The sequence below is a fragment of the Mesorhizobium hunchu genome, assembly GCF_040081975.1.
GTDB lineage: Bacteria > Pseudomonadota > Alphaproteobacteria > Rhizobiales > Rhizobiaceae > Mesorhizobium > Mesorhizobium hunchu.
This window is the reverse complement of sequence record NZ_JBEBMG010000007.1, coordinates 111,924-169,594: the sequence shown is the minus strand read 5'-3', so window position 1 is coordinate 169,594 and position 57,671 is coordinate 111,924. Positions and strand designations below refer to the sequence as shown.

The window sequence follows — 57,671 nt, the reverse complement described above, 5'->3', positions numbered from 1 at the left end:
CATCAGGCAGAGCTGTATCGCAAAGCCGAGCCGATTATGCTCGCGTCGGCGAACCTCAATTTCGAGCCGGTCGGCTGGCGACAGGTAATAATGACGGATCAGACTGTCCTCGTCAGTCGGGATGTCGAAAAGCGCCTGCCGGTCTTGAATTTTGAGAAGCGTCCGCTTGGCCATTTGCTACTCCACCCATTTCGAGCCATGGCCTTGCCTCTGTCCGGAAAGGTTCGGTTCCGTACAGGGGCGAAACGCACTGTCCACAAATTACCTTGACGACCTTTCGAACGGGCGAGATATTGCGGACAGCCTATTCGGACGAAATTGACCTCCCATGCCGCGCACCTTCGCCTATGTCCGCGTTTCCACGACAGGACAGACCACCGAGAACCAGCTTCAGGAAATCGAGTCCGCAGGTTTTCAGGTTGAGCCGCGCCGGATCGTCACCGAGACGGTTTCCGGCAGCACCGCCATCGTACAGCGTCGAGGATTTGCCCGGCTCATGGACAAACTGGAGGCCGGGGACATTCTGATCGTCACCAAACTCGACCGCCTCGGGCGCGACGCGATCGACGTCAGCACGACGGTCAAGGCGCTTGCCGAAATAGGCGTGCGCGTCTATTGCCTCGCGCTAGGCGGCGCTGATCTCACCAGTTCGGCTGGCACGATGACCATGAATGTGCTCAATGCCGTCGCTCAGTTCGAGCGGGATTTGCTGATCGAGCGGACGCAATCCGGCCTCAAGCGCGCCAAGTCAGAAGGAAAGGCCCTCGGCCGCCCCTCAACGCTCAGTGAAAAACAGAAGCAGGATGTGCGCGACGATCTCGCGACAGGGACTAGTATTTCGGCCACCGCCAGGAAATTTGCGACCAGTCGGCAGACCATCATGCGCGTGCGGGATGAAAGTTCACGCTCCGTTCGATCTTAGCGCAGGATTTTGAACTGCTCTTGTTCCGACCCCAACCACATGGACCTCTATGACAGCGAAAAGTATGTCGATGAGGCTGTCTCCGTCCTCGCGCCATTCTTCAGGGCGAAGCTGAACGCAGTCGAAGCCGCAAGGGCCACGGCGGAATGAAGACGGAACTCTGATAAAATAGCAGATTGCCGGGCCGTGCCGTCAGCACGGCCCGGCCGCCGACGATCGAAAGGATCCGACAATGACAAACGTGCTCGTTCTTGGCGCGGGCGGGCAGATCGCCCGCCACGTTATCGCGATGCTGGCTGGCAAGGACGATGTGCGGTTGACGCTGTTCGCCCGCAACACCGCTAGGCTGGCGGACGTGCCCGGCAACGCTTCCACGGTTCAGGGCGATGTGCTCGACGCCGCCAAACTGAACGAGGCGATGAAGGGGCAGGATATAGTCTATGCCAACCTAACTGGCGAAGACCTCGATGCGCAGGCGAAAAGCGTCATCGCGGCGATGGAGGCGGAAGGCATCAGCCGCCTGATCTTCATATTGTCGCTCGGGATCTACGACGAAATTCCCGGCAAGTTCGGCGAATGGAACAACGCGACCATCGGCGACGACCTGAAGCCCTTTCGCCGCGCCGGCGACGCCATAGAGGCATCGGGGCTGGATTTTACCATTATCCGTCCCGCCTGGCTGACGGACGAGGAAGAGGTGGACTACGAACTGACTGAACGCGGCCAGCCGTTCAAGGGCACCGTCGTCTCGCGCAAAAGCGTGGCAGACCTGATCGCGAAGATCATCCGCTCACCGGACCTACACATTCGCGGCAATCTCGGTGTCGACAAGCCGGGGACGGACGGCGACAAGCCCTACTTCATGTAGGGACACCGCCGATGTGGCCATCGGGAGAGTTGAAACGCAACGGCGCGGCCGGACCCGGTTGCCAATTAAGCGACTTATTGCCGACGTTCACGTCTCATTTTGGAGAGCAATGCGTAGGCCATAGTTCTCCGTTTCATCGTTTTCGACCCGCCATTTGGGCATGACCAAATCGGGGCCGACTGCAGACGGTCGGCTTTTCGCTGGGTCGCTTGGAAAGCCGCCTTTCCAGACCTCAAATGGCCCGTCGTTTAGGTGTACGCAACGAATCTAGTGCCAGGTGTTGTTTTCACCACCCCAAGGTCGGATTGCTCGTGACGACTGCCACACGTCGAAAACGCTTCAACCGTTTGTCGAGCCTTCGTTTATCTATCGTAACGTCGGCTCCATGGAAGGCGGCGCGCCGCCGACGTGCTTATAGACTTCTGCGACGTTATCCGAGGTTACTGCTACTCCCGGCAGCACAATCCACGGCGGCACAGCATTGCCGGTCAACCCAACAATCGCTGCCGTGGCCGCGATCTCGCCCTGTTCGAAAGGCCGTTGCGCCGCAACGCCCCTGACGATCGTTCCTTCGATAAGGGCTTCAGCTATCGAGCTTCCGAGATCCACCGTAGTCATAACCGGGATCCGCGAGCGGCCAGAAAAAGCCGGCATCGATGCAACTGCTGGCTCGTCCCAAACGACAAACACCCCATCCAGATCAGGATTGGCATCAAGGTAGGGGCCGACCACGCTCCCCGCATTTGCCGGCACTTCGAATTTCAATTGCGTCAGCGTGATATCCGGGCGCTCGTGCCGCATCCATTTGCCGAAGGCGATCTCACGCTGCGCCGTCGCGAAGAAGTCTACATTGTAGGCAACCACGCAGACTGTGCCGTTCTGCCGGATGTGCGGCGAAATCAGACTGGCGGCGATCTGGCCGAGGCCAAAATTATCTGACGATATGACGCTCACATAATCGGTTTCCTGCAGCAGACCGGAAGGCGCGTTGTCGAGCAGGACGAGCTTGATCCCGGCGACCGCCAATTTGCGGAAAGCTGCGGCCACGGCCGTGCTTCCGACGGGAATACTGATCACGGCATCGGGCTTCGATTGCACCAGCCGTTCGATCGCTGCTATCTGGATGGCCGCGTCGTAGCCGCAATCGACGATGTCGACGACAACGGCGCCCGCCTGCTCCAAGCCTGCCTTGATGCCCGCGATCTGACGCTGGGCCCAGTCCGAAGCGGTCGTATGCAGCACGATCGCCACGCGAAAAGCTCTTTCCCTTGCGCGCTCCAGCATGTCGCCAGACAGGCGCAGCAATTCGGGAGATGCCGGCCGTTCGCCATGTGGTCCCAGGCCTGCAACCAACGGACGCGCAACGGACGAAACCGGCAACACACATCCGGGTGACATTGCCGCACCAGCTCTCTGCATCCCGTTGCTCCTCCCACCCGCCACCTCTGCGGGCAGCTGTATTGAATCAAACCTACCGCAGGGGTTCCGGTTTGCAAGCGCCACAGCCGACGGCAGCGTCTGCGCGTAAGCCGGTCGGGCGGGCCGCGTGCTCAACCGCCTGTAGTCGCCGTGTTCTCGACGCCGGCCAGCAAATCGGCAACGCCAGCATGGGCAAGCGGCGTGCCCGATACGATCCATTCGCTGAGGAACGCGGGGGCGAAAAGTTCAGTCACGGCCACGGCCGCGGCGCCGACAAGTCCAGCCGACCGCCCCATGCGCGAATGGACTATACTGATATCGCGGCTAATGAGCGGCTGTGCGTGCCTGTAGATGCCCTCGCGGATCGCCGCCAGGCAGATGTCCCCCGTCTGGGACAGTTCGCCGCCGAGAACGATCATCGACGGGTTGAGGATATTGGCCAACGTCGCCAAGACGGTGCCGATCAGCCGTCCGGATTGAGCCAGCAGGTCGGCACAGAACGGGTCGCCGAGGCGGGCGGCCGTGCCGATGTCTGCAGCCGTCAGCGTCCCGGTCGCGGCGAGCGTCTCGCCGAGAAGACGGCTTCGCCCCTGTTCTGCCGCGAGTAGGCCGGCCTGGGCAATGGCATCGCAACCGGCGACGGTTTGAAGACAGCCAACATTGCCGCAACCGCAAATACGCTTGTGCGGCTCGCCGGCGTAAACATGCCCTATCTGTCCCGCTATGCCTTGCGCGCCACGATGCAGGCGCCCGTCGACGACGATGCCGGCGGTGATGTCCGAGCCAAGATCGACATAGAGCATGTCGCGGCTGGCTTCCGCTGACAGGGCGCTTAGTTCACCCATGGTTTCCATCTGCACGGCACCCCGCACCCAGACTGGCGCCTGGAAACGATGCATCAAACGTTCCAGAAGCTTCGCCTCGTTCCACGCAGGCATCGCGCCAAGCTTAGGGATCACCAGGCCGTTCGAGTCCTTCTGCTCTACTGCGCCCGGCACTCCTAGACCAATCGCCCACAGCGGAGCACCATCCTTGCCGAGCGACCAGTTGAACAGCGCCTCCAGTCGATCGAATAGCGCTGCCGCTGGGGACGCGGCGTCGAAATCCTCGTAGTGCTCAAGGATGAGTCGTCCGTCCAGATCGGCGAGACCAAGGCTGATCGTGTCGCCGTCGATGTTGGCAACCAGAATGCGGGCGGCCTCCGATCGAAACCGCACCAGACGCGGCGCGCGCCCGCCTATGGAGCGCCCGACACCGCCTTCGTCGATAAGGCCGAAGGCAGCAAGCGTCGAGAGCCGGTCCGTGACCACGGCGCGGCCGAGCCGGGCCTCTCGTTCGAGATCGAGACGCGTGCAAGGTTCACCGGAGCGCAGAATGTTAAGAAGCGAAACAAGACTCTGACGTTCGGCTTCGAAGGCCCTCACGCGGTCGGCCGCCGCCGGAGAACCCGTCTCCCCGGATCGATCTGCATCCGCAACTGCGGTGCCTCCCAAACCAGTCCTTGCCACAGCCGATTGCTCCTTCTTGTCCACCATGGACGAGCGTTTTCGGAAGACGCAATGCCTATTTTGTCGCTGACACAGAAAACTAATTTGACTTTTGCATTTTATCAACTAAAGATGCGTTTACAAATACAAAAGCATTTGGGCCGTTTCGGGAGGAGACGCCATGACTGCTTGGAAGCTCGCCTATCACGCCAATTGCTGGGGCCCCCTTGGGGGCGACGCCGTTGGCGTTACCTCAATCAACCGATTGGCCTACCGGACGTTCGGGGACATGGCCGTGGCCGCGCGCGATATTGCAGCAGCGGGCTATGATGGCATCGAGTTCTTCGACGGCAATGTCGTGGAAAGCGCCGTCGACGATTACGCCGCCATCCGCAAGATCCTCGCCGACACAGGCCTGTCGTTGGTCTCGGTCTATGCCGGCGGCAACTTCATCTTCAAAGACATCCTTGACGAAGAACTCGCGCGCGTCACCAAGGCGGCGGTCGCAGCACGGGCGCTCGGCGCCGAGCACCTGGTTGTTGGCGGCGGCGCGCGGCGCCACGACGGGACGCGGCAAAGCGACTACGATGCCTTGGCTTCGGCGCTCGACAAGGTGATGGCAATCGCTGCGGAGCACGGCCTAAAGGCTCACTACCACCCCCACCTGTCCACCATCGTCGAGAACCCCGACGAGGTGCGGACGATCTTCGGCAAGACCGCGATCGGGTTCTGTCCGGACACGGCGCATCTGGCCGCTGCCGGAGGCGACGTGGCAGCTATGGTGCGCGAGCACGCGTCACGCATTTCCTACGTCCACCTCAAGGGTTGGCAGCGCGACCCGTTCGCCTTCGTGCCGGTCGGCCAGGGCGATTGCGACAATGGAGCCGTGATCCGGGCCCTGAAGGACATCAGTTACACGGGATGGATCTGCAACGAACTCGACGCCTGGGCCGATCCAGCCGCCGGGGCGCGGGAAAGCCGCGCCTTTGTGCAAGCGGAACTGGCGAAAATCTGAAGTTACCGACCGGCATAGACGCCGGGAACGCCTGTAATCGCAACAACGAAAACCCAACAACATTAGGGAGGAAACACCATGCGCATGAAAACCTTGCTCCGGTCGACGGCAATCTGTCTGACGCTCGGCCTCAGCCTTGTCTCGAACGCCGCTTACGCTATCGATCCCGCCCAGGCGCTGACCGAGATCGGCCAGCATGTGATGAGCCTCGGACCGAACGGCGAGAAGCCGGAAGCCGCCTCGAGCGTCAAGCTCACCGATGAGGAACTCGGCAAGATCAAGGAGATGCATGCCAAGGCCGCCATAGTCATGCACTATGCCGGCAACGACTGGTCGCAGGCGCAGATCGAAGGCCTCAAGGCCCAGTTTGCCACCATGGGGATCGAAGTCGTCGCCGTTACCGACGCAGGCTTCAAACCCGACAAGCAGGTGTCCGACCTCGAGACCGTCATGGCCCAGAAGCCCAATATCATTGTGTCGATTCCGACCGACCCGGTGGCGACCGCAGCGGCCTACAAGGCGGCGGCCGACGCCGGCGCCAAGCTCGTGTTCATGGACAACGTTCCGAAAGGCTTCGTGGCCGGCAAGGACTACGTCAGCTCCGTTTCAGCAGACAATTACGGCAACGGCGTCGCCACAGCGCACCTGCTGGCGCAGGCACTTGGCGGCAAGGGTGATGTCGGGCTGATCTTCCATGCAGCCGACTTCTTCGTCACCAAGCAGCGCTACGACGCCGTCAAGAAGACGCTGGCCGAGAATTATCCGGACATCCACGTCGTCGCCGAGCAAGGCATAGGCGGTCCCGACTTCTCAGGCGATGCCGAGAAGGCGGCAGGCGCCCTGCTCGTCGCCCATCCCAGCATCAAGGGCATCTGGGCGGTGTGGGATGTGCCCGCGGAAGGCGTCATCTCCGCCGCACTCACCAATGGCCGGGACGACCTGGTGATCGTCAATTGCGACCTCGGCGAAAACGTCGCCATCAACATGGCGAGCGACGGTCCGGTAAAGGGTCTGTCGGCGCAGCGGCCCTACGACCAGGGCGTGACCGAAGCAATGCTGGCCGGCTATGGCCTGCTTGGCAAGCAGGCGCCGGCCTATGTCGCGCTGCCGGCACTGCCGGTAACAAAGGCCAATCTCGCCGATGCCTGGCAGCAGGTCTACCACAAGCCGGTCACCGACAAGATCAAGCAAAGCATGCAGTAGAATTCGCACACAGGTCCTCCCGGTGGCGATGGTTCGGCCGAGTTCGAGCAGAAGCGCAGCGTTTCTGTCCGAGAGGCCGAACCATTCTCCCCACCCGACGCAACCGTTGTTTTGCCCTAGGTGTTGTCATGAACACTGCCAACGCAGCCGAAGCCGTCCGAATGCGAAACGTCAGCATGCGTTTCGGCGGTGTGCGGGCGCTCGACGACGTTCATCTCGACATTAGCCCGGGCGAAGTGCACGCACTGCTCGGTGAGAACGGCGCCGGCAAGTCGACAATCCTCAAAATTCTCCGCGGCGTGCAGCCGCCAACCTCCGGCACGGTCGAGATCGGCGGCGTGCCGCTAGCCACCTTCACCGCCGAGGCCGCGCGCAATGCCGGTGTAGCTATGGCGTTCCAGGAAATGAGCCTGATTCCGACGCTGACGGTGGCGCAGAACGTCTTCCTCAACCGTGAGATCATGACCAGCTCCGGGCTCATCGACGACAGAACCGCAGTGGCCGAATCGCGAAAGCTTTTCGCGCGCATGGGCGTCGAGATCGACCCCACCGCCAAGGTTTCCGACATTCCTGCTGGACACCGACAGCTGACCGAGATCGTCAAGGCGACCTCGCAACCGTGCAAGGTTTTGGTGCTCGACGAGCCAACCACGGCACTGTCGCAGAACGAGGTCGAGCGGCTGTTCGACTATGTGCGCCAGCTTCGCGGCGAGGGCGTCGCCATCGTCTATGTCTCGCACCGTATGGACGAAATCTTTCGCATCGCCGACCGCGCTACCATCTTGCGCGATGGCAAGCACATCATCACCGCACCGATGTCAGAATTCACGCTGGAATCGATGATCGCCCATATCATCGGCCGACGCTCTCGCGGCTTCTCCGACGTGGTGCGCGAGACGGCGACGATCGGCGAAGTGCTGCTCGAAACACGCGGCCTTTCGGGCTCCGTCAAGCCTATCGGTGTCGATCTGACGCTTCGCCGCGGTGAAGTAGTCGGCGTCGCTGGCCTGCTGGGCAGTGGCCGCTCGTCGTTGGCGCGCGTGCTGGCCGGGGTCCAGCCGATGACTAGTGGCGAAATCCGGATCAAAGGCAAGGTGGTTTCGATCGCTAGGCCGCGAGATGCCATTCACGCCGGCATTGCGCTGGTGCCGGAAGATCGTGCACGGCAGGGGTTCGTCGCCTTCCATTCGGTGGAAAGCAACATCGACCTGCCCAACCTTGATCGCCTTTCGACTAAGACATGGGTCGATCGCACCAAGTCAGCGGCACTGGCCGAAAGCTCGATCCAGCGCCTGCGCATCAAGACCGACTCGCGCAAGGCGACCATCAGGACACTGTCGGGCGGCAATGCGCAGAAGGTGGTCATCGCCAAATGGCTGGCCACCGAACCGGAGGTGCTGATCCTCGACGAACCAACCGCCGGCATCGACATCGGTTCGAAATCGGAGATCGTGACACTCATCCGCAGCCTCGCCAAATCCGGCAAGGCAATCCTGGTGCTGTCGTCGGAGCTTCAGGAACTGCTCGCCGCTTGCGATCGCATCCTGGTGATGTCGGAAGGCCGCATCGTGCGCGACATCGCCCGTCATGACCTCGATGACGCCACAAAGGCGGACTCGATCGACAGCCTTCAGCACGCCGAACAGAAACTCAACAAATTCATGCAGGAAGCCCGCGGAGGAACCATCCAATGACCGACACGGCCGCATCAGCCAGCAAATTCTCGGCATTGGCCAACTGGCGTGAATACATCATCTATATCGGTTTCCTGGTGATCTTCCTTGTCTTTGCCGCGACGCTGGGCGACAGGGGCTTTCTCGACCCTAACAACTTGCTGAACATTATCCGTCAGACCGCGATCATCGCCGTGGTCTCGGTGACGATGACCTTTGTGCTCAGCACCGGCGAGATCGACCTGTCGGTCGGTGCTGTCGCGGGCCTCGCTTCCGTCGCCACGGCAATGGGCATCGACCAGTTCGGCATCGCCGGCGGCATCCTTTACGGCCTGGGCACCGGCGTCGTCGTCGGCGCCGTCAATGGCTGGCTGACCACCGGCATCGGCATTCCTTCGTTCCTGACCACGCTTGCCATGATGGGCATCGCACGCGGCGTCGCAATGTGGATCAGCGGCACTGCGGCGATCCCCATACTGAGCAAGCCTTACGCGGCGATCTTCGGTGCCGGCAACCTCGGCCCGATACCAAGCCTGCTGATCTGGGTGGCAATCATCGGCGTTGCCGGCCACATCGTGCTTCGCCGCACCACGTTCGGACGGCGCGTGCTGGCCACAGGCGGCAACGAGACATCGGCACGCTACTCCGGGGTCAACACCGCCTCTATAAAGTTCCGCGTGCTGATGCTGTCGTCCGTGGCGGCCGCCCTTGCCGGCATGCTCTATGCGGGCCGTCTCCATTCCGGCCGATTCCAGTTCGGCGAAGGCGACGAGCTTTCGGTCATCGCCGCAGCCGTGCTTGGCGGTACCAGCCTTTTCGGTGGTGCCGGCACAGTGGTCGGCTCCATCATGGGCGCGCTGATGATCGGCCTGATCAACAACGGCCTTGTGCTGATGGGACTGGAATTCAGCCAGCAGCTGATCGCTCGCGGCGCCATCATCATCATCGCAGTCGCCATAAGCCAAACGCGCAAGCGTTAGGCGGAGCGCGGAAGAACGCAGGCGGGGCTTTGCCAGGCAGCAAGCTTGTGGCGCGCTGGCCCGACGCTAGCCCGACGTGTCGACCCGAAAAAGACAATTGCAGCAAGGGACATGCCATGTCTGACACATTCTTCAATCCGCATCAGCGCGCCACGGTGGAGGCCGCGATGGCCCGCATCATCCCAACAGACGACACGCCGGGTGCACGCGAAGCCGGCTGCGTGGACTTCGTCGACCGCTATCTCTCCGGCATCGGCTACATCTTCGCCAAGCCCGACGGCTCAGGCTTCGAAGTTCTCGAAGGCGCATCGGCCAAGGCCTGGATGCGGCGCATCGAAATCATGCGTAAGCGCTACGTCGCCGGACTGCTCGACCTCGACGCCCGCGCCCACGAGAGATTTTCGGCCGACTTCGTTGCACTGGCGCCACAGCAGCAGGACGATATCCTCCACGAACTGGAGCAGTCCGGCACGGGTGCGCCGACGACACTCGCCGTCAACGACGCGCTCGCCGGTCCGGTTTCGCCCCAACCCGCGCTGCAGCAGACCTCAACGGAGGTCGATCTCGATTTCCTGCCGTTGCTGATCACCCACACGCGCCAGGGTTTTTATGCAGACCCCATCTATGGCGGTAACAGGAACCGGATCGGCTGGGAGGTGATCGGTTTTCCCGGCCCCGCCTCGCTAAAGGATGTCCACACTGGCCGCTACACCACGCTGCAGTATTTCGCCGACGGCGAAGCCGACAAGGTCAGGGAGTTCCACGATGGCCTATAAGACCAAACCCGCGAAAACCGACGTCGTCATCATTGGCGCCGGCGCGTCCGGCGCCGCCGCCGCAAAGGTGCTTTGCGAAGCCGGCGTCAAGGTCGTAGCCCTCGAAAAGGGGCCGTGGCGGAAGAAGGAAAGCTTTGGCGGTGACGAGCTCGCCAACATCAATCGTTACAATCTATGGCCGGACCCGATCCTCAATCCGCGCACATGGCGCGAGACCGCCGCCGACGAAGCGCGTTCCGAAATGTTCTGCCCGGTGCCGCAGATGGTTGGCGGCGGCACCGTGCACTGGCAGGGTTGGTTGCCGCGCTTCACCGAGAACGATTTCCGCCTGCGCACCGTGGCCGGCGACCTGACGGGCACCAGCCTTGCCGATTGGCCGATCACCTACGACGAGCTCGAGCCTTACTATCTCAAGGTTGAATGGGCATTTGGCGTGTCCGGCCAGCCTGGCGCCAACAAATTCGAGTCGCACCGCTCGGGCGGCTATCCGTGTCCGCCAATGCCGATGTCGCGCTATGCGCAGAAGTTCATCAAGGGCTGCAACGCGCTTGGCTGGAACTCCTTCCCGACGCCGCAAGCCGCCTTGTCACGCCCTTTCAACGGTCGCAAGGCCACGGTGGTCAGCGCTTTTGCACAGCAGCACGGGGACCCGACCGGAACGCGCTCGTCGGCGCTCAACGTCTTCATACCCGACGCCGTTGCAACCGGCAATTTCGAGCTGCGGCCGGACTGCGTGGTTCGCGAACTCACTCTGGACAGCCAGGGCAACATCAAGGCAGCGATCTACCAGGACGCCGACGGCGACACGATAGAGCAGGAGGCCGATCTCTTCATCCTTGCCTGCGGCGCGATGGAAACCGCACGCCTGATGCTTCTGTCGAAGTCCGGACGCTTCCCGAACGGCGTTGCCAATGGCAGCGACATGGTTGGGCGCAACGTTACCTTTCACGAATATTCGGCTGCGGTCGGCACCTATGACGATCCGGTCTATGCCTGGGCAGGCGGCGGCTATGTCAGCGCTTCGACTTTCCAACATTACGAGCACGACGCATCGCGTGGCTTCGTCTCCGGCGGGCATATTGCGGTGGCGGGCGTTGGCATCCCGCTGCCGATCAATTGGCGCATGCCGGGCACGCCATCCTGGGGTGCTGAGGCCAAGAAGAACGACCGCGACCACTTCAGCCATTCGCTGGCGATTGCGATGGTTCTGCACGACATGCCCCAGCATGACAACCGCATAGACCTCGACGAAACGGTGGTCGACGCCTGGGGACTGCCGGTCGCGCGCGTGACACTGAAGCCGCACCAGAACGATCTCGACCAGGGACGCTACCTGATCGATCGCGGTGCCGACATTTTGGAGGCCAGCGGCGCCTTGACCATCCGCAAGGTCTATGCCGACCGCGTCACCGGCAATTGCTCGCACCAGCACGGCACGGCGCGGATGGGCGACGACGGGGCGACCTCGGTGCTCAACAGATGGTGCCGAGCGCACGAAGTCGAGAACCTCTACGCAGTGGACGGATCGCCTTTCCCGACCGGCACGGGCGCCAACCCGACGCTGACCATCATGGCCAATGCCTGGCGCGTCGCCGACAAGATCATCGCCGAACGGGGCGCGGCCGCGTGATGGCCTGCAGGAGGCCGCCAAGGTCTACCGCCGGCCACGTCTGCGGTCGACCGCAGCAATGGAGAGCGCCATGAGCGGCAGCCGTTTTGCTGGAAGGCGTGGCCGCATCCGTCTGGGGATGGTAGGCGGCGGCGAAGGAGCCTTCATCGGCGCGGTGCATCGCATCGCCGCCCGCCTCGACGACCGCTACGAGCTGGTCGCGGGAGCTTTGTCCTCGGACGCCGGGCGCTCGGCGCGATCCGCTGCGCTAATCGGCCTCGACCCGGCCCGCAGCTATGCCGATTTCACTGACATGGCGCACAGCGAGGCCTCCCGCCCCGACGGCGTAGAAGCGGTCTCGATCGTCACCCCCAACCACATGCACGCGCCCGCCATCCGCGCCTTTCTCGATGCCGGTATCCATGTCATTTGTGACAAGCCGCTCACGACAACCTTGGCCGAGGCGCTGTCGCTGCGGGAAGCAGCGCGGATTTCTGGCCTGGTCGTGGCGCTCACCCATACCTATACCGGTTATCCCATGCTCCGGCAGGCCCGTGCCATGGTGCGCAATGGCGCCCTGGGCGACATCCGCGTCGTCCAGGTCGAATACGCGCAGGACTGGCTGGCTACGAAACTGGAGGATGGCGGCAACAAGCAGGCCGAGTGGCGCTCGGATCCAGAACGCTCGGGCGCGGGCGGCTCAATTGGCGACGTTGGCACCCATGCTTTCAATCTTGCCGGTTTCGTCACCGGGCTCGAGCCTGACGCACTATGTGCCGAGCTTAGCACCTTCGTGGCGGGACGGCGGCTTGACGACAACGCCCAGATAATGCTGCGCTATGAAAACGGCGCACGCGGAAGTCTCTGGTGCAGCCAGGTCGCCATCGGCAACGAGAATGAGGTCGGTCTTCGCGTCTATGGCTCGAAGGGAGCATTGGAATGGGCGCAGCGCGACGCGAACCAGCTGGTCTGGTCGTCGCTCGACCAGAACCGACAAATCATTACCCGCAACGGCGCCGGCGCGGATCAATCAAACAGTCGTGCCTCGCGCGTTCCGGCTGGCCATCCTGAAGGTTACCTTGAAGCTTTCGCCACCCTGTATCGTGAAGTCGCCGACGCGATTGTCGCCTCGCGCCAGGGTAGGCCGCCTGGGCCCGAAACGCTGTTCCCAACCGTCGACGACGGCGTCAAGGGCTTGGCTTTCATCGACGCCGCAATTCGTTCGTCGATTGCAGGAGGCGTCTGGACAAGATTGTGACGAGTGCCCTGCGCATATCACGGTCAATCAGGGCAGCGATGCGAGAAAGCATTGAACTCCAGCGGCTTCTAATCGTCAGGAGCCAGGTCTCTATGTCCGCTTTCGGGATCGGAAAGCGGAATAATAATGACCGACTTAAGGCGCAAAGCTGCCGATTAGCCCAAGCTGAATGAATTTCGGCTTGCCAACCGTGCCGCCTACAAAGCTGGCAGGCAGGAAACCACTAGCCGCGGTCGTTCAGTGCCGTGAGGCTGGCAATCCGTAATTGCCGTGGCATCTATGAACCTGGCACCCACCCGAAGCGAACCGTGGTGGTTTGGTGAAGCAGAGATAGGCCACGGAAAGCGCCGATCGAGAAATTTTAGCCACCCATTCGCACGCCTCGCTGGAGGGAGAGAGGGGTCGGGAGGAGTTCGGCCTTGCCGCGGCGCAGAGAGTGCGCCGGTAGGGCGGACACTCACGCTCGAAGGACATCTCCATGAACATCGTCGCGACCCCGTCACCCGTCGCCCGGACGGCCGCTCCCCTTGCCGCGCCGCCATCCCGCATCATCGACACCGCTCAGGCGATTTGTCAGGCGGCGACCCAACTTCTTCCCTTCCTCGAACAGGGCAAGCCGATCACCATCGCGGCTCTGCGCACGGCGATGACCGACAGCTGCGGTGGCACGGATGCGCAGGGATTCTGGGTCTGGAAGGACGCCTATGAGGCGCTCGAAGCCGCCCAGATCCTGTTTCTCCGGCGCTTCGGCTCCGCGATCCTGTCCCGTTCATCCTCGCCGCAGGCGACGCTGGCGATGATGAAACGCGTCGCCGATCTCGTTCCCACCCACACGCGCCGCTCCGACGAGAGCCGGGCCATGCAACAACTGTCGACGCCACTGCCGCTGGCCTTCGTCACCGCGCACGCCGCCGCGATCCAGTCGTCGGATATTGTTCTCGAACCTTCGGCCGGCACCGGCCTGCTCGTGATCCATGCCGAAATCGCCCGGGCGTCGCTTGCGCTCAACGAGTTCGCCGCGACACGTGCCGATCTGCTCAGCTTACTGTTTCCACATGTTCCTGTTTCCCACCATGACGCAGCCCATATCGACGATCATCTCGATGCCGGGATCGAACCATCCGTCGTTTTGATGAACCCGCCATTCAGTGTGGGCGCCTATGTCGGCGGCCATGTCGCCGACGCAGCATGGCGGCATCTTTCATCGGCCTTTGCCCGCCTGCGCTCCGGAGGGCGCTTGGTCGCCATCACTGGCGCCGGCCATTCTCCCGAAATTCCCAAATGGCGGCCCGCCTTCGAGCGGCTTCAGCAGCAGGGCAAGGTGGTCTTCACCGCGGCGATCGACGGTCGCGTCTATGCCCGCCACGGCACCACCGCCGAAACCCGCCTGACCATCATCGACAAGGTCCCGGCGACCGATCCCTCCGCGTTCGTAGCGTCGCCGGGCAAAGCCCCCGATGTCGAGACGCTGCTCTCCTGGATCTCCGATCTGCTGCCCCGCACACCGGGCGGCTTTCCGGATTCGATCGGCGCCCTGTCGAACGGAATCCTGCGCAATGCCGCCATGCGGATGGCTGCCTCTCGATCGGCAGCGAGATCCGCACCTGCCGCCACGTCAGCGGCAGATCCGAAAATCGTGCGCCCGGCGCGGCAGGTTACCCGGGCGAAGCCTGCCCGTCCTGCCACCGTAGCCAGCACGCCTGCCGTCCCGCTCGTCTATGAGCTGCGTGACTGGATGCCGGAGGAGGGCGGCCGGCTCACCGACACGATCTACGAGCCCTATGCTCTCCAGTCGATCCACATTCCCTGCGCCAAGCCGCATCCGACCCCGCTGGTGCAGTCGGCCGCCATGGCTGCGGTCGCGCCACCGAAACCGTCCTACCGTCCGCTGCTGCCGGATGCCGTCATCGACGAGGGCCTGCTATCGGATGCCCAGCTCGAAAGTGTGATCTATGCCGGCGAGGCGCATTCCGGTCATCTCGCCGGCCCCTGGACGGTCGACGAGACTTGTGACGTCGTCTCAGCCGCTCCGGAAGGTGCAGAGCATGCCGTCCGCTTCCGCCGCGGATGGTTTTTGGGCGACGGCACCGGCTGCGGCAAGGGACGACAGGTCGCCGGTATCATTCTCGACAACTGGCTGCAGGGTCGCCGCCGTGCGATCTGGATTTCCAAATCGGACAAGCTGCTGGAAGACGCCCAGCGGGACTGGTCGGCCCTTGGCCAGGAACGCCTGCTCGTCCAGCCTCTGTCGCGCTATCGGCAGGGCACGCCGATCCGCCTTGCCGAAGGCATCCTGTTCACCACCTATGCCACGCTGCGTTCCCAAGAGCGCGACGGCAAGAAATCCCGCATCGCGCAGATCATCGACTGGGTTGGAAAAGAATTCGATGGCGTGATTGTCTTCGACGAGGCTCACGCGATGGCCAATGCCGCCGGCGGCAAGAGCGAGCGCGGCGACGTCGCGCCCTCGCAGCAGGGCAGGGCGGGCCTCAGACTCCAGCACGCACTCCCTGATGCCCGTGTCGTCTATGTCTCGGCGACTGGCGCGACCGCGGTCGAGAACCTGGCCTATGCACAGCGCCTCGGCATCTGGGGCAGCGAGGATTTTCCATTCGCCAACCGCGCCGAATTCGTTGCGGCGATCGAGGACGGCGGCGTCGCCGCCATGGAAGTGCTCGCCCGCGATCTCAAGTCGCTCGGGCCCTACACGTCGCGCTCGCTGTCCTATGACGGCGTCGAATACGATCTCCTCGAGCACGCTCTGACCGATGAGCAGATCCGCATCTACAACGCCTATGCGGACGCCTTCCAGGTGATTCACAACAATCTGACGGCCGCGCTCGAGGCGACCAACATCACCAGCGAGGCGGGCACACTGAACCGCAACGCCAAGGCCGCGGCGCGGTCTGCCTTCGAGAGCACCAAGCAGCGCTTCTTCAGCCATTTGATCACCTCGATGATGACGCCGACACTGATCGGCGCGATCGAGCAGGACCGCGCCGACGGACATTCGTCGGTCGTGCAGATCGTTTCGACCGGCGAAGCGCTGATGGAACGGCGGCTAGCCGAGATCGCGACAGAGGAATGGTCGGACCTCCACGTTGATGTCACGCCAAGGGAATATGTAGCAGGGTACCTTTTACACTCCTTCCCGACGCAGCTGTTCGAAGAGTATTCGGACGCGGAAGGAAACGTCACTTCCAGGCCAGTTCATGACGCCGACGGCAATCCGGTCCAGTGCCGCGAAGCGGTTCGCCGCCGCGACCAGATGATCGAAAAACTGGCCTCGTTGCCGCCGGTCGGCAGCGCGCTCGACCAGATCCTTCATCATTTCGGCACCGATATCGTCGCAGAAGTGACCGGCCGCTCGCGGCGCATCGTCAAAAAGACCGGCCGCGACGGCGTCGACCGGCTCGCGGTCGAGAACCGTCCGGCCGCGGCCAATCTTGCCGAGACCCAAGCCTTCATGGACGATGACAAGGCCGTGCTGATCTTTTCCGATGCCGGCGGCACCGGCCGCTCCTACCATGCCGATCTCGGCGCCAGGAACCAGCGGCTTCGGAAGCACTATCTGCTGCAAGCCGGCTGGCGCGCCGACAACGCCATCCAGGGTCTCGGCCGCACGCATCGCACCAACCAGGCGCAGCGGTTCCGTTGCAAAATTGTCGTCTGGCAATAGAAACTCTGGGAACGACCCCAGCCTCATGCGGCAGCGATGATTTCGAATTGCTCGGCGATGGGCGGATTTGGATTGAAGGCATACCTCGCCTGTCGTTTTCGCATCATGTGGATCATCTCGATCCCGCCCAGCGTGGCGATAGCGCTTGCGAATGATTTGAAACCGAGCATAGGCCGTACACGACACTTGACGCGCCGGTGATCCTGCTCGATGCGGTTGTTGAGGTACTGGCTCTTTCGGATGCGGATCGGCTTGAGCCGCCGCCGCGACCGATTCCGCAGCCGGCTTTCCGCGTCACAGGAAAGGATCGCCTCGCGATTCGTCTGGCTGCCGTCGATGACGATGCGCTCGGGGCGGCCGTGACGCTGCAACGCCTTGCGCAGGAAGCGTTTGGCCGCGGGCAGATCACGATGCTCGCTGAACCAGAACTCGACGGTGTCGCCGACGCTGTCGATGGCGCGATAGAGATACATCCAGCGGCCGCGAACCTTGATATAGGTTTCGTCGATATGCCACCTTCCGCTGACGGCACGCTTGCGCCGATTGAAGCGTTTCAGCAGCAAGGGCGAGAAGTGAACGACCCAGCGGTGGATCGTCGAATGATCGATACTGATGCCGCGCTCGGCCATCATTTCCTTCAAATCGCGAAGGCTCAAGCCGTAGGCCAGATACCAGCGAACGCAAAGCAGAATGACGGACTGGTCGAAATGGCGGCCCTTGAACATCTGAACTCTCCGGCGAAACACCAGAGGCCATGCCATGCGCCTGGTTACCGAAAACTTTGCAACACAGCCCCCAAATCGCCTCGCGCTAGCCGTTTTGCAAAATTTCGTAATGCTGAGAATCCAATCTACAGTTCAGCGCTTCCAGTCTGATCGGCCGCCTCAACTGTGGCCACCTGACCGCGCACGATCGTCAGGCCGCCGACGGCACGCTCGCAAAGCCGAAAACGATCCGCTGCTCGCAATCCCTACCTCACCGCAGGCGCCGGTTCTACGCAGTGGGTTCATTCGTCTTGAAGATTTTCGGGCGCTGGCAGATGTACGAAACTCTTCGCGACAGACGGTCCGCTTTGGTGAGGCAGCTTGGAAAATAGCTAGTCATGCCTAACAATGGGGTCGACTACCGGAAAATTGGTGCCTCGGTCAGCCAGCCATCCGTTCGGGCAGATTCAGGATTGTAACGACATCGCCAGTGGGCAGCTTGAATGATTGCTCGGTTATCTCGAACTCAGCCGCCGAATGATGATCGAACCAAGCGTCCGCGCCTATCTTGCGCGGAAAGCCCTCGGTCCTCGGGTCATTTCCGTACATCATTGTGAACGCGAACGAGTCCGGATCGAGGTCCTCGCGGGCGAACCAGCGACGCTGCATCGAGGGAGCTCGCGTGACCCAAGGCTTTCCGGAGGCGCGGTGAGTGACGACCATGCTGCAGGGGAACTGATCGCTATCAATCATCCTGATCAGGGTTGCGGTCAGGCTCGCTGAGAAGAGCGCGGCTACCGCCCGGAGTGCATTGATGTCAAGGCGCTTGTGGAGTCGCACTGCGGGCTTGAAGAGATACCAAGGCATAAGAAGATCGGCAGCATATGCGTCGGCGGCCCGCTCCTTCGTCGCCTGCTCGTTCCTGTAGTTCCCGATATCAGTTGCACGACACACGGCACACTGTCCGATCACCTACTTTGGTCATGATACTGTTGATGGCGATGATGATGAGCGAAAGCGATCGCAGTTGTTCGAGACGCTAGCTACCAGCCCTTGCATTGGTGTTGCGTCAATGTTCGTGGCGGCCGACAAAATGGAAACCGCTCCGATGATCGTTCCCAACGCTTTGCTGAGAACGGGCTAGCTTATGTTGTGCCGCAATGTTCGCGTAAATAGAGATACCATCGCCCATAGCTATAGGTAAGTTCATTTGTCGGAACTTACCCCGATGCAGACAAAGATAGTTCACTTAATGTGAAAGTATCTTCGAAAGGAACAACTGCGCCCGCTCGCTGCGAGGCTTTCCGAAGAAATCGTCCTTCGTCGCGTCCTCGACGATCTCACCCTGATCCATGAAGATCACGCGGTCAGCGACCTTCCTTGCGAAACCCATTTCGTGGGTGACCACCATCATGGTCATTCCCTCTTGTGCGAGCTCGACCATGACGTCGAGCACCTCGTTGATCATCTCGGGGTCGAGAGCGGAGGTCGGTTCATCGAACAGCATGCAGATCGGATCCATGACCAGGGCTCGCGCGATCGCAACGCGCTGCTGCTGTCCTCCGGAAAGCTGGCCGGGGAACTTTTCCGCATGCGCCTTCAGCCCAACACGGTCGAGAAGCTTCATGGCCTTCGCCATCGCTTCGTCGCGACGCCGGCCGAGCACTTTCGTCTGGCCGAGACAGAGATTCTCCGAGATGCGGAGGTGCGGGAAAAGCTCGAAATGCTGGAAGACCATGCCGACGCGCGAGCGCAGCTTCGTCAGGTTCGTCTTCTTGTCGGTGACGTGAACCCCGTCGAGAACGATCGTGCCTTCCTGAACCGGCTCCAGCGCGTTGACGCATTTGATGAGCGTGGATTTTCCGGAGCCGGAGGGTCCGCAAATGACGACGACTTCGCCCTTCCGGACGCTGGTCGTGCAATCGGTAAGGACCTGAAACGCCGGGCCGTACCATTTGTTGACGTGGCTGATCTCGATCATCGCTGCGCCTTCGGGCGACCGCGAAACAGCGGAGGATGCTTGGGACTGGGGCGTGACGGACATTTGATCACCGTATGATTGCTGTGCGCGCTTCGAGGCGCTTGACCAGGAAAGAGGCGGCGAAAGAGATGATGAAGTAGACGATCGCTGCGAAGACATACATTTCGACAAGGCGACCGTCGCGCTGGGCGATTTTCGATGCCGCGCCGAGGAAGTCGGTCAAAGAGATGACGTAGACGAGCGAGGTGTCCTGAAACAGGACGATCGTCTGCGTCAGCACGACGGGCAGCATGTTGCGAAAAGCCTGCGGCAGGATCACGTAGGCCATCACCTGCGGATAGTTCAACCCGATGGCGTATCCGGCGGCGGTCTGGCCGCGTGCGATCGACTGGATCCCCGCACGCATGATTTCGGAGAAATACGCCGCTTCGAAAAGGGTGAACGTTATGAGGGCGGAGGCAAAGGCGCCGACCGCGACGGGCTGGCTCGATCCGATGGCCCACGCACCGATGTAGGGAACGAGGAAATAGAACCAGAAGATGACCAGCACGAGCGGGAGGGACCGCATCAGGTTGACGTAGCCGCTGGCCACTGCCGACAGGACTTTGAGAGAGCTGAGACGCATCAGCGCGAGCAGTGTGCCGAGCACGAGCCCGCCGATCGTCGCGAGAGCGGTCAGCAGCAGGGTGAAGCGCATCCCCTCGTAGAAGAGATAGGGAAGCGAACGGATGATGACGCCGAAATCGAAGCTGTAAAACATCTCTATCGCCCCGCAGTGTAGCCGGGAACCGCGACCCGATGTTCAAGGAAGCGCATCGCGACCGTGACCAGGGTGTTGACGAGAAGGTAGAGGAGCGTCGCCACCGTGAAGGCCTCGAATACCTGAAAGGTGAACTCCTGCATCGCGCGGGTCCGGGCGGTGAGTTCCATCAGGCCGATCGTCAGGGCGACAGAGGTGTTCTTGATGGTGTTCAGGAACTCGGACGTCAGCGGCGGCAGGATGATCCGGAACGCCATCGGCAAGAGGACGTATCGGTAGGTCTGCGCCGTCGTAAGGCCGATTGCGGCGCCGGCGAGCTTTTGACCGCGCGGCAGCGAGCCGATACCGGCACGGAGCTGTTCGGCCACGCGCGCCGACATATAGAAGCCGAGCCCCACAACTGTCGTCCAGAACGGCGCGCTTGGAAGACCCTTCAGCCAGTTGCCCAGATCCTGCGGCAGCAGAGCAGGCAGCACGAAATACCAGAGGAAGAGCTGCACAAGGAAGGGAATGTTGCGGAACAATTCGACATAGGCGCTGCCGATCCGCTGCGCTGTCTTCGAGGGGAGCGTCCGCATAACACCGACGAGCAAACCCAGGGCCAGGGCGAGAATCCATGCGCCCAGCGCCGTGACGACCGTGACTTGCAGGCCGAGCAGCAGCATGTCGAGATAGGTTCCCGACCCGTCCAGCGATTGCTGGAAGAGAATTCCCCAATTCCAGTTGTAGTTCATTCGGCCCTCCTGCGTTGCCGTGCCGATGGCGGGCCGAGCCCGCCATCGGCTTTTTCTCACTGTGCGTAGGAGGCGGCGTCAGCGGAATCGGTCGGATGCTCGAAAGCACGCTTCAGCGCCGGAGAAAGCGGCACATTGAGGTTTGTGCCGTGCGGCGGGATCGGCTGATCGAACCACTTGTCGTAGAGCGCAAGCATTTCCGGGCTCTTGTAGAGCGCGGCCGTCGCCTCATCGACAAGCGCCTTGAATTGCGGATCGTCCTTGCGGATGATCATCGCATATGGCTGAGGATCGGAGAGCGCGTCCTTCGAGATGACGTAAGCCGATGGGTCCTTGGCCTCCGCGACAAACGAGGCCAACAGGATATCGTCCATCGCAAAGGCTTTGGCCCGGCCCGTTTCGACCATCAGGAACGCCTCGGCGTGGTCGTTGGCAGCGATGACATTCATCCCGAGATTCTTCGCCTTGTTGATCTCGTAAAGCTGCTGAATGTTGGCGGTCCCCGACGTCGACACAACAGACTGCCCCTTCAGATCGTCAATCGAGTTGATATGCTCGGATTTCTTGGAGACGAGCCTGTTCGCGGTCAGGAAGTAGGTGTTGCCGAACGAAACCTGCTTCTGGCGTTCGAGCGTATTGAATGCCGAGCCACATGCGAGATCGACGGTCCCGTTGGCGACCAGCGGTATTCGGGTCGCCGAGGTCACCGGATTGAACTTGACCTGAAGCTTGTCGAGTTTGAGCTGGCTCTTGATCGCATCGACGACCTTCAGGCAAATGTCGACGGCGTAGCCAACGGGCTCCTGCTTGTCATTCAGATAGGAAAACGGCACCGACGATTCGCGATAGCCAATCGTGACGGTCCCGGTGTCCTTGATTTTCTTCAAGGTTCCGGTGAGTTCGTCAGCCGACGCGACACTGCACAAGGCCGTCACGACCGCGGCGACAACACAAAGTCTCTTCAACATGGTTGATCTCCTCCATTTGCATCAAAGCAAACTGATTGCTGATATCTAGTCGGGTTGCGGCCTGTGCGGCGGACGCTGGGCGTCCAATCGGCGCGCTACCCTTACTGCTGCTCCCAGACGGGAAGAGACCACGCTTGTTCCGGCCAGTTCGGATCGCGATTTCCCCACGACCCAAACCGGCCGATGCACTCCGCCTCTTTCCGAGAGTATAATAAACGCGCTAGGCTATGCGTCGTCAAATGCATTATAGCGGCGTGTCTATGCCGTAATATTATAGCAAAAGGGGGCGAAATATGTTGAAACATCGTCAGGTCGAGGCGTTTCGTGCGGTCATCATCAGCGGCTCGATGTCGACCGCGGCGGATATATTGGGGATCACGCAGCCTGCGGTAAGCCGGCTGATAAGGGACCTCGAATACGAAACCCGCCTCGACCTGTTCGAGCGCTCCGGCGGCCGCCTCGTTGCGACAGGCGATGCGATGGCGCTGTACCGCGAAGTCGATCGATCGTTTGTCGGCCTTGAGCGGATCGCGGGCCTGGCGCGTGATCTACGCGAAAGGCGCGGTGGTTCGCTGCGCGTCGCGGCGCTGCCGGGACTGGCGAACGGTTTCCTGCCGGCCTTTGCGGCGGGCTTCCTCGCCCAGAGACCGTCCCTGAACCTGTCGCTGCATGGCATGAATTCGCACTATGTCCTTGAATGGATCGCCACCGGCCATTGCGATCTCGGCATCGTCGAGAACACGCAACTGACGAACGTCACGATCGAAGAGCTGCCGTCCAGCGATATGGTCGCCGTGCTCCCCCTCGGCCACCGGCTTGCGGAGCGCGAGCGAATTGTTCCGGAAGACTTCGACAACGAGGATTTCATCTCCCTCATTCAGCCCTCCGTCATGCACGTCATGGTCGACGCCATCATGCGCGAGCGCGGCATCATCAGGCGCATCAAGGCCGAGACGCCGCTGTCGATGATCGTGTGCGGCATGGTGTCGGCCGGTTTCGGCGTCTCGATCGTCGATCCCTTCACGGCAGATCGATATTCTTCCTCCCTTTTGGTTCGGCCGATCGATCCGCCGATCTCGATCAACTGGACGATCGTCCTGCCCACGCACATCAGGGCGTCTTCGATCACCAATGAATTCATTGGCGAGTTCAGGAACAGCTTTCGCGATTTCCTGACAGAAAGGTCGGCCGCGAAATCGGCCTAGAGACGCATGGCCGTGAGCCATTTCGACGGCTTCGATCAGAGAGCCGTCCGGCCAGCCGATCAGGAATCCACTTCCTGCGCGAGGCCCTGGGCCCTGGCGGCCTCCACCGCGACGGATGCGACCGCAAGATCCTGCAAGGCGACGCCGGTGCCGTCGAACAAGGTGATCTCCTGCGGTGAAGTTCGTCCCTGCGCCAGGCCGGCGACGACAGCGCCGAGCGGCGTGATGGCGTCCGCGTCGATGAGCCCCTGCGCGACAGCGTGCTGCGCCTCGCCGATGGTCACGGCCTGCTCCACTTCGTCGGCAAAGACGCGGGCGCGGGCGAGAAGTGCTGCCTCCACCTCCTGCTTGCCCCTGGTGTCGGTGCCCATGCAGGCGAGATGCGTTCCGGGTCGGACGTGCCCGGAAAGCAGGGTTGGCGCGAAGCTCGAAGTGACGGTGATGATGACGTCGGCCTGCGCGCCGAGTTCCGGCAGGTCGACCGCCTCGAAGGGCAGGCCGAGTTCGGCCGCCGTATCCGCCAGCCGTGGCAGCATTTCCGGATGCAGGTTCCAGCCGACCACCTTGTCGAACTTGCGGACATGCACGGCGGCGCGCATCTGGTAGGCCGACTGGTGGCCAGCCCCCACCATGCCGAGCACCCGCGCGTCGGGCCGCGCCAGATGCTTGATCGACACCGCCGAGGCGGCGGCGGTGCGCAGCGCGGTCAGGAGGTTGCCGCCGACCGCCGCCTTGATGCGGCCGGTGTCGGGATCGAACAGCAGGATGGTGGATTGATGATTGGTCAGGCCTTTCGCCATGTTGCCGGGCCAGTAGCCGCCGGCCTTGAGGCCGAGCACGAGGCCTGCCCTGTCGAAGCCGGACTTGAAGCCGTAAAGCGCGTCGGCATGGCCGATCGCCTCGCGGATGACCGGGAAATTGCGCGCCTCGCCGCGCGCCATGGCGGCGAACACGTTCTCTATGGCCTCGAAGACGACGGCCTCGCTCATGAGGCCGGCGATCAGGCGTTCCGGTACGACGATCATGGATTGACACCTCCAGGCATGATGCCGCAACGCGCTGATGCGCCGCCCCCAAACTGCCTCAATAGGCCTTGCCGCGCGCCGAGACCGGCCACACCGTCTCGACCTTGCCGTTGCGCACGCCGACATACCAGTCGTGGACGTTGCAGGTCGGGTCGCAATGGCCGGGCACCAGGCGCAGCTTCTCGTTGACCTTCAGCACGCCGTTCGGGTCGTCGATCACGCCGTGCTCGTCGCTGCACTTGATGTATTTCACGTCGTCGCGGCCATAGATGAAGGGCAGACCGCTATCGACCGACTGCGCCTTCAGGCCGGCGTCGCAGATGGCGCGGTCGGGCTTGGCGTGGCTCATGACGCTGGTCAGGATGAACAGCGCGTTCTCCCATTCGCCCTTGTCGATGCGCTTGCCGTCCTTGTCGAGAATCCGACCGTAATCGGCGTCCATGAAGGCATAGGAGCCGCATTGCAGCTCGTTGTAGACGCCCGAGCCGGTCTCGAAATAATAGGAGCCGGTGCCGCCGCCGGAGACGAGTTCCGGCTTCAGCCCGACCGCTTCCAATCCGGCCACCGCGTCCTTGACCATGGCGATCGCCGCATCGAGCTTTTCCTTGCGCGCCTCGAAGCTGTCGATGTGCTGCATCGCGCCCTGATAGGCCTGGATGCCGGTGAACTTGAGGCCGGGCGCCGCGTCGGCGGCCTGGGCGATCTTCACGACGGCGTCTGTGGTCGTCACGCCGCAGCGGCCGGCGCCGCAGTCGATCTCGACAAAGATTTCGAGTTGCGTGCCGTGCTTTTGCGCGGCCGCCGACAGGTCGGCGATGTTGGCGAGGTCGTCGACGCAGACGATGATGCGCGAGCCGAGCTTGGGCAGGCGGGCCAGCCGGTCGATCTTGGCCGGATCACGCACCTGGTTCGACACCAGCACGTCCTTGATGCCGCCGCGCACGAAGACTTCCGCCTCGCTGACCTTCTGGCAGCACACGCCGACCGAGCCGCCGAGCCTTTCCTGCAATTTCTGCACGTCGACCGACTTGTGCATCTTGCCGTGGCTGCGATGGCGCATGCCGTGCGCCTTGGCGTAGTCGCCCATCTTCCTGACGTTGCGCTCCAGCGTGTCGAGGTCGAGGATCAGGCAAGGCGTCTGGATCTGCGATTCATCCATGCCGGGGACCGCCGGCACGTCGAAACCGACATCGAGCTGGTCGAGTTGGGTTGCTGCGTTCATGTTCTTCTCCTCAATTCCACGGTAGCTTTTCGAGGTCGACGTTTCCGCCGGTGACGATCACGCCGACGCGCTTGCCGGCGAACAGGTCGGGATTCTTCAGGATGGTCGCCAGCGGCACGGCGCTCGATGGCTCCATCACGATCTTCATGCGTTTCCAGATCAGCTTCATCGCGTCGACGATCTCGCCTTCGGAGGCGGTCAGAATGTCGGTGACGTGGTTGCGGACGAAATGCCAGGTCAGTTCCTTGAGCGGCACCTTCAGCCCGTCGGCGACCGTTTCCGGCGCGTCGTCGGCGATGATGTGACCGGCCTTGAAGCTGCGACAGGCGTCGTCGGCCTGCTTCGGCTCGGCGGCGTAGATCTTGACGCCGGGCGCGAGGTTGGAGAGCGTCAGGCAGGTTCCCGACACCATGCCGCCGCCGCCGATCGGCGCGACCACGGCATCGAGGTTTTCGACCTGCCCGATCAATTCCTTCGAGCAGGTCCCCTGCCCGGCGATGACACGCGGATCGTTATAGGGATGGACGAATTCGGCGCCGCTTTCGGCCACGACTTGCGCGAACACCGCCTCGCGCGACGAGGTTGAAGGCTCGCACTCCACGACACGTCCGCCATAGCCCTTCACGGCGTCCTTCTTGGCCTGCGGGGCGGTACGCGGCATGACGACGGTACAGGGAATGCCGCGCCGGCCGGCCGCATAGGACAGGCAGGTTCCGTGATTTCCGGAGGAATGCGTCGCGACGCCCTTGCCCGCCTGTTCGTCACTCAGGCCGAACACCGCGTTCGACGCGCCGCGCGCCTTGAACGCGCCGGCCTTCTGGAAATTTTCGCACTTGAAGAACAGTTCGGCGCCGGCAAGGCCGTTGATGAAGCTGGAGGTCAAGACCGGCGTGCGATGGATGTAGGGCTGGATGCGGGCTTCCGCGGCAACGACGTCCGAAAATTCAGGGATCTGCATTGAGGCGTGCGCTCCTTACGCTGTCCGGTCCCGGGCCGAAGCGGCCGGATCGAGAGCAACGGCATCGAGTTCGATGAGGTATCCGTGATGAAGCGCCGGCACGGGAACGACCGACCTTGCGGGACGCGCGTCACCGAACGCGGCGGCGTAGGCCGCATTGAAGCTGCCCCAATGCTCGGCGCCGACGATATAGGCGGTGACTTTCACGACATGCGCAGGCGTCGCGCCGGCCGCCTCAAGCACAGCCAACAGATTGCGCAGGACAGTGCGGGCCTGTTCATCGAACGGCTCGTTCGATTGACCCTCGGCCTTGACCGGAAGCTGACCGGAAACATGAATGAGGCCAGCGGCCCGGACTGCCTGGCTGTAGTGCCCGAGCGGCTTCGGGGCATTGTCTGTCAAAACGGGTTCTATTGACGTCATATTCTGTCTCACATGGCGATTGCGTGCAGACTGGGCGCGGCCGGTCAGGCGGCGTTCTGGCGCAGGGGCGGTTTCGCCGATCCCGTATCGTCGGATTTGCCAGTACCGAAACGTGTTGGCGCGAACGGCGTGATGTCGATCGACGTCTTGTCGCCGGCGATCAGTTCGGAAACGAGCGTCGCCGTCATCGGCGCACCGGTCATGCCGAGATGGCCGTGACCGAACGCATAGATGACGTCGGGCGTGCGGTGTGCGCGGCCGATCACCGGCAGGGAGTCCGGAACGCTCGGCCGGAACCCCATCCATTTGGAATATCGGTCTTCGGACGTCGCCGGGGCCAGGCCGGGAAGAAGGTTCCTGGCATGGGTATAGAGGACATGAGCACGCTTCCAGTTCGGCTCGGCCTCGAGCCCGGCGAACTCGACAGTGCCGCCGACGCGCAGCCCCATTTCCATCGGCGTTGCGATGAACTTTCCGCTTGCATCCGTGGTCGGGATGCGCGGCGTGACTTCCGGGTCCCTGATGACGATATGATAGCCGCGTTCGGTATCGAGCGGGATGTTGTCGCCCAGCGATGCGGCAAGAGATTTCGAGTAAGCGCCGGCCGCGACCACGGCCGCGTCGAAGGCAAGAACGCCGTTCGTCGTCGTGATGCCTTTCAGTACACGCCCTTCGATCTCGAAGCCGATGACGCGCGCCGACACGAATTCGCCGCCGTTGGCGATAACCCGTCGAAACAGATGCGTCACCAGCCCTTGCGGATTGATGGTGTGGCCGTTTTCCTCGACGAGAACGCCTTTGGTGAATGCGGGCGACAGGTTCGGATCGAAATCGTGAAGCGCGGCGTCGTCCAGAACGCGTGTCTTCACGCCGTTGATGCGCCGAAGCTCCCAGCCGCCGCGGTCCTTGGCGAAATCCGACTCCGTGCGATAGACGCTGAGATGACCTTCATGCCGGACCAGATGGCCGGCGCCGGCTTCTTCCGCCAGCGAGGTGATCAGAGGTACCGTCGTCTTGAGAAGGCTGCGCAGCGCCCTCGCCTGCTCCTTCACCCTGTTCGGCCGCCCGGCCAGCAGGAACCGGATCAGCCAGGGCGTGATCGTCGGCAGATAGCTGAACCGGATCGACAAAGGCCCCATGGGATCGAGCAGCCATTTGGGCACGCTTGTCATCATTCCGGGCATCGACATGGGGACGATGGAAGATCCGTTGAAGCATCCGGCATTGCCGAACGACGCCCCCTCGCCCGGAGGATTCGGGTCGATGATGGCGACCTTGAATCCCCGGCGCTGGAGCATCAAGGCGGTGCACACCCCGACGATGCCCGCGCCGACGACCCCGATTGATTTGCGGTCCTTATCCATAAGATTCTCCTGCGGAGCCGGACGCGTTCCCTTGCCCGGCCGCTCCTCGCGGCAAATTCGAAAAGAAGGCCCGCCTTAGCGGGCCGCAGTCACCACGACTTCAATCAATACGTCCTGCCCCAGGTCGGAAACGCCGATCGTCGCGCGGGTGGGCAGGTCCCGCGCTTCGAGCCACGACGTCCAGACTTCGTTCATTTCCTGTTTCCGGCTCATGTCGGTGATGAACAGCGTGGCCGAAAGAACCTTGTTCCTGTCGCTGCCGGCGTCCGCCAGAAGCTTGTCGAGCTTGGCGCAGACCTGCGTTGTCTGACCCCGCATCGAAACCCCTTTGGGATCGTCGGCGATGACGCCGCCGAGATAGACCACGCCGTTGTGCTCGACGATCCGATGCATGATCGGGGTTTTTTCCCGGCGGGTGATCATGAAATTCATTCCTCGTGTTCGCAGGCACAGGGCCGGATCTTCGAAGCCTGCTCAACTTGCGTATGGAAGCTTCAACGATCGTCGCCAGCGCGGAGATGCGGCCGGTCTGAAATGCCGGCACAAATTCATCACCTCACGCAGCTATAATATTTTCAACATATGGCAGGTAGTCAAATGCCAATTCTGGGCATTGCGATAACCGTTTATTATAGAGTCTTCAGGAATGCGACGAACAGAATAAGCGGACGCTTCTCGGCGAGGACGCCGCGCGAACCGCACGGAGCCGTCATTCGGCGCGCGAATTGTCAACCTGGCGACGACGCTGGGATCGCTGACAATCAATGGCGACCCATCCTCACCCTACTACGCGTCACGCCTCATCGGGTACAATGCCTCCAAGGCCGCTCTGAACATGCTAACAGTACAACTGGCCGCAGAACTAAAAGATACGCCAATCGTCGTGAACTCGGTCTGTCCGGGATATGTGAAGACCGACCTCACAGGAAATTCCGGATTCATGACATCTGAAGAGGGAGCGCGATTGCCGGTCGAGTATGCGTTGCTGGGTCAGGATGCCGTCTCCGGATGCTTCGTGGAGCCGGATGGTGACACCCCTTGGTAAGGGATACCAACAATTGATCGCGCGCTGCCCACTTTGATGCCGCGAGCCGTCGGCCAGCAGCGTTTTCCAACGCAACCCATCTCGCGCCTCAGGGCGTTGCGCGCGAGGTGAGGTCGCGGCGCGGTCACAAGCCTGGCGTCGCGACTGCATTGAGCGACATTCGGTTAGGCAGAAAACCAAACCTGACAGTGGGCGCGGACGGTCGAGCCTCACCCACAGGCAAGGCTATCAAACTATAAATCCGCCGCAGCGAAAACCCCCGCCACCCAATCGAGGAAAACCCGAACACGTGGCGATAGCTGACGGTTCTGCGGATAGTAGGCGGCGAGCGGCAGGGGCGGCGGCGGGTGATCCGGCAGAACCTCGACAAGGGTGCCTCGCGCCAGATCCTCCCGGAAGCGATAGCGTGGCGCTTGGATCAGTCCGTAGCCCATCCGTGCCAGATGATGCGCCGTCTCCGCCTCGTTGGCGGTCACGCGGCAGGGAAGTGTCACCTCTTTGATACCCTCGGCGGTCTGGAACTCCATCGGCATCACGCGGCCTGTGCGTGACGATACGAAGCCAATCATCTGGTGTCGGTCGAGATCATCGACCGAGGCGGGCGCTCCGTGATAGTCGAGATATTGGGGACTCGCGCAGGTCTGCTCCGGAATATCAGGGAGCTTGCGCATGATGAGGCCGCTGTCATCCGGCTCCCCTGCCCGGATCACGCAATCCACCCCCTCGCGCACCAGATCGACCAGCCTATCGCCCTGGCCGATCTGCAGGCTAATCTGTGGATACGCCTCCAGGAAGTCCGGCAGGCGCGGCAACAGGAAAGCCCGCGTCAGCGCGCCGTGGGCGTCGATGCGCAGCACTCCCGACGGTTCGCCGCCGCGCAAGGCGCCCTCCGCTTCATCGATATCGGCGAGGATCGACAGGCACCGACGGTAATAGGCGTTGCCATCCGGCGTGGGCGCTACGTGCCGGGTGGTCCGTTCCATGAGCCGGCTGCCCAGATCGCGCTCGAGCCGCCTGATCGCTTCGGTGGCCGTCGAACGCGGAATGCCAAGATCGGCCGCCGCCGCCGTGAAGCTGCGACGGTCGATGACTCGCACAAAAAGACGCATAGCATCGAGACGATCCATAATTGTTCGGAGTATCCGAATTTAATTGCCGAAAAAAGGGTGATTATCCCGTCTCCAACGCTCCTTACCTTCTTGCCGAGCAACGGAGGTCAGGAAATGAGACTGAAAGACAAAACCGCGATCGTGACCGGCGCCGGCAAGGGCATCGGCGCGGCAATCGCACGACGGCTTGCCCAGGAGGGTTGTGCTGTCGCGGTGAACTATGCACGCGATGAAGCGACTGCCCGTCAGGTCGTGCAGGACATCGAGCAGGCGGGCGGCAAGGCGGTTGCAGTGCAGGCTGACGTCGGCGATCCGGTCGGCATGCCCGCGTTGTTCGATGCGGCTGAAGCCGCGTTCGGCCCGGCCGATCTACTGATCAACAATGCAGGCGTGATGCGGCTGTCTCCATTGGCGGACGCTGCAGACGCGGATTTCGACGACCACTGTGCCATCAACCTTGGCGGCACGTTCCGCGGGATGCGCGAAGGTGCCAGGCGGCTGCGCGATGGCGGGCGGGTCATCAGCGTGTCCTCAAGCGTAGTGGGCTTTTACCAGCCCGGCTACGGACTTTACGCCGCAACGAAAGCCGGGATCGAGGCCATGACGCATGTGCTCGCCAAGGAGTTGGGACCGCGCGGGATCACGGTGAACGCGGTCGCGCCCGGCCCTGTCGAAACCGATTTCTTCATGCGCGGCAAGTCTGAGGAACTGGTCGCCAGCATCACCCGGATGATCCCGCTCGGCCGCCTCGGTCTTCCCGAAGACATCGCCGACGCCGTCGCGTTCCTGGCCGGGCCGGAAAGCCGCTGGATCAACGGTCAAACCATCCGCGCTAATGGCGGCGCGGTCTAAGCATCCCCCCAAACCCCAAGGAACACACTATGCCTTTCGCGAACTATAAACTGCCCCAAGCCTCGCTTTCAACGGCACAGAAGGAAGACCTGATCCACAAAACGACCGAACTCATGGTCGGCTATTTCGGGGAGGTCGCGCGTCCGACCACGATGGTCCTGATCGAGGAAGTGCCTGACGGCGGATACGGACGTGCGGACGAGATCTTCGTTATGCCGGAAGAGTACCGGGCAAAGGCCTGACGCCGTTAGCCCGGGACCAGAAGTCGGCGTCTTCCTACCGCGTGATCCTGGCTGTGCCGCCAGACGTTCCCGTGAAAAATAGCGCTCTCTGGCGGCGCTCAAGGTAGACATAGGCGCGTTAGGTTAATCGCCGACCTCGACCCGCATCGGCAGCAACGCAATGGCGCTGATGGCCGCGTCGATTGTGCTTTGCTCCATGTTGCTTGAGAACGCACTGCCAGCCATACGCAGTGGCAGCCACCACGTCCTTTTCGATGCAATGCACGGCTCGACCAGAGTGGTCGGCCGCCCTCACAGCTTCGCGCTGATTTGGGGCGCCGGGTGAAGGGCAACTTCATAGGACGGCCGTTCCCACGTGGGTGACACGTTTTGACACCCAGCCGTGCAATCCTGTCCCTATTGAAGGACAGACGATTCACGACGTTCCCGAACAATCTGCTCTTCAACCTGCTGGATGACGGTATCGGGAGAATTCGATGAATTTCACGCATTACAATCTGGGGCATGTCGAACGGGGCAGCGTCGTCGTGGTGTCGCTCAGCGGCAGTGCGGCCAATGTCCGCCTCATGGATGGTTCGAACTTCAACAGCTACAAGTCCGGGCGCCAGCATCGCTACGTCGGTGGACTCGCCAAACGTTCTCCGGTGCGGCTGCCGGTACCGCATTCGGGCACCTGGCATGTTGCCGTCGACATGCAGGGGCTTCGCGGATCGGTGCGGTCGGGTGTTCGGGTGATCCCGGGTGCGGCGTTCAATCCTCTGCCCACGATCAACGAAGCACCGCTGCGCAGCGTCCCCACACTCGTCCGCGACGCCGATGATGATCTCGCGCCGCCGCCCGAGGCGCCCGATGGCCGAGTGTTCGACGTTTTCATCTCCCATGCGTCCGAAGACAAGGACGAGGTCGTCAGACCGCTGGCAAATGCACTGCGCGAAACGGGATTGTCGGTCTGGTACGACGAATTCGAATTGCGGATCGGTGACAGCCTTCGCCGCAAGATTGACCGGGGCCTTGGAAGCAGTCGTTTCGGCGTGGTTGTGCTATCGCAGGCGTTCTTTGGCAAAGGCTGGCCTGAATACGAGCTCGACGGGCTCGTCACCCGCGCCGTATCGGGCGAGCAGATCCTGCTGCCGATCTGGCACAACGTCTCCAAACGCGAGGTGATTGGCTACTCGGCTTCGCTCGCCGATCGACTGGCGCGCAGCACCGCCACCCACACCGTCGAAGAGATTGCCGCGGAAATTGCGGACGTCGTGCGCTTGCCGAACGCGGCGTGACGCCAGAGGCGCCAGGAGAGACCAGATGAGAAAGCAGATTGAGGATGAATGGAGCGGCTGGGACGGCGACACCATCGTCCGGCTGACCGACGGTTCGGTGTGGCGCCAGGAGGAGTATCATTATGAATATCGCTACGCCTACCGCCCCTCGGTGATCCTGTCCGGCAACGTCATGCATGTCGAGGGCATGAGCCGCGGCATCCGCGTCCGCCGGATCGACTAGGAGAACAACGCCGATGCAGACACGCATTGCAGGAGCCTGGACGGGCTGGAGCGGCCATACCATTGTCAAGCTCGCCAACGGGACAGTCTGGCGCCAGGATCAGTACTATTATCGCTATCAGTACAAATACCGGCCGCGTGTGGTGATCGAAGGCCGGTACATGCATGTCGAGGGCATGCCCAAGGCGGTGCGCGTGCGCCGCATCGATTAGCAGGCAAAGTGTCGCCTCCGCGGCGGCGCTCATAACCGCTCATTCAAGACTCTGTCCGCCACCGGTTTGGAACATCTCAACACGTTGCTGATAATCAGCCATTTGAATCTGGATGTTCGGGCATATCGAATGTGGCATTGAACAAATTATTATCCGGCCGAGCGCAGACATACCGCCCCGGCTTTCTTGCACGGTTGTTTGCTTCCGGCAAATGGAAGCTGACCCTGGATCCGAAATCATCCGGGCGCATCCGGCTGCGCCAGGATGGTGATGTCGACCTTGTCTGCCTCGATATCGTGTCGATTTCGGCCAGCAAGGCTCTGCTGTGGCACAGCGTTGAGATCCGCTCTCGCGGCAGAACGGATGGTCTGTCCGGCCTGACGGGTGAAGCAGCCGCGCAATTGGTCGCCGACCTTCACGCCTTCATCAATACCCATCTCTTCGGCCTGATTGGCGCCGAAACTGGCCGCTTGCACGATGTCGATGCCCGGCTTCGGAAAATCACCGAAGGCAGCAGGCAGTATCTCGCTCAGGCCGATCTTGGCCGGGCGATTGCCAGCGTGCCAGGCGATGCGGCGGCGGCCCTCGCGCATCCGCTCCTGAATTCACAGATGATGCCGGTCAAGCTCAAGGCGTCTCTGCCGCCTTCGTTCACCTTCCTGACGGATCCGGGCGTTCGCCAAGCCTATAATGAAGCATTTGTCGCCGCGGAGCTGGAAAAATTCGGGCCTTTCTTCGACGATCTCGACGGGCGGTCCCTGTCCGATCAGCAACGCGAAGCCTGCATTCGTCTCGAGGACAACAATTTGCTGGTCGCCTCGGCGGGCTCGGGCAAGTCGGCAACCATGGTCGGCAAGGTTGCCTATGTCCTGGAAAAGCAGCTCTACCGGCCTGAGGAGATCCTGCTTCTGGCTTTCAACAAGAGTGCTGCCGATGAATTGAAGACCCGGATCGCCCGGCAGTTGCAGGTCGAAGAAAGCGAGCTGGCTTGCCGCGTCACGACGTTTCATGCGCTGGGACGCGGCATTATCGAGGAGGTCGAGGGGCGGCCGCCCCAACTGGCCAATTGGGTCGAGCACCCTGCCGGCGAAACCAAGGTCATCGAAGAGATCATCCAGGCCTTGGTCGAGAGCGATCCGGAGTTCGCGCGGATGTGGAGCGATCTGCTGGTGGTGCATCCCAAGGCCGACATTCCGGTCGAGGTCTTCGACACCGAAACCGACTACAATCGCTATGTCTCCGATCGCCTCAGGAAGGGCTCTGCCACGATCGGCTCGCTCGCCGGCACTATCGTCAAGTCGCTGCAGGAGCAGAAGATCGTCAACTGGCTGTGGCTGCATTCGGTTGCTTTCGAATACGAGCGGCAGATCGCAGTCGAAGACGATGAGGGCACGGTGCGCCACCTCCATCCCGACTTTTATTATCCGCAGGCTGACACGGTGCATGAGCACTTCGCGCTCAACGCCGATGGGACCTCGCCATTTGCCGACTATGCCTTGCATGCCGAGAGCAAGCGGCAGGCCTATCGCCGCAAAGGCATCGACTTCTTCGAAACCACGTCAGCCCAGGCCAGCAGCGAAACGCTTTTGAGCACGCTCGAAGCCGAGTTGGCGCAGCGCGCCGTGCCATTGGAGCGCAGGGACTATGCCGAGATCACCAAGGCGATCGAGCCGGTGGTGATCAAGCATTATCACAAGCTCATATCGATCTGCATCAAGCACATTCGCGCCAGCCATTTAACGCTCGATATGCTGCTCGAACGCGCCAAAACCCTGCACGACAAGGAGCGGGCAAAGCTCTATGCCCGGGTCGTCTGGTCGATCGCGCAAGGCTATTCCCGCCGCCTGGAAGAGACCGACCGGATCGATTTCGGTTCCATGATCGCCGATGCCGTACGGCTTGTCGAAACCGGCCGCTATCAGAGCCCCTATTCGCTGATCCTTGTCGACGAGTTCCAGGATATCTCCGAACCGCGCGCCAATCTCATCAAGGCGCTCAAGCAGCAGGTGGCGTTCAGCAAGGTATTCGCCGTCGGCGACGACTGGCAGTCGATCTATCGGTTTGCCGGATCGGACATCACGATCTTCACGCAGTTCGAGGCCAATTTCGGGGCAAGCTGGCGGGGGCGGCTGGAACAGACCTATCGCTGCAATCAGCTGATCGCCGAGACGGCCGCGAAATTCGTCCAGCGTAATCCGGAGCAACTCGCCAAGACGGTGCGCTCAACTCGACCGGCCATCGCGCGTTCGATCCGGGTCATTCCCATCGATGACGAGCGCGGCCGACCCGATTTTGCCAAGGCTTGCCATCGCGTGCTCGAACGGCTCGACACGGCATTGGGCGGTATGGCCGCGCAGTGGCGCAAGGAGCCGAACGCCAAGCTCAAAGTTCTGGTTTTATGGCGGTACAATCTGCTCGATCCGTTCGCAGGACGTCCGCCCGCCTTTGCCCATATCTCGGTTTCGGGGATGTCTTTTCACCGGGCCAAGGGGCTTGAGGCCGATTACACGATTTTACTCGATGTGAGCGAGGGCGACTACGGTGTGCCGAGCCGCATCGAGGACGATGAACTGCTCAATCTGGTTATTCCGCGCCCTGAGACCTACGCATATGCGGAAGAACGACGTCTGTTCTACGTTGCGCTGACGCGCGCTAGCCGGGGCGCCTATCTCATCACCAATAGCCGGCAACCGTCCCGCTATATCCGGGAGCTGTGCGAGATCGCAGGCGACGAGATCCGCTTTGAGACGATCGAAGGCGCAGCGCTGCGCCAATGTCCCAAATGCCTGGTCGGGCAGATGGTCGAGAAGCGCAACAGGAACGGCACGGTGTTCAGCGGATGCAACCAGTTCCCCGATTGCAGCCATAGTGAAGGAGCCGAGACGCATCCGGCGACCCGCTTGCAACGACGCGCATAAGGTCGGGTCTGCGGTCGGAAGGAAGGTCAATTGGCCTCGATGACGGCCTCATCCGCCGGGCGGCCGATCGTGGGTTTCCGGCGCACTACTTGTTCTTCGATATCGCCCCTTCCGCCGCGATCCGACATAGCAGATCAAGTTCGCCATTTTCAGCGCGGCGATGTCGCGGCGCGCGGTTTTGAGGCTGACCTGCCACAACGCCATGATCTCGCTGGCGCCGCAGCGGTCGCCTTCGGCGACTCTGGCCAGAAACCAGTATTGGCGCTCATTGAGTTCTGCCCGATCAGGGTCATTCATAGAGTCGCGATCAGGGTCATCTTTAGGGTCATTTGGCCGGTGATCCGCCGGTCTCCTGCCCCCGGCAAACTCGCCGACGACATAGGCGGCCCGGGCCGCCGCCAGCGCATAGCGATCGACCGACCCTGACAATTTGGCGGCCACCGGTCCCTCGATGATCCCGAGAGCGAAAGCGCGAATGACGGGTGAGGACACCACGAGACGCAAGAAAAACACCGTATCGGGACCGTGTTGGCCCGAGAGCCAGTGTTTGACGGTGCGCTCGCTGGCATGGGTCTGGCGCATGATCTGCTTGATCGCACGGTGGCTGTCGCCGTGCTCCTTGCGCAGCAGTTCGGCCATGGTTTGCGCATAGATCTGGCGCGTGGCCAGGACACCTTTCCATGGCGGTAATTTCCTGCCCTTTTTCTGCAACATCTTCCGGTCTCTCCGCAGTTAAACTGGTCGAGGTGCGGAAGCGGTGGCGAGGCCACGTGCTGAGGCGGTCGGTTGCCCGGACCGCCTCAGGTAAAGCAGGAAAGGGCAAAGTTTGCCGAGATGGGATCTTAACGACGACGACCGATCCGAGCCGGCACCTCTGGTGCGCGCGGCCGAATATGTCCGCATGTCGACCGATCATCAGAAATATTCGACTGAAAACCAATCCGACGCGATCCGGCAATATGCAGAAGCGCGCGGGATCGCGATCGTGCGCACCTATGCCGATGCTGGCAAGAGCGGGCTCAAGATCGAGGGCCGCGATGCGCTCAGGCAGTTGATCGAGGATGTTGAGGCCGGCACGGCCGATTTCACATTGGTGCTGGTCTATGATGTCAGCCGCTGGGGCCGGTTCCAGGATGCCGATGAGAGCGCTTACTACGAATATATCTGCCGGCGCGCCGGGATTGCCGTGCAATATTGCGCCGAGCAATTCGACAATGATGGCAGCCCGGTCTCGACCATCGTTAAAGGCGTCAAACGCGCCATGGCCGGCGAATATAGCCGCGAGCTCTCGACCAAGGTGTTTGCCGGGCAAGGCCGGCTAATCGAAAAGGGTTTTCGCCAGGGCGGCCCTGCCGGGTTCGGCCTGAGGCGCACGCTGATCGACGAACACGGCGCGACCAAGGGGGTTCTTTCGCGCGGTGAGCACAAGAGCATCCAGACTGACCGGGTGATCCTGACACCGGGACCGGAGGACGAGGTCGCGCTGGTGCGCGAAATTTACCGCGCCTTTGTCCATCAAGGCCGCAGCGAAAGCGTGATTGCGGCCGATCTCAACGCGCGCGGCCTTGCAACCGATCTCGACCGGCCCTGGACGCGCGGCACGGTCCATCAGGTTCTGATCAATGAGAAATATGTCGGCGACAATGTCTGGAACCGCCGCTCGTTCAAGCTCAAGAAGAAGCGGGTGCGCAATGCGCCCGAAATGTGGATCCGTGCTGACGGCGCGTTCGCGGCGATTGTCGAGCGCGAATTGTTCGAGGTGGCACGCTCGATCATCGCCGCGCGCTCGTTCCGCTTGAGCGATGAGGAGATGCTTGATGCCCTGGCCGAGCTTTACCAGCGTCAGGGCATGCTTTCGGGGATCATCATCGACGAATGCGAGGCAATGGCCTCGAGCAGCGCGTACAGTTCACGCTTCGGCAGCCTGCTCAGGGCCTATAGCCTGGTCGGGTTCACCCCGGAGCGGGACTATCGCTATGTCGCGATTAACCGCGAACTGCGCCAGCTTCATCCTGGCATCCTGCGCGAGGTCCTCGACGGTCTGCAGGCAAGCGGCAGCGAAGCGTGGCGGGAGGACGAGAGCGACCGGGTGATCGTCAACGGCGAATTCAGCGTCTCGGTGGTGATCGCGCGCTGTTTCGAGACCCCGACGGGACTTTTGCGCTGGAAGCTGCGTTTCGATACCTCGCTTGCCCCTGACATTACCGTGGTCGTGCGCATGGACCGCGCCAATCGCGCGCCGTTCGACTACTACCTGTTCCCACGCCTCGAGAAACTGGCCGACAAGGTCCGGCTGAGCGAAGACAATGCGCTGGCGCTCGACGCCTACCGCTTCGACGACCTCGACCTGCTCTACACCATCGCCGCTCCCATCCCCTTACCGGAGGCTGCCTGATGTCTGCCGGGCGTTCCAGCGGTGTCGAAATGATCCCGATTTCGCGGATCACGGTGCTCAACTCGCGGGCGCGCAACAAGCGCCAGCACCGCGAGATCGTCAACAATATCGAGGCCATCGGGCTCAAGCGCCCGATCACGGTGGCGCGCCATAACGGTCCGGGCGGCGCGCGTTATGATCTGGTCTGCGGCGAGGGCCGGCTCGAAGCGTTCCAGATGCTCGGCCAGAGCGAGATCCCGGCGGTGGTGATCGAGGCAAGCGAGAGCCAGTGCCTGGTGATGAGCCTGGTTGAAAACATTGCCCGCCGCACGCCGCGTCCGATCGACATCATGCGCGAGATCGGCGCCTTGCGCGCGCGGGGTTATAACGACACGGCGATTGGCGAAAAGCTCGGGGTCGGCGCATCCTGGGTCAACATGATCGCCTCGCTGCTCGAACGCGGCGAGGAGCGTCTGGTCGCCGCAGTGGAGACGGGCGTGATCCCGATCACGCTGGCGATGGAGATTTCCAAGGCCGAGAGCGAGGAAGCCCAGACCCTGTTGCTCGACGCCTATGAGACCGGCAAGCTCAGAGGCAAGAAGCTGGCGGCGGCGCGGCGTATGCTCGACATGCGCATGCGCGCGCAGGGCAAGGGCCTGCCTTCGGGCCGGCTGGGTCGCAAGGGCAGCGGGAGGCGGATGACCGCCAATGATCTCATGCAGGTCTACCAGCGCGAGGCGGAAAAGCAGCGGCTCCTGGTCAAGAAGTCCGATTTCACCCAGACGCGGCTCTTGTTCATTGTCGAGGCGCTCAAAGACCTGCTAACCGACGAGAGCTTCCTTAACCTGCTCAGAGCGGAGGGCCTGGCGACGATGCCGCGGGCGCTGGCGATGCGGATTTCAGGAGAGCACGATGGCTGAACGGATCGACGATCCCGGCGAGCGCATCCATCAGGCGTTCGAAAGCCAGTTCGTGACCATACCCGTCGCAAGCATCGTGCCGCTCAAGACGCTGCCCGATGGCGCGCGCGAGGGCCGAACCTTCGCGCAGGTGCTCTCCTCGATCAAGGCGGTCGGGCTGATCGAAGCCCCGGCGGTCATGGCCGATAGGGCCAAGGCCGGATCGTATTTCCTGCTCGATGGGCATTTGCGGATCGAGGCGCTGAAAGAGCTCGGTATTGAACAGGTCGAATGCCTGATCGCCACTGATGACGACACCTATACCTATAACAAGCGGGTCAACCGGATTCCGCCGATCCAGGAGCATCGGATGATCGCCCGGGCCATGGATCGCGGGGTGGCGGCGACCGATATTGCCGAGGCGCTGAACCTGCAGGTGGAATCGGTCATCCGGCGCTTTCGCCTGCTCGAGGGCATCAGCCCCGAAGCGGCCGAGATGCTGAAAGACACGCCCTGCTCGATGAAGGTGTTCGACATTTTGCGGCAGATGTCGGCGATGCGGCAGATCGAGGCGGCGGACCTGATGATCGGGCAGAACAATTTTTCGATCATGTTCGCCCGCGCCCTTCGCGCGGCGACCCCGGACAATCAGCTGGCGACAGCCAAGAAAGGTAAGGGCGCCGGCATACCGACCCCGTCAGGCCAGCAGATCGCGCGCATGGAGCGCGAACTGGCGGCGCTGCAGACCCAGGTCAAATCGGTCGAGGAAACCTATGGCATCGACAATCTGCATCTGACGGTGGCGCGCGGCTATGTCGCCAAGCTTCTGGCCAATGGCCGGGTGACGCGCTGGCTCGCCAGCCACCGCCAGGAATATCTCGGCGAGTTCCAGAAGATCGCCGAGATCGACACGCTGGCGCCGATCGCCGAACCGGACGCCTGAGCAAGCAATGGGGACCCGGACCCGATAAGCGCGGGGACCATGGGAGACGCCGCACTGTGGGGCGGATCGAGCGTGGTGGTGGGAATGGCGGCGAACCCGCAGGAAGCCCACCAGGCTGGCCGCCATCAGGTCCAGCCGCCCCGCGGAAGCATCACAAGCTCCCGCATCACAGATCGGCGTGCCGGAGACGCGTTCCGGCACGCCGATTTCTACCGATTCCAGAGCGTTCGGCTTCTGGCGGCATGCCGGTGTGGCTCGCCATGTTGGCTTGGACGATGCCTGCAAAAAAGTGGCATTGTTCGCCCTGCTGAGATAACGTTCCCGCGAACCAGATGATCGCTTTTACGAAGATCTGAGGCAAATATAGTCTAGCGAGGCTGTTCGAGAGAAAGGAGGCGAGCATGTCGACGAAACAAATACTCGCGCTCCTGAATTCGCATATCGACGGCGATGAAGATCAGCTCTTGTCGATCGCCTTGCAAATCGCGGCTCAGGAAGCCCGTCAGGGCCGGGCCGAAGACGCCGAAAAGCTCAAGCGCCTTGTTCAAAAGGCGCGTGATCAACGCCGCACAGGCTCTCTTGCTGGCGGTCAGACACCCATCCCGCTGGCGCGTCCTCGGGGTGAGTTGCAGGGCTTGGTCGAGAGCGCCTATCCCAAGGTTACGCTGTCGAGCATGGTTCTGTCTGATGACCTCGCCAAGCGGCTTGAGCGGATCGTTCGTCAGCAGCAGGAACGTGTGACCCTGCGCGAGCACGGTCAGACCCCGACGACGCATATGCTTCTGGTCGGCCCGCCCGGCACCGGCAAGACGATGACCGCCTCGGCGCTGGCTGGCGAATTGCGACTGCCTCTCTTCACCGTGCGCCTTGAAGCCCTGTTCAGCCGCTTTTTCGGCGAAACCGCGGGCAAGATGCGCCTTCTGTTCGATCAGATCGCACAGACGCGCGGCGTCTATCTACTCGACGAATTCGATGCGATTGGTGCGCGCCGGGGCGATCCGAATGATGTTGGTGAAATCCGCCGCGTGCTCAACTCGGTTCTGGCCTTCATGGAAGAGCCCAACTCGACCGACAGCCTTGTTCTGGCGGCGACAAATCATGTTGAGATTCTGGACGAGGCTCTGGCGCGCCGCTTCGACGAGGTGATCGAGTACACGCTGCCGGACACTGTCTCCGCGCGGGCTATTATCGAACGCCGCTTGGGTAAGTTCAAATTCGCCGCGAAGGAATGGGGGGCGCTCGAAACCGCGCTGGGTGGCCTCAGCCAGGGCGAATTGGTTCGGGCGGCCGATGCGGTCGTCAAGGATGCCATTTTGGAGGGGGCGTCGAAGGTTTCACCAAAGGCTCTGCGCGATGCCTTGGAAAACCGGCAGACATTGAGGGGCAAGTTCCGTCGTCAATCCAGCCGTTAGGCAGGCTCCGCCAACGGATAGACTGGAACGCGAACGAACGAGCAGGATTTTATGGCGGAGCCAGACAATTTCGATACGAGAGACCGTCCATATATTCCCATCGACGCTTTCCGTGAAACTGCAGCTTACGAACGTCCACCACGCAATCAGGAACGTAAACCGCTTCGCGACGACTATGCGGCGCACGCCGCCCGGCTTCTCGACCAACTTGCGGTAGCGCTCGGCGATCTTCCCCAACCCGGGGACGATGCGCGGATCAGCATCCAGGGCCTGAAGCCCGGCACAATCGTCGAGATCGCGACACTGCCGCCGGCTGAAGGCTCGCGCACCAAGGCCGTCAAAGTTCCGACGGCGCTCGAATTTCCCACACAAGATGTGGTTGTGCTGCGCTCGGAACGAAATGAGGATCGCACCGAAAGTGCTCTGCTCTTTGTGCCGGACGATGCACGCATGTTCCTGCGCGGCCGCATCAGCGACTATGGCCGAGATCCAGGCAACCAGCGACGGCCCGATGTCGACCGCTTCGAGGTCGTTGAAGAAGTCCGCACGCTCGATACAGCATCGCTGTTCACCGGTGATGTGGACCTGACCGCACCGGACCTCTTATGGTGGGAATTGTGGGTCCGCCAGCCGGTTGCCCTGGCAGATCGCCTGGTCCACGCGGCGCGCAACGCCGATATCGACGTTCACGACGACCGCCTGATCTTTCCCGATACGACCGTTCTGTTTCTTCATGGCGCGGCCGCAACGGTCGCGATGTTTGCGATGCGCGTGCCGGGCGCGATTTCCGAAATCCGCCGCGCGACGGGAACGATCGAACCGTTCCTCGATCGCGGTGACGCTGGGGTCGGTCAACATGATTGGGTCGCGGAGCTGGCGCAGCGCGTCACGGCGCCATCACAGGACGCGCCGGTGGTCTGCACGCTCGATACCGGTGTTGCCGCTACCCATCCATTGATCGCCCCCGGCCTTCGCGGCGCGTGGGCTTATGACGCCGAATGGGGTGTCGATGACCACGAGCCCCATGGCGGTCACGGTACGCCACTGGCCGGGCTTGTTCTTTATGGCGATCTAGAGCCGCTCATGAACGATGCGCGCGCGGTGACACTGACCCATGGTGCAGAATCCATGAAGCTGTTGCCGCCGCATGGTTTTCCGCCGACCAAGCCGCCCAGCTACGGCGTCGTCACACAAGGCGCCGTCAGCGCGGTGGAGATCGAAGAGCCGGACAAGCTTCGCAGTTTTTGTATCGCGACCTCCGCGACCGATTTTCCGCCCAGCCGCCCTTCGACCTGGAGCGGTGCCCTCGATCAGGTCGCCGCCGGAGCAATGCCCGGCGAGGCTGACGAGAATGGTCCTGCGGCAGAGCGACCGAAGCGCTTAGTGGTTGTCGCAACCGGCAATGTATCCGGCGGCATGGCAATCGACGTCCTTCCCTCACAGCCGCTGGAAGATCCCTCGCAAAGCTGGAATGTCCTGACCATTGGCGGCTTTACCCGCAAGGAGCAGCCGCCAGCACCGCCGCCTGTGCTGAATGCGGCCGTACCGGCAAACCATCGCAGTCCCTTCAGCCGCGGCTCGCAATCGCTTCCCGATGATCTCACGCCCATCAAGCCGGAGGTATTGTTCGAGGCGGGCAACATGATGTCGGACGCCGCCGGCTTTTGTGGCTGGGATCCGGCGGTTTCGCTGCTCTCTGCAGGCTCTGATATTGCCGCCGCACCCTTGGTCCCGTTCTGGGCAACCAGCGCCGCTGCCGGTCTGGCTGGCAATTTCATCGGCCAGTTGCAATCCGCCCTACCTGACCTCTGGCCTGAAACGCATCGTGCGCTCACTGTGGATTCGGCGCATTGGCCCGAGCCGATCCGCAAGAAGTTCATCGGCCGGGGCGCGCATTGGAAAACCGGCTCGAAGGCTGAAAAGCAGCAGCATCTGCGCGAATTCGGATATGGCGTGCCAGATATTGGCCGCGCGATCCTGTCGGCCCGCAATGACGCGACGTTGGTCGCCCAAGCCGAAATTCAGCCCTTTGCCATCGGCGCCGATGGGCGAACCGGCGTCTTCAACGAGATGCATTTCTATGACCTGCCCTGGCCGAAAGCGGCCTTGGAGCAGCTGGAAAATGAAATCGTCACGATGAAGGTCACGCTCTCCTATTTCATCGAGCCGAACCTCACCGGCAAGGCAGCGACACGCCCCGACACCTATCGCTCCTTCGGTCTTCGCTTCGACATGAAAAAACGCCTGGAGAGCAAGACCCGCTTCCGCAGCCGGATCTCAGCAAGTCAGGCGAAGGACGGCACCGAAACCGCGAGCGAGACCAGTTGCTGGCTGTTGGGACCGAAGGCGATCCAGGCCGGCTCGCTGCATTGCGATTTGTGGCGGGGCCGCGCCATCGATCTGGCCGGACATGACGCCATCGCCATTTTCCCGGTCGGAGGCTGGTGGAAATCGCATGCCGGGCAGAAGCGGATTGAGGACAAGGCCCGCTATTCGCTGGTCATTTCCATTTCCGCGCCCGGCCAGGGGGTCGATCTCTATTCGGAGATCAGCGCGCTCGTCGAAGCGAAGGAGCTTGAAGTTCTGCTCGGCTGATACCGAAACCGGTTTTCGGACATTCGGCCAGCGTAATCACCCCGCCAGTTCCAGAGCCATCGGCTCTTCACGCAGGATCAGGCGGCGAAGCCGCCCCAGCATGTCGGTGCTGTTGGCGACGTCGATGCTCGCGGTTTCCAGAATCGTGGCGTGTCCGGTAATCGCATAACGCCCATGAACAGTGTCATCACCGCCGAGGCCGGGATGATGGGGATAGAGCAGCGTCAGGCGCGGCGCATCATAGAGCTGGGCATAGGCCATCATCTGGTAGACATCGGCCTGCGAGACGCCCTGCTTGGGATCATCGATCCGCGCCGATATCCGCTTCCACTTAGTGTCGATGACATGGACGACCCTGCCGCCCTGGCGGATCAGGATATCGGGCCGGGTCTGGAACAGAGCGCGCCCGCTGTCCTGCGCGCTCAGACAGAACAGCCGTCCACCCTGCAACGAAACAGTGAGCCCGGTTCCTGCCAGGGCGCGGGCGATCAAGCGCCCGACATATTCCTCAAATAGCGCATTCATCTCGAACAGCATGGCGGTGCCCTGGCCGGCGCCGCCGGTGGTCGTCTGATAGCGGTCCTGCAAAAAGAGCCGGGCCATGGCGAAGAGCTCCTGCCAGGACCGGTTGGTGCGGTCGATCACCACCTGATCCCAGCGCAGCGCGGCAATCGGCACGTCGGTAATATCGGCATAGACAAAGGCCAGCTCGCGCAGACGTTGCTGGTTGGCGGGCCGGCGCGAGAGGCGCGCCAGGCGCAGCACGGCCGCTTTCATGATCCGGTTGAGCGGCGTGTCTTCAGACAGGAGATCGAAGCGGCAGGCAAGGCGCGATGGATTGACCGCATGACGGGTGAACTGGCGGGTGATGTCGAGCTGGCCGCGCAAAGTCGGCAGATCGTCTTCGCAAGTGATATAGCGGCGCGGCATGCCCTTGCGCAGGGCTTCGGTCAGCTTGTCGCAGAAAATGCGGATCAGGATTTCGAGCAGGGTCTCGCGCTGCCAGGCGAGGTCGGTGATGACACCCAGGTCAATTTTCAAATCCAGCGCAACCGCCAGCATATGCACCAGGCGCTTGCGGATCGCCGCGTTCTGGTGATCGGTTGTTTCACCGGGCGCCACATCGATCTTGGGCAGGATCTCCAGGCTGGCATCGCCCGCTGCCAGAATGCCGACCACGCCGCGGGCACGCAAGCCATGCCGACCATGTTCGAGCACGCCGCTGCCGCCGCGTCCGGCAAAGGCCGAGCGGGCTGCCAGTGCCGCCAGCCTCTCGGCATGACCGTCGGGAATCTGCCCCGCGCCTTCGCCATAGGCGAGCTTGTCCCATTCCCGAACCGTATAGGCGGGCATCAGGCGGCAAAGTCCGAAAAATCGAAGCGCGCCTTGACGCTCCAGCGCCGCTTGTCGCCGCCCAGCTCATCATCGGCAAAGCCGGCCGGCGCCGTCAGCCGCCGCGCTTCGAGGAAATGGGAGCCATTGGTGCCATCGCTGTCGCCCAGCACCGCGGCGACTTTCGACCAATCCTCATAGAAATACTCGGCCAAGAGCGGGATGATCTTATGGCGCATGACGTCTTCGACATCTGCCCGGGAGCGACAGCCAGTGAAATAGGCGTGGCCGATCTGGTGTTCGCGATCGAAGAGATATTCGATCCGCTCGTTGATCGTGTGCAGCAGCTTGCACAGATCGATCCCCTCGAGATTTGCGGCATCGAGCCCCCTGGCCGCCAGCGCCTGGCGCAGTTCCTCGACGTCGGGCATCAGCTCGCGGAAGGTGAAGCGGCGGCGCAGAGCGGTGTCGAGCAGCGCGATCGAGCGGTCCGCCGTGTTCATCGTGCCGATGATGTGCAGATTGGCCGGCACGCCGAATTCGTCTCCCGAATATGGCAGATGTACTTTGAGCGCATTTGCCTGACCCAGGCGCTTATCGGGTTCCAGGAGCGTGATCAGCTCGCCGAAGACCTTGGAGATATTGGCCCGATTGATTTCATCAATGATCAGTACAAAGGCCTCGCGTTCGGCATCAGCGTCGGCCTCCTTAATCGCGCTATTCATGTAACGCTCAAGGGCAGGAATATTGAGGCGCTCCTTTCTCAGCGAGTAGAGCGACCGCATAGTGAAGTTGCCGTCATAGATCTCGGTAACGGGAACGCCGGCAGGATCGTGCCAGAGCCAACGGACGGCACGCCTGTGGCCAAATTTTCCCTCCGGTCGTGGATGATATTCGTAGGGCCCGGTCACCTCGCCTATGGCTCGGATCAACCGGTTTCCTTTCGAGACGATAACAATATCGCCAGCCTTGAGGCGATTGCGAAACGTATCGGTGATCGACACCTGACCAGACTGCAGGGTGACAGTCCCTTCGATCTTACCCTGCGCCTCGCATGCTTTCAGGATCTCCTCGGCGTTTTCGTACTTTGGGTCGCTCCAGTCGATGTCCTCCCAGTCAAGGAGGGTGTACCCGCCTTCGATCACTTCCTCGAAGAGCTCCTGGTCGCCAGCGTCCCTGCTGAAGCCCACCGACATCTTGTAAATCTGGCGGCCATCCGTCGTTATCCTGTTGCTGATCGCTTTTTTACCAAGCCCAGTCTCGGCTCGTTTGGCGATGCGCCGGAATATCCCGGGCACGGTTTCGAGCCGGAACCCCACAGAGACGGCTTCCTCATCGTCGTCGGATCCCGTCATGGGCTGACGGCCCTCGACAAAATCCTCATAGGCCATTGACTGATGGAAGGTGACGAAGTCGATGCGGCCTTCACCGGCAAGACGGTGATACTCCGCCATCAAAGCCTCGCGGTGATCGCGCAGTGGTTCGGCTGCAGCGTCGCCCAGACAAAGCCGCACCGCCTCCCAGGCGGTGGCATAGGTCTTGCCGGTTCCCGGCGGGCCGTAAAGGATGAGATTTGTGGTGGCGGAAATGTTGGCCAATGGATCTGAAGTCATGGTGGACTGCTCTGTTTTCTCACCGAGATGGAATGTGAAGATCGAATCCCGGCTGTCAGCCGGGCCGCTAAGCTGAGGCTTTGGAACACCTGTGAGCCGCTGCAGGTTTTCGTCGCTTAGGGCTGCGCAAATCGTCGGTGTCCGTTCCGACAAATCTGCCCTGAGATCTCCAGCGCGAATTGAGACTCTTGGAGCGCCGATCTCCTTGGCTGGCTCAATATAATAGTTAGCAGCGCAAAGCTGAACCCGAGCTCTTCCACTGATCAAATGGCTGTTCTGATCGGGTTGCTCTATCGGTCTGTCATCGGCATCGACGATGATGTAACCCGCATTGTGGAGCTGGGCGGCGGCATCGGCCTTCTGTCCCCACCCGCCATTGAGCTGCGTCTTGCCGCGCAGGAAGCCGACGATCGGCTTGGAGGGATAGACCCGACCCGGCCGCGCGCGTGTCGAGCGCACCCAATAGTCACGCGGCTCGCCAAAAGCTTCGAAGATCGCGGCGTGCTCGCCCGACTGGCGGTAGCTGTCATAGGCGTCCATCGCCGCCTCGATCGCTTCGCGCGAAAAGGTCGCCACATCTTCTTCCTTGTAATTGTGGACGATCCACAGCGCGCTTTGCACATCGATCATGTCGCGCGGCGCCAGACCCCGGTCCGCAAAAGCGGCGCGCACGGCCTGCATGAAGCGCCATTCGTCGCGATAGGTGTCGGCCATCGACGCATGATCGGGAAAGCGGCTGCCAACCGCTTCCAGCCACAGATCCTGGCGCACCGAATGGCGGATATAGATGCCTTCGTCCGGAGCGAGATGGAGGAACAGGAATTCGGCAATCTGGCGCGCCGGATCGGGCTTGCCGTCGGGGACGGCCGCAATCCACGCGTCAACAAAGGCCTCCAGCGCCGAGGCGTGACCGTCCGCCGCGCCAAGCGCGGCGTCGACAAGCGCGCGCAAGGCCGGCCAGAGCTGCTCGCGATTAGCGTCGCCCTTGGGCGACATCGGCCAATAGGCGCGCCATTGCAGCAGATTGCTTTTGGCCAGCGCGGTGTTGACGGCATCGGCCAGTTCCTGGTCGAAATCGGCTTGCTCGATCGCCGTCCTGAGCTCGGCCGCAATCGCCAGCTTGTAGGTCCGCTCCGCCTCATCGAAATGCGGATCAGGCGGGTCGAACCGCTCGAAGGCGGGAAAGAAATGGCGCAGCCGCTCGATCCAGCGCGTGATCGCCGCCGGATTGAGCATCAGCGCATCGCCAGACTGCAACAGCACCGCGATCAGCCGGCGCAGGGTTTCGGCATCTTCAATCCTCACGACAAAGCAGTCAGCGTCGCCAAAGGACCAGTCGCGGCTGAGGCCGGAATGCCGACCGCCATCCTTCATGCCGCGCTGATAAGGACGCAACTCGGTGGCAAAGCCATTCGCCTCGACAGAATCGCGCCATTTTATGTGCAGAAAGACGTTGGATGGATTCTGGATTTCCCACACGAGCCGCTCGCCAGGGCCAAATTCAAGCGACACCATCTTCTTGGTGATACCCGCGCCGGGACGGAGTCCCGAGCTGCGCAACACGTCGAAAAGCGCTCTTCGCAGTGGAATGGAGCCCTCGCGCTCATTTTCATCGAGGCGCGCCTCGAAATTCTCCCACATTCAAACGTCTCCAAACTCAGGCAATGCGCATAGCGTGTTGACGAGGCGCATCTGTTCAACGGTGTTGCATTTTGCTTCGCGCAGCCGCGGTGCGCCGAAGACGAGCGCCAGGCCTTTGGCGCGCGAGACAGCGACATTGATGCGGTTGAGCGAGAACAGGAAATCCATGCCGCGCGATGTTTCCTCGACTGAGGAGGCGGTCATCGACACCAGGCAGACGGGTGCTTCCTGCCCCTGGAACTTGTCGACCGTGCCGACACGAATGCCAGCGGGCAGCGCGTCCTGCAGGGCATTGACCTGCGCATTATAGGGCGCAACGACGATGATGTCGGCGGGCTCAAGGGCGCGCGTTGTCCCATCCTTATCGGTCCAGCTTCCCGAGAGCAGATCGTCGATCGTCGCCTGAATGGCAGCGACTTCCTCGGCTGCGATCTGGGCATTGCCCTCATGAACGACCGGCACCCAGAAAGCGCCAGCTTCCGGAAAGCCCATCCCGCGGACTGCCTGGACGGCTGTATCGGGTGCGCTGTTGAGACGGCCTTCATAGACCTGCCGCGAAATAAATCCGCAGACATCGGGATGCATGCGGCGTGAGACCGGCAGAAAGATGCCGCGATCGGGCGGGATGGTGGCGTGCTCGCCCAGCATCCACTCGAGACAGGAAAGGTTGGCCGGATCGGGATGGGCACCCTGGATGACCTGCGGCAATTGCCGCGGATCGCCGACCAAAACGATGTTGCGCGCGCAGCGCCCCATGGCGACCATATTGGCCAGCCCCACTTGCCCGGCTTCATCGACGAAGAGCCAGTCGAGCGCCTGCTCGTGCTCGGATCGGGCAAAAAAGAAGGCGGTGCCGCCGATCACATGGGCGCGGCTCCAGAGGGAATCGTCATTGGCCGTCGAGCGGATGACGCCGATACAGTCGTCCGGATAACCGTCTTCGCCGCTGCTGACCTTGTGGCCGATGCACAGGCCCGGGACAGGATCGTCATCATCTTGCGCGGCAAGACACCCCATCAGCACATTGCGGATGGCCTCGTGGCTGTTCGAGGTCACGCCAACGCGGTGCCCCTGGCGCACCAGCGCAAGGATTGCCCGCGCGGTGACATAGGTCTTGCCGGTTCCCGGCGGCCCCTGGATCGGCAGCACGGTGCCATCCATGGCGGCGATCGCCGCGATCGTGCCGGTCAGGGGATCGGCGCCATCAAGCAGATCGGCGCGCGGTTCCGTCACCAGACGCGGGGCTGTGCGCGCAAGCAGATCATCGAGCGCCGTCAGGCGGCGCACGCCGCATTGATCCTCGATTACATCGCGCAGGGCCGCGGCAATGACGTCCGTATTGAGCGGCCAGTCGGGGTGGAGCGTCAGGCGATCGGTCAAGAGATGCGCCTTGGCCGCCCCCGCCTTGACCGCGATGATCCGCTCACTGCGGTCGAGCTCTTCGATGCTGACCGTGGCCGGCGGTCCGTTAGTGACCGGGACCGTCGCTTTGCGGCCGGCGCGCAGCTTGGTCTCCTGGAGCGGAAAGCGATAGCGGCGCAGCACCGAGCGTTTGACGGGTTCTGCCGGATCAATGGCTTCCAGACCGGCCAGTGCATCGAGATCGTCGATCAGCTCGTCCTCGTCCTTGCCAGCGCTGTCGAAAACCGCCCATTGCGCGGGCTTGGCCTCGCGCTTGTGAAACAGGCCGAGGTTGAACAACATGTCTTGCCGCTCCTGCGGCAGACCGGATGCGGCAAGCCTCGCGCGCAGGGCCTGCGTATCGGCGTCCTCCTCGACTTCCTTGTCGCCGGCATCCACCGCAAGCACCGGCCAGGGCGCGGCGGGACGGATACTCACCAACCAGTCGCGCAGCTCCTCGGTCGAAATACAGTCGATGCGGTTATAGTCTTCGATCTCGTCGAGGATCGTTTGTTCGCCGGTTTCGCGCCAGCGTTCATAGGCAACGACCGAACCGCCGGCGGTTTTGACCTCACCTTCGCGCACCCGGCCATAGAAGGCTTCCATCGACTTGATCGAGTAATTGGCTTCCGAGCCGATCAGTGCGCCACGCACCACCGCGAAAAGATCGACAAAGCGCCGCTCACGCAGCAGGCGATCGAGAAAGGCCTCGCCGGTCCCGTATTGTGCGGTCAGCCGGCGCAAGGCGGTAATCTCATAGGGTGCATAGTGATAGATGCGCGCTTCAGGATAGGCCGCGAGCCTTTGCCGAAAAAACTCCAGAAGGCCCGCCAAGGCCCGCGCTTCGGCGCCATGGTCATGCGCCCAGAAAGCCTTGAACTGGCCGTCGAACCAGACGCCGTGGAGATATTCGAGGCCGCCTTCGTAATGCGGATCTCCCTCGATATCGTAGAAGAGATCGCCCGGCTGCGGCGCGGGCAAAAGATCGAAGCCCTTGCCGGGTTCGGCCTCGCGCAACTCGAAGGCCGGCGCCCCTGTCTTGCGGGCATGCTGCAGGCGCGCCTGCGTCACCAGCCGTATCCGGGTGGTCTCGGCCATGCCGCGGATGGGATGATCGAGCCCGGCCAGCCGCTCCATCGTGGTGATGCCAGCCGCCTCGAGTTTCTTGACCTGGGTCCGGGTAATATTGGCGACGTTGAACAGGCTGTCTTCGGCCTGCCACTGGCTTTCGCAGTGATCGCCCCAGCGGCAAAGCCCACAATCGGCACAAGGGATCGGCCGGGTCGGCACCGGGTTCTCCAGGAAAACCTCGAGCCGCTGACGCGCCATGCGCGCATAGGCCTGATAATCCGCGAGCCGTAGCTGCGCCCGGCTGCCATCGCCGAGTTCGACATGGGCAAATTCGGGGGCGACGCCCTGAATCTCGGCCAGCAAATCCGAGTAGAGCACGAGCTGCAGCACATGTTTGGGATGGGGCCGCCGCTTGAGCTTGGTGTCGGTGACTTCGTAGCTGAAGGGGGCGAGATCGGACGGGCGCTCGACCCGCTCGAGAAAATCCGACCAACCGCCCCAATTGTCGCCCAGCAGCGCCCCCTGAAAGACGATCTGCGGACCGCTTGCCAAAGCCGCCCGGGTTGCCTGCGCATTTTCGGCAAGGTCGGACCGGTCGATCTCGATCACCGACGCATCCGATGCCCTGAGCTTGGCCAGATGGGCAGCTTCGTGGGCATCGCCCTGCTTCTGGAGCAGCGCGGCATCCTCGGTATCTTCGCGCGGAACTGGCCCCTCGCCACGCATATAGGCGAGATCGAGCGCGGTCGCGTGAGCGCAGCCCATGAACCGCATCAGATCCGATGCGGACAAGAGTATCCGATCCCCCTCAATAGTTCGCATTACCGCCCCCTCGTCGAACGCAATCTCCAACAAGACTTGCATCTCGACAGATTGCACGTTCAGCCATAGCGTGCGTGGGTGTCAATATATGACATAGTCTGTGACCAGGATTTGGATCATGTCGTTCGCCAAGGCTCAGGACCTGATCAGGCTGGCGCGTCTGGCCGCCACGCGGCGGACGGGCATCGGCCTCGATGAGATCTGCGAGGAATTCGGCGTTTCGCATCGCACGGCGCAGCGTATGACCGATGCGCTAGAGACCGTGTTCACCAATGTCGAAGCGGTGGATGGTGACGACCGCCGGCGGCGCTGGCGTGTCGCCGACCCCATGCTCGACCGGCTCCAGACCCGCCAGGAAACGGCAGTCGAAGCGCTGGAGATCGCCGGCCGAACGGCGCGCGGCGATGGCCGGCTACGCCACGCGGCGGCCCTTGAAGACCTGCGCGACGGATTGCTGGCGCGCCTGACACCGAAGGATGCGCTGCGCACCGAAGCCGATGTCGAGGCGGTCCTGTTGGCAATGGGCTCGGTGACGCGCCCCGGTCCACGCGTCAATCTGGCGCCGGCGGTGCTCGATGCCGTGATCGAGGGACTGCGCGGCCCGTTTCGTCTGCGGCTGCGCTACCGGGACGAGGCTGCACCCGAACGGATCATCGAGCCGCACGGGCTCCTGCTGGGCCATCGCAGCTATCTGGTGGCGCGCCAGCCGGCGCGCGGCGAAGACATGCTGAACTTCCGGATGGACCAGATCCTGAGCGCCCAGACCCTGGATGAGAGCTTCAGCTTGATGCCCGGCTTTTCGCTGGAGGACTATGCGGCGCAATCCTTCGGCGTCTACCAGGACCCGGCACAATATGATGAGGTCATCTGGCGTTTTGCGCCGCATGCCGCAGCAAGGGCGGCCGAGTTCTGCTTTCACCCAAAGCAAACCGTTGAGGTGCAAGAGGATGGCGGGCTTATCGTGCGTTTTCATGCGGCGGGCTGGCTCGAAATGGCGTGGCATCTCTATCAATGGGGAGATGCGGTCGAGGTTATCGCACCCGCAGGGCTGCGCACGCTGGTCGAAAATTACCGCAGGAGCGATTTTGGCGCCCTGCCATAAGACAACAGGAACGAAGCGGAATGACGACAAAGACGGGCCTCACCCATGCAGAACTGAAAACCAAGCAGCGCGCGATCCGTGAGGGCTTTCCGCAAACGATGGGCCTGCGTGTCCACCGCGCTATCAGCTGGATCGGCCGCGCCGAGACCTGCGGGACCGACGACGACGCCAAATTCATCTTCCTATGGATCGCGTTCAACGCCGCTTATGCCGACGAGGGCGAATTCCAGACCATCCAGCCGGGCGAACCGCGATGGTGTGCCCAGTGCCCTAATTCGTGTCCAATCGAGAACCGCCGCCGCTCTGGCGGCGAGGCGGCGTTCACCGATATGATCGCTTTGTCGTCGAGCCCAATGATCCGGGCCTCACAATTGACGAGGGGACGAATTTTGATCTTGGCCCCGACGTGCCAGGCAATGGCTTCAAGATCAATATCTCTGGGATCGTCGATGCCCAAAGACTGAAGCAGACCTTCGGCTCTTGTTGGCCGTTTCATCATTTGCCACTGTTATCGTCGCGATCGCGTTCAAGCTCGGCAATATCTTCAAGCATGCCGTCATCATCTTCATTGCCGCCCTGGCCGAACCGGGCGGCAAGCGTCAGATTTGCGCCGTCATCATTGGCTCCGGTCGTGAGCGAGGTGAGCCGCCGCTTTGCGCGTTCGATATCCAAGTCGGAAACAGGCGCTGAAGCGAAGACGTCCGAACGAACCGCGAGTCGCGCCGCTTCGAGCTTGCGCTTGGCCAGGCGCGAGCGTCCGGTCGCAATCGCTGCATCGAAGGCCTTGACGTCGGCTTCATCTACCGGCTCGTCATCCTTGCCATGCACGATCTCGTCGATCAGGAACTCGTGCAGGTGGTCGAGCCACTCTCTATCTTTCCCTGACATGTCGACCTTCCAATCTGCCTAGCGCTCGCGCGCAGCTGCCGCCAGCCTCTTTCCAAGCTGCAGCATCTGTCTCTTGAAGCGCCGGCGAACAGTTGCCAGCGCGACCGTGTCCATTCCCATCCAGTCCGCCAAGTCCTTTCCGATGAACGGGACGGACATGCCCTCGAAAAGCAGCTCAAGCTCTGCATCGCCGGCGATGTCGGCAAGCAGAGCTTTGTGATATTCGTCCGTATCAATGCGGTCGACATCGTCTCCCGCATCGGCGCTGGCCGCGTCGATTGCAATCGTCCCGTGATCTGCATCGCGTTCGATCACGCCGAACTTGCCCTTTTCCTTCCCGGAACCCATGCGCCGAATGCGTGTGCGTTCGGTGATGAACTGAATGTCGGAAGCTAGGCTCTTGATCGTACCCAACAGGACGGGGAAGAGGTCGTCGTTATCGGCCCGGCGTTTCCGACGCCCCTCCCACATCCTGACAAAGGCCTCGCTGATCAGTTCGTCGGCGTCTGCAAGACATGCGGCCGCACATTTGACGGCAAACCGATATGCGTCCCGCTTTTGCGCAGACGTCATGCGGTCGAAGAAATTGCTTACCTCCTCTTCCGAGCAAGGTATACGTCTAACGCCGGCTTCGGCATCCATTCGACGTCTCCCAAAACACCCCTTCGACTCTCCTCCAGACTCTTATGCGCTCATCAAAGCCGATTCAGACAAAAAATTGTCCGAATCTCCAAATCCCGCGCCTTTCTTTTAAGGGCGCCTCCCAAGCCGCACCGAAACCTTTGAATTCAGGAACATGACTATGACTGTATCCGCATACCGGGGGAAGAACCCCTTCGAAGACCCGCTCGATCGCATCCTGGCGGAAATCGCCTTCAGCGTTCAGTTGCCTCCGTCCCTCCATGCCAAAGCCTGCCAGCGTTACAAGGCGGTGCGCGAATACCTGGAACGCACGACGGCGTTCCAGGATCAGATTGAGCATTTTTATGCACAGGGATCGATGGCTATCGACGCGACCATTTCCACGCGCGGCACCGACGACGAGTACGATATCGACATCGTCGCCCAGCTTGGCGGTCGCTATCGTCACATGACGCCGCTCGTGATCCTGCAGGCGCTCGCTGCGGCCCTGAGGGACTACCCGGTCCAGAAAGTCGTCCGGCAGAGCCGCTGCGTCACGCTGTTCTATGCCGACAACATGCATCTCGACGTGACGCCGGCACTCCGCGACTACGGCACCACCGATCGCCAGTCGGAGATCACCCACGCGAAGGGGCCGCTTCCGTCGAATGACGACAGCATGGTGCCCATGAACGCCTATGGACACGCTGAATGGTATAGGGCTCGCACGCCGAACGAAGACCGCGTGATCGAAGCCTTTAAGGACCGGTGGTTCGGCGACCATCGGACGAGCATCCGCGCCGACGCCGAAGTCGATGAAGTTCCCGATCAGACGCAGTTCGTCGTGAAGAACATGGCGACTGTCGCGTTGCAGCTGCTGAAGCGCTATCGCAACGTTCGCTACGCGAACCATAGCGGCCGCATCCCACCGTCGGTCATGCTTTCGTACTTTGCCGGCGCTGCGGCGCTTCCCGACATGAAGCTCTCAGACATACTGGTCCGTATCTGCCGCTGGATCATCGGCGAGATCGAGCGGGCGTCGATCAACCGTCAGAAGCTTCACGTCGTCAACCCGACCTACAGCGCCGATGTCTTCACCGACCGCTGGCCGGAAAACCTGGATCAGCAGAACCAGTTCGCCCGCTATCTCCACGATCTCGTGGCCGGGATCGAGCGCGCGAAGCGCGGTGAGTTGGATCCCGTTCGGCTTCAGGACTGGCTGCGTGAGATGTTTGGCGACCGCGTTGTAACACGCGCAGCCGACAGGATGGCGGACGCCACCGGCGCGGCGATCATCGCTGGATCGCAGGTCTACAGCAAGAAGGGCAGCATTCTCCTGCCGGCCACGGCCACGATCGTTACCTCGGCGGCTCCGGTTGCCGCCAAGCCGCACACCTTCTTCGGAGATCCGGTTGATGAATAGTCGACCACTCTCGATCGAGGAGCAGGTCGCTTCGATGAGGCGTGACTGGCCCGGCTTTCGGGTCAGTCACCTTTCCCGCCGCGACGGCGCGGCACGCTGGACCGGTGACCTGAAGCAATTCCAGGTCCACCGGATAGAGATCCGTTACCGGGTGGACTATGCGCCTGAGGTGCGAGTTCTGTCCCCGGCTCTGATCCGGGTACCGGAAAATCCGGAAGGCTCGCTCCCCCATGTTTATGACCGTGACGCTGACCCGAAGCTCTGCCTCTACGACCCGGCGACAGACGAGTGGGACGAAACCATGCATCTGTCCCAGACAATCGTTCCCTGGAGCGCCGATTGGCTCGCCTGCTACGAGTTGTGGCTCATGACCGGACGCTGGACCGGCGGCGGGCGTCATCCGACCCCTCGTGCAGCGGGAGTTACATCATGACTTATCAGCCACCCCGCCGTTCGGACGGCACTCTTCAGCAAACGCGAAAGAAGGAGCCGTGGCCGGAAGGCCGAATCTTTCGCATCCTGTCAATCGATGGCGGCGGCATCAAGGGCGTCTTTGGCGCATCCTATCTCGCCGAGATCGAGAGGCGTTTCCTGGACGGGCAGTCGATTGCATGTCACTTCGACATGATCACCGGCACCTCGACCGGGGGCATCATCGCACTGGCGCTGGGCGCCGGGATGACGGCTCGGCAGGCTGCCGAGATCTACACCGAACGCGGATCCTTGATCTTTCCGAAGGGCAACGGGATCTTCGATCTCCCGCGGTGGCTGCGGCGCCCCAAGCATGATCAGAGTGTCCTGAAGGACGAATTGCTCAAGGTCTTCGGTGACCGCCTGCTCGACGACGCAACGACGCGTCTAGTTATACCGAGCTTCGAGGGGCGCTATGGCGAGCCCTATATCTACAAAACCCCCCACCACCCCGACTACAAGAAGGATCGACACGCGAAGGCAGCGCACGTTGCGCTGCATACATCGGCTGCTCCGGGATACTATCCCGGGGTCGAGAATGACGGCCACATCATGATCGACGGGGGCATCTGGGCGAACAACCCTGTTATGAATGCCGTGGTCGATGCGCTCGCCTGCTACGATCTCCCGCGAGAGAACATTCGGGTTTTGTCCATCGGCACGGGAGACGAGATCCTTGGGCTCGACGAAAGCGTCCGAAAAGGGGGCCTCTTGCGCTGGGTATTTCCCGGATTGGGCAAGGCGCCGATGATCTTTCGCGCTGCGGCGAAGGCTCAGTCTCACAACGCCCTTGGCCAGGCCTACCTTCTCGTTGGCAAGCAGAACGTCGTCCGCATCGATCCTCCTGAATCGGAAAATCCGATCGGCCTCGATGACGTCGAGCGTGCGGTGACGGAACTGCCCCGGCTGGCGCGTTCGCATGCCGAGGCGACCGGGCACTACATCAACCAGAT

At 62.0% G+C, this 57,671-nt stretch carries 49 protein-coding genes and 1 pseudogene (2 of these 50 cut by a window edge); 27 read left to right on the top strand and 23 right to left on the bottom strand.

Annotation, left to right across the window (positions count from 1 at the left end; all coding sequences use genetic code 11):
* A protein-coding gene (locus tag ABMA46_RS14570) for a Tn3 family transposase (RefSeq protein ID WP_349000357.1) crosses the window boundary here: on the bottom strand, positions 1 to 174 show its 5' end (the start). It extends 2,802 nt beyond the left edge of the window; 174 of the gene's 2,976 nt are visible here — the first part of the coding sequence; the start codon lies at positions 172 to 174; its stop codon lies off the left edge, out of view.
* A 154-nt stretch (positions 175 to 328) separates the two neighbouring features.
* Between ABMA46_RS14570 and ABMA46_RS14565 the strand changes: the two genes are divergently transcribed.
* Positions 329 to 922 (top strand): recombinase family protein, encoded by a 594-nt coding sequence (locus tag ABMA46_RS14565; protein WP_349000355.1) that lies wholly within the window; start codon positions 329 to 331, stop codon positions 920 to 922.
* 232 nt (positions 923 to 1,154) lie between these two features.
* Positions 1,155 to 1,790 carry an SDR family oxidoreductase gene (locus tag ABMA46_RS14560; RefSeq protein WP_349000353.1) on the top strand — a complete coding sequence of 212 codons (636 nt, stop codon included), beginning with the start codon at positions 1,155 to 1,157 and terminating at the stop codon, positions 1,788 to 1,790.
* A gap of 366 nt (positions 1,791 to 2,156) precedes the next feature.
* Here ABMA46_RS14560 and ABMA46_RS14555 read toward each other — a convergent pair whose 3' ends face one another.
* Entirely contained in the window at positions 2,157 to 3,170 is a 1,014-nt protein-coding gene (locus ABMA46_RS14555; RefSeq protein WP_349000352.1) for a substrate-binding domain-containing protein, read from the bottom strand.
* A 170-nt stretch (positions 3,171 to 3,340) separates the two neighbouring features.
* Positions 3,341 to 4,744, bottom strand: a complete 1,404-nt coding sequence (locus ABMA46_RS14550) for an ROK family transcriptional regulator (protein ID WP_349000350.1) — start codon at positions 4,742 to 4,744, stop codon at positions 3,341 to 3,343.
* Positions 4,745 to 4,877: 133 nt separating this feature from the next.
* On the opposite strand from ABMA46_RS14550, the gene ABMA46_RS14545 reads away from it, so the two are divergent.
* The 8 genes and pseudogenes from ABMA46_RS14545 to ABMA46_RS14510 form a co-directional block, all read left to right on the top strand.
* Positions 4,878 to 5,711: a sugar phosphate isomerase/epimerase family protein gene (locus ABMA46_RS14545; protein WP_349000349.1), complete on the top strand. Its 834-nt coding sequence runs from the start codon at positions 4,878 to 4,880 to the stop codon at positions 5,709 to 5,711.
* 78 nt (positions 5,712 to 5,789) lie between these two features.
* Positions 5,790 to 6,914, top strand: coding sequence for a substrate-binding domain-containing protein (locus tag ABMA46_RS14540; RefSeq protein ID WP_349000347.1), 1,125 nt, complete (start codon positions 5,790 to 5,792; stop codon positions 6,912 to 6,914).
* Between the two features lie 161 nt (positions 6,915 to 7,075).
* Entirely contained in the window at positions 7,076 to 8,608 is a 1,533-nt protein-coding gene (locus ABMA46_RS14535) for a sugar ABC transporter ATP-binding protein (protein ID WP_349000345.1), read from the top strand.
* On the top strand, positions 8,605 to 9,567 hold the full coding sequence (locus tag ABMA46_RS14530) for an ABC transporter permease (RefSeq protein WP_140822979.1): 963 nt from the start codon (positions 8,605 to 8,607) through the stop codon (positions 9,565 to 9,567). The genes ABMA46_RS14535 and ABMA46_RS14530 overlap by 4 nt, the downstream gene beginning before the upstream one ends.
* A gap of 116 nt (positions 9,568 to 9,683) precedes the next feature.
* A complete protein-coding gene (locus ABMA46_RS14525; RefSeq protein ID WP_349000343.1) occupies positions 9,684 to 10,343 on the top strand; it encodes a gluconate 2-dehydrogenase subunit 3 family protein in 660 nt (219 codons plus the stop codon).
* Positions 10,333 to 11,973, top strand: a complete 1,641-nt coding sequence (locus ABMA46_RS14520) for a GMC family oxidoreductase (protein WP_349000341.1) — start codon at positions 10,333 to 10,335, stop codon at positions 11,971 to 11,973. Before ABMA46_RS14525 ends, ABMA46_RS14520 begins: the two co-directional genes overlap by 11 nt.
* A 70-nt stretch (positions 11,974 to 12,043) precedes the next feature.
* A complete protein-coding gene (locus ABMA46_RS14515; protein ID WP_349000339.1) occupies positions 12,044 to 13,210 on the top strand; it encodes a Gfo/Idh/MocA family protein in 1,167 nt (388 codons plus the stop codon).
* Positions 13,211 to 13,688: 478 nt separating this feature from the next.
* Positions 13,689 to 16,856, top strand: a pseudogene (locus tag ABMA46_RS14510) (strawberry notch-like NTP hydrolase domain-containing protein); the annotation flags it as partial.
* 56 nt (positions 16,857 to 16,912) lie between these two features.
* Here ABMA46_RS14510 and ABMA46_RS14505 read toward each other — a convergent pair.
* From ABMA46_RS14505 to ABMA46_RS14480, 6 genes are all read right to left on the bottom strand, one after another.
* The gene (locus tag ABMA46_RS14505; RefSeq protein WP_278557304.1) at positions 16,913 to 17,614 is read right to left on the bottom strand and encodes an IS6 family transposase; all 702 of its coding nucleotides are present in this window, start codon (positions 17,612 to 17,614) and stop codon (positions 16,913 to 16,915) included.
* A 420-nt stretch (positions 17,615 to 18,034) separates the two neighbouring features.
* Complete coding sequence (locus ABMA46_RS14500; protein ID WP_349000337.1) at positions 18,035 to 18,460, bottom strand: hypothetical protein; 426 nt, start codon at positions 18,458 to 18,460, stop codon at positions 18,035 to 18,037.
* A gap of 382 nt (positions 18,461 to 18,842) precedes the next feature.
* Positions 18,843 to 19,574: an amino acid ABC transporter ATP-binding protein gene (locus tag ABMA46_RS14495; protein ID WP_278557370.1), complete on the bottom strand. Its 732-nt coding sequence runs from the start codon at positions 19,572 to 19,574 to the stop codon at positions 18,843 to 18,845.
* 67 nt (positions 19,575 to 19,641) lie between these two features.
* Positions 19,642 to 20,334: an ABC transporter permease subunit gene (locus ABMA46_RS14490; protein WP_278557308.1), complete on the bottom strand. Its 693-nt coding sequence runs from the start codon at positions 20,332 to 20,334 to the stop codon at positions 19,642 to 19,644.
* A gap of 2 nt (positions 20,335 to 20,336) precedes the next feature.
* Complete coding sequence (locus tag ABMA46_RS14485) at positions 20,337 to 21,068, bottom strand: amino acid ABC transporter permease (protein WP_278557311.1); 732 nt, start codon at positions 21,066 to 21,068, stop codon at positions 20,337 to 20,339.
* A 56-nt stretch (positions 21,069 to 21,124) separates the two neighbouring features.
* The gene (locus tag ABMA46_RS14480; RefSeq protein ID WP_278557314.1) at positions 21,125 to 22,036 is read right to left on the bottom strand and encodes an amino acid ABC transporter substrate-binding protein; all 912 of its coding nucleotides are present in this window, start codon (positions 22,034 to 22,036) and stop codon (positions 21,125 to 21,127) included.
* 293 nt (positions 22,037 to 22,329) lie between these two features.
* Here ABMA46_RS14480 and ABMA46_RS14475 point away from each other — a divergent pair, with 293 nt between their 5' ends.
* Positions 22,330 to 23,241, top strand: a complete 912-nt coding sequence (locus ABMA46_RS14475; protein ID WP_278557316.1) for a LysR substrate-binding domain-containing protein — start codon at positions 22,330 to 22,332, stop codon at positions 23,239 to 23,241.
* 59 nt (positions 23,242 to 23,300) lie between these two features.
* Here ABMA46_RS14475 and bhcD read toward each other — a convergent pair whose 3' ends face one another.
* From bhcD to ABMA46_RS14445, 6 genes are all read right to left on the bottom strand, one after another.
* The gene (gene bhcD, locus ABMA46_RS14470; protein WP_278557317.1) at positions 23,301 to 24,266 is read right to left on the bottom strand and encodes an iminosuccinate reductase BhcD; all 966 of its coding nucleotides are present in this window, start codon (positions 24,264 to 24,266) and stop codon (positions 23,301 to 23,303) included.
* 58 nt (positions 24,267 to 24,324) lie between these two features.
* Entirely contained in the window at positions 24,325 to 25,488 is a 1,164-nt protein-coding gene (gene bhcC, locus ABMA46_RS14465) for a 3-hydroxy-D-aspartate aldolase BhcC (RefSeq protein ID WP_278557320.1), read from the bottom strand.
* Positions 25,489 to 25,498: 10 nt separating this feature from the next.
* A complete protein-coding gene (bhcB, locus tag ABMA46_RS14460; protein ID WP_278557323.1) occupies positions 25,499 to 26,446 on the bottom strand; it encodes a beta-hydroxyaspartate dehydratase BhcB in 948 nt (315 codons plus the stop codon).
* 15 nt (positions 26,447 to 26,461) lie between these two features.
* A complete protein-coding gene (locus tag ABMA46_RS14455; protein ID WP_349000333.1) occupies positions 26,462 to 26,848 on the bottom strand; it encodes a RidA family protein in 387 nt (128 codons plus the stop codon).
* A 65-nt stretch (positions 26,849 to 26,913) separates the two neighbouring features.
* Positions 26,914 to 28,233, bottom strand: coding sequence for an NAD(P)/FAD-dependent oxidoreductase (locus tag ABMA46_RS14450; RefSeq protein ID WP_278557329.1), 1,320 nt, complete (start codon positions 28,231 to 28,233; stop codon positions 26,914 to 26,916).
* 75 nt (positions 28,234 to 28,308) lie between these two features.
* Positions 28,309 to 28,656: a RidA family protein gene (locus tag ABMA46_RS14445; protein WP_278557332.1), complete on the bottom strand. Its 348-nt coding sequence runs from the start codon at positions 28,654 to 28,656 to the stop codon at positions 28,309 to 28,311.
* A 301-nt stretch (positions 28,657 to 28,957) separates the two neighbouring features.
* Here ABMA46_RS14445 and ABMA46_RS14440 point away from each other — a divergent pair, with 301 nt between their 5' ends.
* Positions 28,958 to 29,278, top strand: coding sequence for an SDR family NAD(P)-dependent oxidoreductase (locus ABMA46_RS14440; protein ID WP_425475752.1), 321 nt, complete (start codon positions 28,958 to 28,960; stop codon positions 29,276 to 29,278).
* A gap of 233 nt (positions 29,279 to 29,511) precedes the next feature.
* On the opposite strand, the gene ABMA46_RS14435 is transcribed toward ABMA46_RS14440, so the two are convergent.
* A complete protein-coding gene (locus ABMA46_RS14435) occupies positions 29,512 to 30,405 on the bottom strand; it encodes a LysR family transcriptional regulator (RefSeq protein ID WP_278557335.1) in 894 nt (297 codons plus the stop codon).
* Positions 30,406 to 30,501: 96 nt separating this feature from the next.
* Here ABMA46_RS14435 and ABMA46_RS14430 point away from each other — a divergent pair, with 96 nt between their 5' ends.
* From ABMA46_RS14430 to ABMA46_RS14405, 6 genes are all read left to right on the top strand, one after another.
* Complete coding sequence (locus ABMA46_RS14430; RefSeq protein ID WP_278557338.1) at positions 30,502 to 31,239, top strand: SDR family oxidoreductase; 738 nt, start codon at positions 30,502 to 30,504, stop codon at positions 31,237 to 31,239.
* A 29-nt stretch (positions 31,240 to 31,268) separates the two neighbouring features.
* Positions 31,269 to 31,481: a tautomerase family protein gene (locus ABMA46_RS14425; protein ID WP_278557340.1), complete on the top strand. Its 213-nt coding sequence runs from the start codon at positions 31,269 to 31,271 to the stop codon at positions 31,479 to 31,481.
* Between the two features lie 476 nt (positions 31,482 to 31,957).
* Positions 31,958 to 32,758, top strand: coding sequence for a DUF1883 domain-containing protein (locus ABMA46_RS14420; protein WP_278557343.1), 801 nt, complete (start codon positions 31,958 to 31,960; stop codon positions 32,756 to 32,758).
* Positions 32,759 to 32,783: 25 nt separating this feature from the next.
* Complete coding sequence (locus tag ABMA46_RS14415) at positions 32,784 to 32,981, top strand: hypothetical protein (protein WP_278557345.1); 198 nt, start codon at positions 32,784 to 32,786, stop codon at positions 32,979 to 32,981.
* 13 nt (positions 32,982 to 32,994) lie between these two features.
* A complete protein-coding gene (locus tag ABMA46_RS14410; RefSeq protein WP_278557347.1) occupies positions 32,995 to 33,192 on the top strand; it encodes a hypothetical protein in 198 nt (65 codons plus the stop codon).
* Positions 33,193 to 33,323: 131 nt separating this feature from the next.
* Positions 33,324 to 36,110 (top strand): UvrD-helicase domain-containing protein, encoded by a 2,787-nt coding sequence (locus ABMA46_RS14405; RefSeq protein ID WP_349000330.1) that lies wholly within the window; start codon positions 33,324 to 33,326, stop codon positions 36,108 to 36,110.
* A gap of 48 nt (positions 36,111 to 36,158) precedes the next feature.
* Here ABMA46_RS14405 and ABMA46_RS14400 read toward each other — a convergent pair whose 3' ends face one another.
* Positions 36,159 to 36,824: a Fic family protein gene (locus ABMA46_RS14400; protein WP_278557356.1), complete on the bottom strand. Its 666-nt coding sequence runs from the start codon at positions 36,822 to 36,824 to the stop codon at positions 36,159 to 36,161.
* Between the two features lie 112 nt (positions 36,825 to 36,936).
* On the opposite strand from ABMA46_RS14400, the gene ABMA46_RS14395 reads away from it, so the two are divergent.
* From ABMA46_RS14395 to ABMA46_RS14375, 5 genes are all read left to right on the top strand, one after another.
* Complete coding sequence (locus ABMA46_RS14395; RefSeq protein ID WP_425475746.1) at positions 36,937 to 38,505, top strand: recombinase family protein; 1,569 nt, start codon at positions 36,937 to 36,939, stop codon at positions 38,503 to 38,505.
* On the top strand, positions 38,505 to 39,404 hold the full coding sequence (locus ABMA46_RS14390; protein WP_349000327.1) for a plasmid partitioning protein RepB C-terminal domain-containing protein: 900 nt from the start codon (positions 38,505 to 38,507) through the stop codon (positions 39,402 to 39,404). Before ABMA46_RS14395 ends, ABMA46_RS14390 begins: the two co-directional genes overlap by 1 nt.
* Complete coding sequence (locus ABMA46_RS14385; protein ID WP_349000326.1) at positions 39,397 to 40,326, top strand: plasmid partitioning protein RepB C-terminal domain-containing protein; 930 nt, start codon at positions 39,397 to 39,399, stop codon at positions 40,324 to 40,326. The genes ABMA46_RS14390 and ABMA46_RS14385 overlap by 8 nt, the downstream gene beginning before the upstream one ends.
* 401 nt (positions 40,327 to 40,727) lie before the next feature.
* Positions 40,728 to 41,738, top strand: a complete 1,011-nt coding sequence (locus tag ABMA46_RS14380; RefSeq protein ID WP_349000324.1) for an AAA family ATPase — start codon at positions 40,728 to 40,730, stop codon at positions 41,736 to 41,738.
* Between the two features lie 51 nt (positions 41,739 to 41,789).
* Positions 41,790 to 44,333 carry a S8 family peptidase gene (locus tag ABMA46_RS14375; protein ID WP_349000323.1) on the top strand — a complete coding sequence of 848 codons (2,544 nt, stop codon included), beginning with the start codon at positions 41,790 to 41,792 and terminating at the stop codon, positions 44,331 to 44,333.
* A gap of 36 nt (positions 44,334 to 44,369) precedes the next feature.
* Here the strand turns inward: ABMA46_RS14375 and ABMA46_RS14370 are convergent, their stop codons facing one another.
* The 3 genes from ABMA46_RS14370 to ABMA46_RS14360 are packed head-to-tail and all read right to left on the bottom strand — an operon-like array spanning position 44,370 to position 52,183.
* Entirely contained in the window at positions 44,370 to 45,686 is a 1,317-nt protein-coding gene (locus tag ABMA46_RS14370) for an McrC family protein (protein ID WP_349000321.1), read from the bottom strand.
* On the bottom strand, positions 45,686 to 48,919 hold the full coding sequence (locus ABMA46_RS14365) for an AAA family ATPase (RefSeq protein WP_349000320.1): 3,234 nt from the start codon (positions 48,917 to 48,919) through the stop codon (positions 45,686 to 45,688). Before ABMA46_RS14365 ends, ABMA46_RS14370 begins: the two co-directional genes overlap by 1 nt.
* A complete protein-coding gene (locus ABMA46_RS14360) occupies positions 48,920 to 52,183 on the bottom strand; it encodes a TM0106 family RecB-like putative nuclease (protein WP_349000318.1) in 3,264 nt (1,087 codons plus the stop codon).
* 148 nt (positions 52,184 to 52,331) lie between these two features.
* Between ABMA46_RS14360 and ABMA46_RS14355 the strand changes: the two genes are divergently transcribed.
* Entirely contained in the window at positions 52,332 to 53,315 is a 984-nt protein-coding gene (locus tag ABMA46_RS14355) for a helix-turn-helix transcriptional regulator (RefSeq protein ID WP_349000317.1), read from the top strand.
* A 205-nt stretch (positions 53,316 to 53,520) separates the two neighbouring features.
* Here ABMA46_RS14355 and ABMA46_RS14350 read toward each other — a convergent pair whose 3' ends face one another.
* From ABMA46_RS14350 to ABMA46_RS14340, 3 genes are read right to left on the bottom strand one after another with little or no spacing between them, the layout of a single operon-like run.
* Entirely contained in the window at positions 53,521 to 53,811 is a 291-nt protein-coding gene (locus ABMA46_RS14350; RefSeq protein WP_349000424.1) for an ImmA/IrrE family metallo-endopeptidase, read from the bottom strand.
* Positions 53,811 to 54,203 carry a hypothetical protein gene (locus ABMA46_RS14345; RefSeq protein ID WP_349000315.1) on the bottom strand — a complete coding sequence of 131 codons (393 nt, stop codon included), beginning with the start codon at positions 54,201 to 54,203 and terminating at the stop codon, positions 53,811 to 53,813. Before ABMA46_RS14345 ends, ABMA46_RS14350 begins: the two co-directional genes overlap by 1 nt.
* A gap of 18 nt (positions 54,204 to 54,221) precedes the next feature.
* Positions 54,222 to 54,845 carry a hypothetical protein gene (locus tag ABMA46_RS14340; protein ID WP_349000314.1) on the bottom strand — a complete coding sequence of 208 codons (624 nt, stop codon included), beginning with the start codon at positions 54,843 to 54,845 and terminating at the stop codon, positions 54,222 to 54,224.
* Positions 54,846 to 55,005: 160 nt separating this feature from the next.
* On the opposite strand from ABMA46_RS14340, the gene ABMA46_RS14335 reads away from it, so the two are divergent.
* The 3 genes in view from ABMA46_RS14335 to ABMA46_RS14325 are tightly spaced (each overlapping or abutting the next) and all read left to right on the top strand, a layout consistent with a single transcriptional unit that may run on beyond the window.
* A complete protein-coding gene (locus tag ABMA46_RS14335) occupies positions 55,006 to 56,247 on the top strand; it encodes a nucleotidyltransferase domain-containing protein (protein WP_349000313.1) in 1,242 nt (413 codons plus the stop codon).
* Entirely contained in the window at positions 56,240 to 56,680 is a 441-nt protein-coding gene (locus ABMA46_RS14330; RefSeq protein ID WP_349000311.1) for a type II CBASS E2 protein, read from the top strand. Before ABMA46_RS14335 ends, ABMA46_RS14330 begins: the two co-directional genes overlap by 8 nt.
* A protein-coding gene (locus ABMA46_RS14325; RefSeq protein ID WP_292385824.1) for a CBASS cGAMP-activated phospholipase crosses the window boundary here: on the top strand, positions 56,677 to 57,671 show its 5' portion. It continues 49 nt past the right edge of the window; only the first 995 of its 1,044 coding nucleotides appear in the window; the start codon lies at positions 56,677 to 56,679; its stop codon lies off the right edge, out of view. The genes ABMA46_RS14330 and ABMA46_RS14325 overlap by 4 nt, the downstream gene beginning before the upstream one ends.

What these genes read in the sequence shown, in the direction of transcription:
- ABMA46_RS14565 (WP_349000355.1), top strand. Translation starts at nt 329, where the DNA reads ATGCCGCGCACCTTCGCCTATGTCCGCGTTTCCACGACAGGACAGACC.
- ABMA46_RS14560 (WP_349000353.1), top strand. Translation starts at nt 1,155, where the DNA reads ATGACAAACGTGCTCGTTCTTGGCGCGGGCGGGCAGATCGCCCGCCAC.
- ABMA46_RS14550 (WP_349000350.1), bottom strand. Translation starts at nt 4,744, where the DNA reads ATGGTGGACAAGAAGGAGCAATCGGCTGTGGCAAGGACTGGTTTGGGA.
- ABMA46_RS14545 (WP_349000349.1), top strand. Translation starts at nt 4,878, where the DNA reads ATGACTGCTTGGAAGCTCGCCTATCACGCCAATTGCTGGGGCCCCCTT.
- ABMA46_RS14540 (WP_349000347.1), top strand. Translation starts at nt 5,790, where the DNA reads ATGCGCATGAAAACCTTGCTCCGGTCGACGGCAATCTGTCTGACGCTC.
- ABMA46_RS14535 (WP_349000345.1), top strand. Translation starts at nt 7,076, where the DNA reads ATGCGAAACGTCAGCATGCGTTTCGGCGGTGTGCGGGCGCTCGACGAC.
- ABMA46_RS14530 (WP_140822979.1), top strand. Translation starts at nt 8,605, where the DNA reads ATGACCGACACGGCCGCATCAGCCAGCAAATTCTCGGCATTGGCCAAC.
- ABMA46_RS14525 (WP_349000343.1), top strand. Translation starts at nt 9,684, where the DNA reads ATGTCTGACACATTCTTCAATCCGCATCAGCGCGCCACGGTGGAGGCC.
- ABMA46_RS14520 (WP_349000341.1), top strand. Translation starts at nt 10,333, where the DNA reads ATGGCCTATAAGACCAAACCCGCGAAAACCGACGTCGTCATCATTGGC.
- ABMA46_RS14515 (WP_349000339.1), top strand. Translation starts at nt 12,044, where the DNA reads ATGAGCGGCAGCCGTTTTGCTGGAAGGCGTGGCCGCATCCGTCTGGGG.
- ABMA46_RS14505 (WP_278557304.1), bottom strand. Translation starts at nt 17,614, where the DNA reads ATGTTCAAGGGCCGCCATTTCGACCAGTCCGTCATTCTGCTTTGCGTT.
- ABMA46_RS14500 (WP_349000337.1), bottom strand. Translation starts at nt 18,460, where the DNA reads ATGCCTTGGTATCTCTTCAAGCCCGCAGTGCGACTCCACAAGCGCCTT.
- ABMA46_RS14495 (WP_278557370.1), bottom strand. Translation starts at nt 19,574, where the DNA reads ATGATCGAGATCAGCCACGTCAACAAATGGTACGGCCCGGCGTTTCAG.
- ABMA46_RS14490 (WP_278557308.1), bottom strand. Translation starts at nt 20,334, where the DNA reads ATGTTTTACAGCTTCGATTTCGGCGTCATCATCCGTTCGCTTCCCTAT.
- ABMA46_RS14485 (WP_278557311.1), bottom strand. Translation starts at nt 21,068, where the DNA reads ATGAACTACAACTGGAATTGGGGAATTCTCTTCCAGCAATCGCTGGAC.
- ABMA46_RS14480 (WP_278557314.1), bottom strand. Translation starts at nt 22,036, where the DNA reads ATGTTGAAGAGACTTTGTGTTGTCGCCGCGGTCGTGACGGCCTTGTGC.
- ABMA46_RS14475 (WP_278557316.1), top strand. Translation starts at nt 22,330, where the DNA reads ATGTTGAAACATCGTCAGGTCGAGGCGTTTCGTGCGGTCATCATCAGC.
- bhcD (WP_278557317.1), bottom strand. Translation starts at nt 24,266, where the DNA reads ATGATCGTCGTACCGGAACGCCTGATCGCCGGCCTCATGAGCGAGGCC.
- bhcC (WP_278557320.1), bottom strand. Translation starts at nt 25,488, where the DNA reads ATGAACGCAGCAACCCAACTCGACCAGCTCGATGTCGGTTTCGACGTG.
- bhcB (WP_278557323.1), bottom strand. Translation starts at nt 26,446, where the DNA reads ATGCAGATCCCTGAATTTTCGGACGTCGTTGCCGCGGAAGCCCGCATC.
- ABMA46_RS14450 (WP_278557329.1), bottom strand. Translation starts at nt 28,233, where the DNA reads ATGGATAAGGACCGCAAATCAATCGGGGTCGTCGGCGCGGGCATCGTC.
- ABMA46_RS14445 (WP_278557332.1), bottom strand. Translation starts at nt 28,656, where the DNA reads ATGATCACCCGCCGGGAAAAAACCCCGATCATGCATCGGATCGTCGAG.
- ABMA46_RS14435 (WP_278557335.1), bottom strand. Translation starts at nt 30,405, where the DNA reads ATGGATCGTCTCGATGCTATGCGTCTTTTTGTGCGAGTCATCGACCGT.
- ABMA46_RS14430 (WP_278557338.1), top strand. Translation starts at nt 30,502, where the DNA reads ATGAGACTGAAAGACAAAACCGCGATCGTGACCGGCGCCGGCAAGGGC.
- ABMA46_RS14425 (WP_278557340.1), top strand. Translation starts at nt 31,269, where the DNA reads ATGCCTTTCGCGAACTATAAACTGCCCCAAGCCTCGCTTTCAACGGCA.
- ABMA46_RS14420 (WP_278557343.1), top strand. Translation starts at nt 31,958, where the DNA reads ATGAATTTCACGCATTACAATCTGGGGCATGTCGAACGGGGCAGCGTC.
- ABMA46_RS14415 (WP_278557345.1), top strand. Translation starts at nt 32,784, where the DNA reads ATGAGAAAGCAGATTGAGGATGAATGGAGCGGCTGGGACGGCGACACC.
- ABMA46_RS14410 (WP_278557347.1), top strand. Translation starts at nt 32,995, where the DNA reads ATGCAGACACGCATTGCAGGAGCCTGGACGGGCTGGAGCGGCCATACC.
- ABMA46_RS14400 (WP_278557356.1), bottom strand. Translation starts at nt 36,824, where the DNA reads ATGTTGCAGAAAAAGGGCAGGAAATTACCGCCATGGAAAGGTGTCCTG.
- ABMA46_RS14390 (WP_349000327.1), top strand. Translation starts at nt 38,505, where the DNA reads ATGTCTGCCGGGCGTTCCAGCGGTGTCGAAATGATCCCGATTTCGCGG.
- ABMA46_RS14385 (WP_349000326.1), top strand. Translation starts at nt 39,397, where the DNA reads ATGGCTGAACGGATCGACGATCCCGGCGAGCGCATCCATCAGGCGTTC.
- ABMA46_RS14380 (WP_349000324.1), top strand. Translation starts at nt 40,728, where the DNA reads ATGTCGACGAAACAAATACTCGCGCTCCTGAATTCGCATATCGACGGC.
- ABMA46_RS14375 (WP_349000323.1), top strand. Translation starts at nt 41,790, where the DNA reads ATGGCGGAGCCAGACAATTTCGATACGAGAGACCGTCCATATATTCCC.
- ABMA46_RS14370 (WP_349000321.1), bottom strand. Translation starts at nt 45,686, where the DNA reads ATGCCCGCCTATACGGTTCGGGAATGGGACAAGCTCGCCTATGGCGAA.
- ABMA46_RS14365 (WP_349000320.1), bottom strand. Translation starts at nt 48,919, where the DNA reads ATGTGGGAGAATTTCGAGGCGCGCCTCGATGAAAATGAGCGCGAGGGC.
- ABMA46_RS14355 (WP_349000317.1), top strand. Translation starts at nt 52,332, where the DNA reads ATGTCGTTCGCCAAGGCTCAGGACCTGATCAGGCTGGCGCGTCTGGCC.
- ABMA46_RS14350 (WP_349000424.1), bottom strand. Translation starts at nt 53,811, where the DNA reads ATGAAACGGCCAACAAGAGCCGAAGGTCTGCTTCAGTCTTTGGGCATC.
- ABMA46_RS14345 (WP_349000315.1), bottom strand. Translation starts at nt 54,203, where the DNA reads ATGTCAGGGAAAGATAGAGAGTGGCTCGACCACCTGCACGAGTTCCTG.
- ABMA46_RS14340 (WP_349000314.1), bottom strand. Translation starts at nt 54,845, where the DNA reads ATGGATGCCGAAGCCGGCGTTAGACGTATACCTTGCTCGGAAGAGGAG.
- ABMA46_RS14335 (WP_349000313.1), top strand. Translation starts at nt 55,006, where the DNA reads ATGACTGTATCCGCATACCGGGGGAAGAACCCCTTCGAAGACCCGCTC.
- ABMA46_RS14330 (WP_349000311.1), top strand. Translation starts at nt 56,240, where the DNA reads ATGAATAGTCGACCACTCTCGATCGAGGAGCAGGTCGCTTCGATGAGG.